The sequence below is a fragment of the Nitrospirota bacterium genome, from assembly GCA_016194305.1.
Classification (GTDB): domain Bacteria; phylum Nitrospirota; class Nitrospiria; order JACQBW01; family JACQBW01; genus JACQBW01.
In genome coordinates this window covers 1-57,671 of the sequence record JACQBW010000003.1, presented here as the reverse complement: position 1 = coordinate 57,671, position 57,671 = coordinate 1, and the positions used below count along the sequence as shown (strand labels likewise).

Below are 57,671 nucleotides of genomic sequence, written 5' to 3'. Positions count from 1 at the left end.
TCGGTCTAAAAGTAACGACTTTTCGTGGCGTAATGCCAATCTCTTGTCCCGTCTTCGGATTTCGTCCTTTTCTTTCCTTTTTTTGCCTCACGACAAAATTTCCAAATCCGGCTATTTTAACAACTTCACCTTTTTTCAGGACATCCTTGACGGTCGAAAGTATGATTTCAAGAATTTCGGCACCCTCCTTTTTAGAGACGCCTATCTTTTCAAATAGTTCTGTCGTAATGTCCGCTTTTCTCATTTAACAATCCTGCTCGGCCCAGATTTAAAATTGAATATAAAATACAATAGGTTATAAATAATGTCAAGGGCTATCATTTTTCATGAAAGCCCCGATTCAATTCGTCGACCAATCAGTCATTGACATGCCATATCTCGTTTTGTATTCTATCAAAATGGAACAAATTGTTCAATTCCCCCATTCTGAAAAATGGGAGAGTATCGCTTCTTTCGCAGACGGTTCAAAACATTTACCGATTAGCTCATTTCACCGAATTTTTCTGACGGGAGGCGGAACCCTCACCTCCACACTTCAAGCACTTTTGACCGCTCCAGTCCACATTGACGTGATCCGACAGGGACTCTATGAAGCCGACCCTCAACTCGTTCGGTTTCTTGACCTTAAAGATCCTGAAAAGGGATTGCAAAGGGAGATCTGGATTCTCAGTCAGGAAGGGGAAAAGCTGGTCTATGCATGCTCTTTCCTCCCTCTACAAAGCCTGAATCCTTCTGTGCATGAAGCGTTACTATCGCAAATATTTTCCATCGGCGAATTAATTGAAAAAATGAAAATCCCTTCCGTCAAAGATAAACTTGGATTCGGCACGATCCAATCCAGAGACCTATCGCGAGAATTCAAAGTGTCCGTGGATACGACACTATGGTATCGTCATTACAGACTTTCTTCTCCACAACAATTCCTCGCTTCGATTTACGAGGTGTTTTCACCTCGCCTCCTAAACCTGTAGTTTAAATTTGATCTGGCTCACACGTCACAAGTTTAACGTGTATCTGAGGCTCATTCGGTTCGATCGGCCGGTAGGCACCGTTCTCGTATTAATGCCAACGCTTTGGTCGCTCTGGATTGCAAGTGACGGAAAGCCTTCCATCAAATTGCTTGCCATCTTTACCATAGGCTCTTTTCTCATGCGAAGCGCAGGTTGTGTGATCAATGATATTGCGGACCGGAAAATTGATCCCCAGGTTCAGAGAACGAAGGCCAGACCCATCGCAAGCGGCGAGGTTACTGTAAAAGAAGGCGTCATCCTGTTTGCCATCCTCTCCGTTCTCGCTTTTCTTCTGGTCATGATGCTCAACCCATTTACGATTCTATTAAGTGTGATCGGAATTTTCCTTGCCATCGTTTACCCCTTTACCAAGAGAATTATTTCAACTCCCCAACTGGTACTCGGAATCAGTTTTGGTTGGGGCGTCATCATGGCGTGGGTGGCGGTTAAGGACAAGATCGAATTCACTCCCCTATTGATCTTTACCGCAAACATTTTTTGGTCTCTTGCCTATGACACGATATACGCTTTAATGGACAGGGAAGATGATATGAGGATCGGTGTGAAATCAACGGCTATCTTGTTTGGCCAATATGTTTGGCTTGCGTTCGGACTTTCTTGTATTTCTTTCCTCTTATTTCTCTTGTGGACGGGCATTCTTGCTCACTTGCACACGCTGTATTTTATCAGTCTGTTGATCACGGGAATCTTTATTTCTGTTCAGGTCTACCAACTAAAAAGAAATACAGCTCCCGAAATTGCGTTTAAACTCTTTAAAAACCATGGACTCTTCGGAACTTTTATATTTATTGGAATTGCACTCGATTATTTATTTCGATAATAGTGAACTTAATTTTCAAACCATTCAGTCGGAATGTGATGTCCTTCATTTCGAAGGCGAGTACAAAGCAATGGCATTAATGAAGATGATTCAAATCGACCTTTCAGCTTTCCATCTTCGTGCCACCCTTCCCGCTTATAGCGATATATTTCCTGCAGTGTAAAAGTCTCTCCTTCCATTCCCGTCACTTCAACAATATGGGTTATTTTCCTTGAGCCGTCTGAGAATCTGGATTGCTGAATAATAATTTGAACCGCAGAGGCAATTTGCTGACGAATTGCTCTAGAGGGAAGATCCATGCCCGCCATTAAAACTAGAGTTTCAAACCGTGAAAGGGCATCGCGGGGGGAATTTGCGTGAATGGTGGAGAGGGATCCATCATGGCCGGTATTCATTGCCGAAAGCAGATCAAACGCTTCTCCGCCACGACACTCACCAATTACGATTCTGTCGGGACGCATTCGAAGAGAGTTTCGAACAAGGTCCCGGATCGTTATTAATCCCCTCCCTTCCATATTCGCTGGACGGGTCTCAAGAGATATCACATGGGGTTGAGCTAGCCTCAACTCCGCAGAATCTTCAATCGTGACGATCCGTTCTCCGGACGGAATGAATCCGGACAAAACATTTAATAGTGTCGTCTTTCCTGATCCGGTTCCACCGGAAATCAAGATATTCATTCGGTTGGAAACGCAAAACTTAAGAAACTCTAACATTTTCTTGGTGAGCGATTCGTTTTTGGTTAATTGTTCCTCCCCCATTTGAGTGGGAGGAAACTTTCGAATCGTTATTATGGGACCATTTAAGGAAAGCGGAGGGATAATGGCATTCACTCTGCTGCCGTCTCTTAAACGCGCATCAACCATTGGAGAGCTCTCATCGATTCTTCTGCCAATCGGATGAACGATCCGTTCAATGACGGTTCGAACCTGTTCGTCTCCCATAAATCTCTTTCCTGTCAGGATCAATTTCCCTTTTTTTTCGATATAAATCTGATTTGAACCATTGACCATCACCTCAGTTATTTCGGGATCTGACAGAAAGGGCTCTATGGGTCCGAGTCCCAGTATTTCATCCATAAGTTCTTTCACAAAATGATCAACGTCAACACTTTTTGGGATCCTCTCTTGATTATTTTGAATAATTACTTCCAGTGCCGATTTGGTCATTTTTCTGATATCATCGTCAGAATGGAACTCCAGCGATATTTTTTTAACATCAATCTGATTAAACAACTCCCTGTGAAATTCTTTTTTTAAAGCATAAATTTCATCTTCCGCGTGTCTGGGGGAACTGCTTTCAGAATGCAAGGAGAAAATGAGGTTAAATGGTCCGATCGTAATTTGATCATCGTCTCTCAATTCACCCTTGGCAACAACAAGGTCATTTATCTTTATCCCTGATCTGCTTTTTAGATCTTCAAGAAAATACTTTCCATTGAAGACAATAATCTGGGCATGTTTCCTGGAGACAGACGCTTCCGGCAGAACCAAATCGCCGTCAGGAGATCTTCCTATCAAAAAAGGGTCTTTATGAATTTCGACGCTACGGTTTAATACTCGAACATAGGGCATCAGGGTTCAATCTCCGAAATATCTCCATTTATTTCTTTTTCGAGACCTTCTTTCTGTATAACAGAAGCAGGTTCGTAATCTTCAATTCTTTCGACTTTCGTAAAAGTCGGAGTGACGATCATAAGAAGATCCCGCCGTGAATGTTGATCCTGTTTTTCGCTGAAAAAGAGACTTAAAACCGGGATATTTCCTAGAAGAGGAGTTTGTTCCTGAAAATGATGTTGAATATTCTCCGCAAGGCCTGCAATGATGATCGTCTCATTCGGCCTGCTGACGATATGGGAATCTGCGTTAAATTTCGTAAACCCGATATCCTGAGATGAGGTCGGTGAACTGGTAGGTGCACTAATCTCAATAGTGATGTGGCTTTCTATCTTCCCCTGTTCAACTATATTAGGTTCAATTTGAAGAATCAGACCGTACTCCTTAAATTTAACACTCGAATGTCCAACTCCTGAAACCCTGAATCCGATCTCACCTCCCGAGTGAAAGGTGGCATGATCTCCGGTTCTGCAAGAGAGGTGGGGCTCTGAAAGGACTTTTGCCTTGCCATGATTAACCAGCAGGTTAAGGGAAGATTGTACTTGCGTGGCAAGTGAAAGATGCGGCTTAATGTCGGTTGCGAAACCCATATCCGTAGTTAATCCGAGATTTTTTAAAAGATTACCTCCGAACGAGTCTCCTTCGACCTGATCAACCTGTACGATTTTTACATCCATTTCGACCATAGGACGAACCACATTGACCAGATTTACTACTTTCTTCCCATATGTGGAGGCAATGTGCTCCAGATTAGATCTGGAAGCATTGTCATAAACTTCCCCTTTAAGAGTAATGTTTTCCTCCGTAACCTGAACCGAAAAAGGGATCGTTCTTGCCTGGTTTCGAATTTCTGTCTCGATTTCTCTAAATTTGGGTTCCCGATTTATCTCTTTTCTTTGAGCCTTTTTTCTAAAAGATTTTGTCTTTTTCAACACTTCAACCAATAGAGTCTTCTTACCTCCACTTGGAGCCAAAAACGAAAGCTCGCTTTCTCCCTCCTCCAATCCTGTTATTTCAATCTTTTTTTCCGAATATTGAACCGTTACTTGGATCACCTTTTCGTCGGCCACAATAATTCTTTGGAGATTATCAAAAGGAATCTTAACTTTTTCACCCTGGCTGAGAGTGACATCCGCGCCGAAAGCAGAACTGGATATTCCCAGCAATAACAATGTAAGGAACAAAAGGGGTTTCTTTCTAGAATTCATAGCGAATCTCGATAGGAAAACTCAGACTATTCAATTGACCTGTGAAATAGATATTAAGTTTCGGATCAATGCCTACATAGAAATGACTGGAGACCGGGTAATGCCAACCAATTCCAAGGATTGCTCCAGTTTGATTATAATTTTCATCGGCAAATCGGGTAATACGAAATCCGCTGGAATTTAAGAGATTTCTATCGTTGATTCGAGCGGTCAGATAGTTGACCCCTATCAGAAATGATGTTTCCTTTTGGCAAAATCTTTGACCAGCGTAAACGGAAAAGGTGTCAAGAGATTCGTACAATGTCCCGCTTTGGTTCTGGTAAACCACCCAATTCATTTTGATTGAGTCAGAGTGAGTTCCGTTTAAACCAATGTCGAATTCAAATCCCGATTTGTAGGGAAATTGGCCTTCTGCACCGTAATAATAGGACGGTACATTTAATTGATTGCCCTGATCGGCTAATCGAATCAAGGACTCTCCAAATGTGAATACAAGCGCATTGTTTGAATACGACGCAGTAACCAGGGAATGACGAGCTGATTGGACAGGGACTATCTTCTTATTTGAATTTTTTCCAACCGGAACCAGGTACAATAAAAGAGGAGTTGCAGAAAATCCTTTCATGGTTCTATTCCCGGCGTTATCTTCTGCAGTAAAATAGTACTCAAGTCTTTCTCCGTAAATTTCATCGCCCGGAATAACGTAGGCATAATGATCTTGGTCAGTTCTGATCATTTCAGCGGAATGATATTCTCCGTTGCTGATCAATCGATAAAAGAGGGTCACCCTTTTTACATTCTGATTGTCAGTTGCCTGAATCGATATCTCAAGCGCTTTTCCGGATTCGATCGATTCCGATTTTGGGATATAGGACAATGTCGGAGCAGTCTGATCTATTTCAATAATCTCTTTCGCAAATCCTGTATGTAGGAGAAGCAGAATGCAGGACAATGTCAGGCCCAACGCTGAGATCAAATATCCCATATTGCAACGCTACTTTCTCTTCTTGGAATTCTCTAGCGGGATTTCAATAATTTTTTGATTCCGCTCCTTCGAGAGATAACGAACTTCCTTTCCCAATCGAATTTCATCGTAGGTCACCCTGGGAATGTCGGAAATTACCTCAGTGTCCCCGAAATGGCGCAGTATCAGCATCAGTTTTCCTCGATTTTGAGCGAGAATCAAGTGACCGGCCTCTTCAGGAGTCACGGCCACTGTCAACCCGCTGTATCCGTTGTTTTCATCCCCATTTCCATTCTTTCGAAGATGAAGTTCCGTTCCAACCGCCAAAACAAGAACGTTTTGCTGAAGCATGACTGTTGCCTCTCCCTGATTTAGAGAAAAACCTTCTTTTTGAAGGCTCCCGACAAAAAATGTTCCTAAAATATCGACGTGATCACCTGGCTGAATGAGCCCTGAGACCGAAGTAATTTCATCTACTCCCAGCGTCAGAGCTCGTTTTCCTTTCTCCAGAAGGGTTGATAGTGCATTGTCCCGTTTTCCGCTAATACCGGTCCAGAGAAGCGTCTCGCCATTTTTTACCGGATACCTAAGCGGCTGTCCCATAACTTGAGAAAGATCCGAAAAAAGTACCTCTTTTTCATGGAAATATTTCTTTGGGATTTCTTTTTTTTCAAAAAACGATTCTTCAATTGTGGTCCCGGCCGGCAGGTCGGTATTTATCATGGCTACTGCGAACAGTTTTTCCGCTTCATCCATCTTGTTTCGTTCCTTTTTCAAATAAATCTGAAGGAGTGCCACGGCCAGGAGTCCTGCACCAATCGAAACAATAAGAGGAAACAGCCTTTTTAATGTTGGATTCGTCATTGTTTTATTCTAGGGACTCACTGTTAATTTAATCAGAACAACTTGCCACCAGGACGCCGATCGCCAGTGATGATTGGGCTTTCCAGGTATCGGTAGCCAGGTGATATTGATCCGATATAATTCTGTGGGGAATCCAGTCATTGAACGGAGTAGACACTTCAGTTTGAGCCTCTGAAATAATTCTAGATTTTTTTACCCCAAAATAAGGCCGAAGACATCGATCTAGCAGGATGGACGGCGTCTTACTTGCTTGAATCACGTCCGAATGGTGAATCGAATTCATCTCTTCAAGTCCATCATTCTGGTTAAAAGCAATGTTCCGGACCAGGATCAAAGATTTCATTTTAGCTAATATGGTGTTCCCGATTAACATAAAACCGGCAAGAAAGATGACAAAGACCAGATTCACTATGATGAACTCCGTTGTCGCAATTCCCCGCTCATTACAAAAATCTCTTTTAATTCTCACACCAGACACCTCACCTCTTACCGATCACATCAGTGCAATAGAGGACCGGTCGGCACTTGTTGAAACCCTAACTCTTTTCCTTCCGTGGATCGTCTGAATCTTTGAAAGGTTTCTTCATCTTCACGCGAGGCATTGATTGGTACCAGTCGCGCGTTCCAATCGCTGGTCAGAAGTTCAAGACTAGTCATGTTCTTCCTGAATGGCTTGGCCTTGGCTATCGCATAAGACTTATTTCCGCTTCCGAAATAATACGAAAAATAAAGTCCCTGTTTTTCCGGCGTGGTTGCGCTGCTCAATACATATTGACTCTTATTAAAGTCCGGTTTCAGACCCCACCGCGCCGGAATGTCACAGACAATTCCGATTGAAACCTCATTCGCACCGGCTCCAGTCAAATGTTTTGCACTTTCGGAATTAATCTCTACAGAAAGTCCTGGTTTTTTGCTCCCTTGATCAAAATTCATCGACCAGGCACTGAAATCAGCAAATGGGAGATTTTGCACCTCAAGGGGACCCAGATTTGCTATTCCCATTGATTCGGACTCCCCTGCTACGACACTTCTATGATCTGAAGATAAATTACCTGAATGGCATTTTTCACTTCTAACACGATCATTAAATCGGGAGACAATTCTCGACTCGATACAATAAATTTTTCGAAGATATTCAGGGGAACAGATGGCCCTCAAGGGTTTCTCGTAGATCGATCGCCAAAAGGTTTGAGCTGGACCTTCAGGCTCTCCTTCGTCTGCCAGGACAGCCGACGTCCAGGCGAAAAGAGCTTTCTGATAAACCGAATCCACATTTGCGAGTGTTTGATTTAAAGCCGAAAGCGTGTTTAATCCTCTTGCCTGAACAACAGCACCTGAGTAGGCAGCGGAGTCAACTGCATTTTGTATCTGTATTTTGTTGGTGATGAGATATCCGCCATTTGCCACGATCGCCAAAAATCCCGTTAATACCAAAATGGTAAAAAGTGAAAAAATGAAGATGGAGCCTTTTTGATTGCCACATTCCATGATTATCCCAGGGAAACGGTCGATCGGAGGGTAATGTGAGGATAGCCATACCTGGAAAACTCAGAAAATACTCTTGCAATGAACTGGTTTACAATCGGAAAATCGAGCTCATAGTCATATAATACTTCAACTTTTACTTTAATTAAGTCGTTAACTTCCCTAATTTCAAGGATATTAAGACGCGTTTTATCAAGTGCCGCAGAGTATCTCTGTAAGAAATCGGCATGAGACCTTTCGTCCTGGTCATATCGGCTGGCAATATGGATAATATCGGGATCGGATGACGGCAGATAGGGAGTGACGTTTTCCATACCGGTAATCCCGATACAGACAAGCGCTGCTGATTTTCTCCCTTCCTCTTCGAGATTCTGTCCAAAATGGGCTGGATTGCCTCTTGTAAGAAGAACGCGGGCGGTGGAATAGGCCGCGTAAGTAACTGTATTCTTGGCGTTCATGATAAACCCAAGCTGAGCTATTCCGAGGAAAAGGAATAAAAGAAGGGGAAATACAATGATCCACTCTGCTAAAACTGCACCTTTTCTGTTCTGCACTGATAAAAACATCGATATTCCCGTATCTGACTGATGAGAAACGGTTAAGTGCAAGGCCACAGTTCCGAAGGCGACTGAGGCGTACATCTTAAGTACGTTGAAGAGGCTGAGGGACGAGAACGCAGCAATTAGCCTTTTATCATCAGTCGGTCTTTAATCGCGGCCGTAGAATTTATTGTCCAGCCCCTTATCAGGATTGTCCATTTTCTCCTTCCCTTCTTTGACCGAAGGTTTGCCGGTTGAAATGGATGTACCCACCTGTGAAACTTTTTCCCGAATGACGGCGCCTAACAGTTTAAAAACTACAATTGCTCCGACGGCGACCATCGCCAGAATAATAATGTATTCGGTCATTCCCTGCCCTCTTTGACCCAATTTTCTAAACATAAAGTACTCCTTTAATTTTAAGGTATTGGCCATCGGACTACGGCTGTAAACCTTTTGAATGCCGGTGCCAAAATATCTTTAAATGAAATTTCCAAACCATATATCGCAACCAGAGTAAATAAAGTAAGGAGAAGGTACTCGAACATGGCCTGTCCTCGTGTATCTCTCAAGACGCCTCTGTAATACATCCGGAACAAAGAAGGCCCTTCCGTAACGCGTGAAGGTTAAATTTTATTGATAGATCATGAACGAAGAGTGACTGGAAGTTATTTTAAAGAAGAGAAATAATAATTTCAATTGACAATTTTTGTCACTAACATAAAATATATTTATGGTAAACTGTCAATAAATAGACAGGTCATACTTTGTCGTAACATTTATGCGAATGTGCCACGGTTAAAACCTTAAGAATAGCTATCCATAAGTCATTGAATTTGCTAAAACTGAGAACTCATAAAATCATTCGGCCAAACTCAGACGAACGGTTTAATCTAACTCATCTATCCCTAAATTTCCTAACTTGTTTCGCTTGGACATAAATGCTGCGACAAAAAACTCGCCTTGTATCTTTCTTGCTTTATTTTTTGGATCAAACCATTCTTCTTCTGAGTTTCTATCTATCTTACCTCTTTAGAAATTCTTCGTTCATAAAAACAATTGGCATTACAGATCCTTTTTATAATCAAACGTGGTTGTTGCTTATTATTTTACCGGTATGGTCTTTACTCTTTTATTTTTCCCGCCTTTACGAGTCTCAGCGAACCCGCACTCTATTGCATGAAATTAGGTTAATTTTTATTACTTCAGCGATAGGAACTCTATTTATTGGGTTTCTCGTATTTGCCATTAGAGCCCATTCAGCAAGTCGCTTTCTCATCTTAACATTCGGATTTTTTTCGTTTCTATTATTATCTATGGCTCGTATCCTAATACGTGAAATCGCTAGAATTGTTCGCAAGAAGGGTTTTAATTTTAGAGCGATCGTTATTGTTGGTACCGGAAAAAGAGCTCGAGAAATTGCTAAAAGCATAGAAAGAAATGGACACTGGGGATTGAAATTTATTGGCTTCGTTTCAGATATTCCATCAGCTCGCTTTACAAAGATAATGGGACTTCCTGTTCTTGGACTTGTTGAGGATCTGACTAAGATTATTGATCAACATGTCATTGATGAAGTGGTATTTGCTGTGTCAAGGAAAAGGCTCGAGAACCTGGAAGAGTCGTTTCTAATTTGCGAGGAAGAAGGAATTAACGCCAGAGTCGCGGTTAATTTCTTTCCCCACATGATCGCAAAAGTGCATCTCGAGGATCTCCATGGCATTCCTCTCCTCACTTTTTCAACGGTACCTTATAACGAATTTCTGTTACTCATTAAACGTATCATGGATGTGATAGTATCCACTTTCCTAATTGTTGCGCTGATTCCAATATATGGAATCATTGTTTTTTTAATAAAGATCTCGTCGCCCGGTCCAGTATTTTTCAAACAAATAAGAGTAGGAAGAAACGGGCGCCACTTCGGGCTTTATAAGTTCAGGTCAATGGTCATCAACGCAGAAGAACAGAAGAGAGATCTCGCAGTGTTAAATGAAATGGACGGCCCTGTTTTTAAAATTAAAAATGATCCCCGAATTACTTCGATGGGAAAATGGTTAAGAAAAACGAGTCTGGACGAAATTCCCCAATTTTGGAATGTCCTTGTGGGTGAAATGAGCCTGGTGGGACCTCGTCCTCCCCTACCGGAGGAAGTGGCTCATTACAAAAGATGGCAGAAAAGAAAGCTTTCAATGAAACCGGGAATCACCTGCCTCTGGCAAATCAGCGGCAGAAATAGAAACATCAATTTTGAAGAATGGATGAATCTAGATCTAAAATATATAGATAACTGGTCGTTAAAACTGGATATGGAGATATTTTTGAAAACGATTCCTGTTGTGTTATGGGGAAGAGGAGCTTTTTAATTCCGATTGAAAGGCATCGTATTTGTTTTTAATAAATTGCTTCATCCTCTCTCTAAATTGGGCGCTATCAAATGCCTTGGCATGTTTTCTGATGTCAATTGAGTTAAATGAAATCTTATGAAATCGTTTTACTGCGTCAATCACTGATTCCGAATTTTGTTCCTGAAAAAAAATTCCTGTCTTTCCATCTATGATAGTTTCAAGTGCTCCCCCTTTTCCGAAAGCAATGACGGGACGGCCAGATGCCATGGACTCGACAGGAGCCATTCCGAAGTCCTCCTCACCGGGAAATATAAAGGCCTTGGATTTACGATAAAGATCTTTCAACCTTTCTTCTGACACCTTTCCGAGAAAAGTGATGTTCGGTTTGGATATAGATTCTAATGCCTCTTTCTGAGGACCGCCTCCTGCAATAACCAGGGGGAGTCCCAATTGGTTGAATGCCTCGATTACGATGTCAATACTCTTATAAGCATTTAATCTCGAAACGATCAGAAAATAGCTTTCTTGATCGTCTCCCAGCTCAAAACTAGAAGTATTTACTGGCGGATAAATTATCTCTGATTCAATTTGATAGCATCTCCTTATTCTTTTTCTTATATGGTCCGATATGGCAATGAAATGGTGAACATTTCTCACGGAAGCAAGATCCCATTTCTTTAAATAGCGAATAGCGAAGGGCAAGAACATTTTTATTGTTGAACCAATTTTTTCTTTTTCAATATAAGAATGATAGTCCCAGACAAATCTCATTGGGGTGTAGCAATAGCAGATATGCAGGGCATTTTTCGGTATAATAATCCCCTTGGCAAATGCGCTGCTACTGCTCAAAATAAGATCATACCCCTCCAAGTCGAAACTTTCAAATGCTTTAGGGTATAACAAAAGATATTTCTTAAAATGCCGTTTCAGGAAAGGTAAATACCGCATAAGCGATTCCCGAATATCCAGCTTGGTAAATACGGAAGGCAAATCTTCCGGAATAAAAAAAGAGGTAAATATAGGTGCATCTGGAAACATTTCGTGAAGAATCTCAACAACCCGTTCAGCTCCGCCGAACTGATTTAAATAGTCATGGACAAGCGCTACTTTCAATTAATCACTTCTCTTAATATTTCGAACGTCTTCAATCCACATAATTCCCAGGTATATTGTTTTGATTGAATTAATCCGAGTTCCACTAGGTTTGATCTTAATTCGTCATCTTTAATAACAGACGAAATTTTCTCAGAAATATCCTTAAGATCGTTCGGATCACAATATAAAACACCATTTTGACATACTTCAGGTAGTGATGAGACGTTGGAGGTGATTACGGGACATCCACACATCATTGCTTCCAATGGAGGCAATCCGAACCCTTCGTAAAGCGATGGAAATACAAAACAAAGGGCATGTTCATAAAGAGATCTCAACTCACCATCCGTTACATAGCCAACATGAATACAACTCATTGCATAATCTGTTTTTTGATTATTAAATATCTTATCATTTGTTCCTCCCGCTATAACTATAGGTATATCGTTTAGATTTAGCAGCTTTGCGGCCTTTACTAACGATTCAAAATTTTTATTAGGGCTTGAACTTCCAACTGCCAAAATATACCTGCTTTCTACGAGATTCCATTTTCTAAGAATGCTGTGATCCGATTTAAAAGAAAGAATGTGATCGACGCCCAGTGAAATATCATGGACTTTCTCTCTGGGGACACCACAATATTTCATCAATTCATCTTTTGAAAACAACGAATCCGTGATGACAGCTGCAGACCATTTAACAATTGACCTAAGAAGAAATTGATACCATATCCTAAACTTCAAAGAATAAGTGTCCTGATTGGCAAAAACGGATGCGTCATGTATAGTTACCACTTGTTTTTTCTTAAATAGCGGAGCAGCATTACACAAATTAAATAATACTTGGCCCTTACAATAGTAAGGCAGCTCAATTTGCTCCCATAAATTCCCGGAAAAATTTCCAACCTGTCTTATTTTTATATATTTTAATTTTATGCCACTGCTGGGAACGTTAGGTGTAAGTATAGTAAGGGTATACTCATTTCGATCAATTTTTTCAGATTGCAATAGCTTATCCAAAGCAATGACTAATTCATAAGCATATCGCTCAACACCAGTTATCGGTTTGGATAGAAAACGACCATTAATAAAACACTCTTTCATCTTTTATATTCTAAGAGCGAAGATCGAAACAAAAAGGAAATCAAAAGAATGATTTCAGTCTTTAAAAAACGGATAATATACATTCCAATTTATTCCCTGTATCTGCAAAGATATCGGATTACGAAAATAAAACGCTAAATTTTGAAAAGCATTATTTTTTCACAATTTCAATAGCAGGTAATGGAAAAATCATTCCGATTCCCTTATCTAAGCTCTCTTTCTCCCTTTCCAAGAATTCCTTTTTAAAATGCCATGGCAATACAAGATAATAGTCTGGATTCAAAGCTCTTGAATCAGCTTCACTGACTATAGGAATCTCGGTTCCAAGTGTTTTTGCACCATATTTATCTGGATTCCTATCTGCCGCAAAATCAATTATCGCATTATTTATCCCACACCACTGTAATATAGTGTTTCCTTTGGTTGATGCACCGTAAACATGAATCTTTTTTCCCTCACTCTTTAATTTTCTGAGCTGAAAAGTAAGTGCTTCCCGATGAACGTTTATCCTCTCTTGAAAATGTTTGTAGGGTTTGTCGGTATCCAGTTCCAGGTCAAATTCCTCTTGGCGCAGTCTTTCCAAAGTTAGCAAATATTCATTTTTCTTAAACTTGAAATTACCTATTGGCGTCGCGTAACAGCGAATACTTCCGCCATTGATGTCATTCAGATCCACTTTTATCATTTTCATTTCAGCCCGTTTTAAAATATTCTCGATAACCGCCAGACTGTAATATTCCAAATGTTCATGACAAATCGTGTCATACGAATTCATTTTTAACATAGAGGGCATGTACGACATTTCAAAAATCCATATACCGTCATTAGATAAACAAGATTTAATATTTCTCACAAATGAAACCGGATCCTCCAGGTCATAAAACATTGCAATTGAGGTAATAATGTCGAAATGTTTCCCCTCACATTCCTTATTCAGCTCATCAGAAGGAAATGTATCCTGGATCACATTGATATCGTCCCTAATTTCCTGAGCGACATCAGACGGATCGATGCCATATTTCTTATATGTTTTCGGATAAAACTTTAATAGTGTACCGTCATTACATCCGATATCGAGTACCAGAGCGTCCTTTTTATTGATCAGGGTTGCCGCTTCGTAGGAAATGTCTTTCAAGTGATCTCTCATCGTTTGATTTGTACCTGAACGGTACCAATAAGATGAATAAAGAATCTTGGGGGGGACAGAATGTTGCAGCTGAAGTAGTCCACACGCACCTTCGTTTTTCGTCGGATCACAACGCAGTAAAACAAGCGGTATTTTTCTGTTAGGAGGAGTTTCTTTTCCTAATTTAATAAAAGAACCCTGCAAGTGCTGTTCACCCAAATCTATTACTTTCGTCAATGTTGGCATTCCGCAAACCCTACAGGTATTCCTGTGTATTAGATGCATCGCGTATTCTCCTTATCCCCCACTAATATCAAAAATCAGTTTTCTTTTAATATTAACTATTTTCTTTATAACAGGAAGAAAAAAAGTAACGATTCTATAGGATCCCAAAATTCTAATTATGGACAGTTTTTTCTTAGAATAACCAAAAATAAGAAATCTTCTCTCTAAATCTCCCCATAGATCCGCTTTCGAATTCTCGCTCCTTAAGCGAATTAATCCGTACCAGGCATGTTGACGTTGCATGACTGACATGAATTGCTTTTTCAAAACAGGATTGGCATTAAATAATTCATCTGCCAAAAGTTGATACCCTTTTAAGTCGATCAAAAATCGATGAATTATCCCACGATCCAAAAAGCTATCGTTTCCGGTTCTGCATTTAACGAGCGAATCTTTGATATATTTTAAAATGCCGCCAGTTCTTAATATTTCAAAAAGCCTGAAGACATGGGCGTAATTACTCCCCGTAAACAACTCGTTATAACCCACTCTTGTCCATTTATTTCGATTTACCACGATTGAACTCATATAACTAAAAAGCGCTCCTAATGATTGGGATCCATCCAAATAACTAGCTAATTCCGTATCGTTTGAAAAATCAAATATTCTGTCTTCGATCCCATTGGATAACCAAGGACGCTTTCTATAGGGAACGAGATTAATGTCACATTCCAATCTATTGCATAAATAGACATCATGTCCGCTCTCAATTTCATTGAGCATTCTTAAAATCGCTCCGGTTTCGACTATGTCGTCACTTGACACTAACCAGCAATATTCTCCTCTCGCATTCTCAACGCACAAAGATAGATCTTTATCTATGCCTCCCTTTTTATCGAATCGAATGTAGTGAATTTCAGGGTATTGATTTTTAAATTCTTGAATTACTTCTTGAGTATTATCTGTAGATCCTCCATCTAAAACAACAATCTCAACATATTGACTGACTTGTCCTAAAATAGAGGAAAGCGTTTCGCCTATAAAATTTCCAAAATTATAGGTAGGTATGCAAATCGAAAGTTTTATTTGCGTCATATTTAGCCTAGGGATGACTACTATCTAATAATGCCTGATAAAAATTATAATGTTCATTACTAATATAGTTCCAATCTATTGTTTTTGTTGATTTTGATGTTTGTCGCTTTCTGCCACTATATAGATCCAAGGCTTTTTGCATATCTGTTATATCATTAGGCAACGCATAGTAGATATTTTCTGTTTCATTGTAACCTCGGGTCTTATCGCAAGAAGTTGTCAAAATAAAGGTGCCCTGTGCTTCAGCCGCATGAACTGTAGTATTCCATATTCCGGCACCTTCGCGAAATGGGAGTACAACGGCATCCGCCGCTGCTAAAATCCGAGCAACCTCTGAATCTGATAAATATCCTGTCACAGTGACGGCCCCCTTCCATGGAGGACTATTTATCGTATCCAAAAGCCGCTCCTGATAAGAGTCTCCAACTTTTAGGTCACAAATGAAGACAAGATGATGTTTCTCGGGATTGGCCACTTTAAATAAAGTATCTACTCCTTTATGAGGAAAAACGAAACCAAAGTAGACAATCATGGATTTTCCTTTTCTAGCGTAGCTCATTTGTATGGCCTCCTTCTCCACATCGATCAATTGAACGGCCGGAATGGCAGATGCGTTTGGAATAAATTTGTAGATCTTATGCTTTATAAGATTGCGGTACCACCGTGGCATCATCTCCTTATATTTTGGTCTCACTACGATCAAACCACCGGAAGTAAAAGCATTGAGAATATTTCGTTTCCCTCCCTTTAAATAGTATTCATGCCAAGTCTGGACCATAGGAAACTTTTTAATTTGCAAAAAAATGGTCAAGATCCAAGGCAATACCCTGTTTCCATAACCTTGAGTCGGAAATTGAACATGAACAACATCTGGATGCCACGATTGAATTTTCTTTAATATTTTTCTAGCTTCTGTCAATTTCCATGTTTCAACAATCGGAATGATTTCAAAATCAACATCGCGTGTGCTAGAACCTGCCGCCTGACCTGTCAATATTCCAACAGTGACTTTTCCGCTCTTAGCTAATGCATTGGCAAGATGGAAGGTATAATGACCCACTCCGCATTTCATTGGAGGAAAGGATCCTGATACAAGCAAGATTCTCACACCAACTCCGTCTGCAATCCAATTTTATTTCTTTTAAAGAACTTTTCTCAGAACCAACCAACCAAACGTGTAATTCATATTTTCGCAACTGATGGGTTGATCTATCGCTCTAAAATCTAGATTTCCATAAGGAATTAATTTAAACCGGTTTCCAACATCTATAATATCTTTAACTTCTTCCTCAGAGAATATCTTCCAATCCATATCAAACATTTTAATGCCATTGGTGTCTAATTTATTTGGCCAGTAGTCAAAAGAGGCAACAAAATATCCACCGGACTTGAGCAGACGAGAGACTTCCGATAAGAGGTCTCTAGAGTTGAATCCATGCTCAATGACCGAAATGGCAGTGATTACGTCGAATGAGTCGTCTTTAAACTTTGTGTTCATAAAATTAGATATCTCATAGTGAATTGTATCGGAAAATGGCATTGATTTTATTCTTGGATTCAGATCAATACCTGTTAAATTCGTATATTTGAGACCACGCAGGACAAATAATATCTCGGAGGCATATGCGCCAATATCTAGCACCGCCATCTCTTTTTTCACATTGGATTCAATAAAATTTGCAGTCTTCAATACATCCCAACTTTTAATGAAGTCTCCGATAACGATACTGTTATATAGTCCCAGTGCATCAATGAAGCGCTTTAAACCTGAGCTCATAAAGGATAGTCCTCTTTCTCTCAGTTTCATCCTAGCAGCGGCAATTTCTTCTTTTTTCTTTAGTACTTCCATTCCCAAATTATTTCTCCTTTCGATTGCTTAGCAATCGGATGTTCTTAACTTAAGTAATATCTGAGGAAGTTAGGTTAAGATAGCTTTAGTTCCAGAGTTCTCTTGATATCGACTTGAGTTAAATAATTGTAAGACCACCCAATTCCCATTACATACCAATATCCCAAAAACCTAAAAGAATCCGAGTTGAAACCGGCCAGAAACACTCCGACCATGCTCACAAGAAGTGAAATGCTGAGGAAATGCAGCTCCCTGTCATCTATCATATAAATCGAAGATAATTTTAATGTTTTATAACAGGAATATATTAAATTGAACCAGGCAAGACACCAAATTAGAAAACCAATTAAACCAACTTCACAGATAAGTCGAACATAGATGCTGTGGATTGGAGGCCATGCAGTACCAACTGCAGGATTTGTCCAGAGTCTGATTTCAGAGCTTGCTTTTGCCCATTCAGGAACAAACTCGCTCATGTGAAAACCATATTGTCCCAATCCAACACCAAATAGAGGATTCTCCATTCCCATTTCCAAGGCTGCGACCTGGGAGCCGAATCGGGCTAGATTTGAAGGTGCGTCCAGAGATATGATTCTTGTGACTAAATCATTTACTGTAAATGCAAGATTTCCTATGTTAGAAGTATATGCAAATCCGATTAGAATAAGAATGGAGATTGCCATGTAAAACAAAAGTTTGAGTTTTCTGACTTTCTCTCTAATTAAGGCATAGATAATAAGTGATAATTGACAAAACGTAATGACAAGAGCTGTACGTGAAAATGTAAACATAATTAATATTAGGAAATACGAAGTTAGAAAGAGATAGATAATATAGTTCTTTGGTCTGGTAAACATATAACTTACTATCCAAGGGAAAGCAAATCCGCTATACATCGAAAACCAAGAAGACTCCGACGAGACAGATCGAACCCTATTGGGATACAAGTAACTATAGTTTTCGATATTTTTTGAAGCGTGAATGAACATATTTAATTTCTCCAGAACGATAGACGCCTGTTCGTTTCCCGCCAAATAAAATAATTCCAGAATTGAATAAGATCCGACCAGTAAGAATGAAATTAAAATCAGGCGCCGTATGGTGACCAATGGTTCTCTTGTAAGAATTAGTACATTATAGATAAATATAGCAACGATAAAACCAAATAAGACCACTATTAGTTGAAAAATTAACTTTTCTATTCCCAATCTCCCTTTAACTTCTATTCCTGTCACATCATAAAGGTTTAGTGCACCAGAAAGCAGAATCCAAATTATAAAAAACACAAATAATTTTGCACTTAAGGTTGTCGGTAAAAATATTCTGCCATCGTATGCCAATTTTAAAATCCAAAACAATAATGCGGCAAATAATGAATAAAAAGGGGCAAGATAAGCCATTTCTCCAAATTCAGAATAAAAATAGGGCAGATCATCAATAGCGAGGAACACAAATGAAAGTGCCATTAGGAATGATAAAGTTTTCTGCATAAGCAATTTTTGGAAAACAGAATTTAACTATTAATTAAATTGACCTGCCTTAAGAACAAATTGAGTGAAGATTCATAACTATAAACTGAAGAACGCAATTACTCTTTCCCACGACTTTCAATTTCAAATGAATTAAGGGCAAGCACCAATAGTATGCTCAAGAATAATCCAAAGATTCCGGCCAGTATGGCATTCAAGGTCAGATTGGGTTTAACTTTATTTTTGTAAACATAGGGTTTTGTTACATACTCATAACCTCTGATAGAGAGTCTTTCAACCTCCAAATTTCTAATTTTCGACTTGAGTTCATTTATCTTTGATTCGAGCTCAATTGGACTTATATTTATAGATGATTTTTTTACTATTAATTTCTGAAGGCCATTTTTAATATTAAGTACATCATCTAATTCTTTTTTAGCCTCTCCGATGTTTTCCTGCAATGCCTCCTTTTCATAATTAATTTTATTCGCGACGTACTCATTTCCTTGCAAATAAGAAACTATTTTATTCAAAACCTCATATCCCTTATTTGGATCTTGTTTTACATAAACTAACAATGTCAATTTCGACTCTGAGTTACTAATGGGACTCAGTTTTATATTATCAATACTCTTGACTAAATTTGCATCAATACCACCGAATGGATTCCCTTTTTTTATTTCATTCAATAAGACGTTGATAATTGCCTGTGACTCACTGGTATTAATGACATAGCCACTATAGCCCGTTGGAATTGCTAATACCACCTCACCTTCGTATATTTTTGGAAAATAGAGAGAAATTGAAAATGTGAGAGCTATAGAAAAAAGAGAAAGACAAATCACTATATTTTTTCTCTTTATAATGATGTTCCAAAAATCAATAAGTTTCATTTCACCGTTTTTATTTTCCAAGAATGTTCCTTTATATTACATGAATTAATAATAATTAAGAATTTAGCCCCTTACCATTGTTCTTAAAGAATCTTTCCAGCCCGGAATGACCTGTCCCAATACATTGCTTGTTTTGTCAACTGATAGTACAGAATATGAGGGGCGTTTCGCAGGACGCGGAAATTCAGCAGTCGAACAGGGAATGACTTTTGTACTTAGCCCCGCTTCTTTAACGATTTCTCTGGCAAAGTCATACCAACTGCATTCTCCCGAATTAACGACATGGTAAGTTCCGATGGATTCCTTGTGGATTAATGCAATGGTCGCGTCTACGAGATCTTCGGTCCAGGTGGGTGAGCCGAACTGATCATTGACAACCTTAATGGAGTCCCGTTCCTTAGCCAAATTTAATATCGTTTTAACAAAATGATTGCCACCGTCTCCGTATAGCCATTGTGTTCGAATAAGCAAATGGTTTTCGGACGCATTTCGGACGTTTCGTTCCCCGGCCAATTTTGACGATCCGTAGACGCTTATCGGATTTGGGGGATCATCTTCGAGGTACGGACTTTTTTTGGTGCCATCGAAAATATAATCTGTGCTGAAATGAACTAATTTGGCTTCAATTTCTCGAGCTGATTCAGCCATAGTTCCGGCACCTTTTGCGTTGATGGAGAAAGCGAGCTCTCTTTCTGTTTCACAGTCATCAACTCGCGTAAACGCGGCACAATTTATAATAAGATTGGGGCCATAATCGCCAACTGTTTTATGAACTTGGACTCGATTCCTGATATCGAGTTCTTCGATATCTGTTGCGAGAATACTCCAATCATTGGGCTTTTTCTTCAAAAAGGCGTGCGCCAACATCCCTTTTGATCCGGAAAGCAAAACTTTAATCATTTAAATTCTGGGAGTTTATCGTGAGTTATATTTGATAGTTCAAGGTTTACTTTATCTTTATTGGAGAGAATAGGCTCGGCGAAACTCCAGTTAATTCCGATTTCAGGATCATTCCAGGCAATCCCGATTTCATCTTCCGGGTGATAAAAGTCGTCGCATTTATAAAGAAACTCGGCGGTCTCCGAGAGGACCAGAAAACCATGTGCAAATCCCCTCGGGATATAGATCTGTTCCTTATTTTCTGCCGAGAGAAGCACCCCAACCCATTTGCCGAACGAAGGGGATCCCTTACGAATATCGACGGCCACATCAAATACTTCCCCCTGGATAACACGGCAAAGCTTGGCTTGTGGAAATTTAAACTGGTAGTGTAGTCCTCTTAAGGTTCCTTTGACCGATTTAGAATGATTATCCTGAACAAAGGCATTCGAAATACCGAGTTTGGAAAATTTGTCCCTGTGGTAACTTTCAAAAAAAAACCCTCGCGGATCAGAAAAAATTTTAGGCCTGATCAAAAAGAGACCGGACAAAGAGGTGTCAATTCTTTCCATCTACCTCCCTTTTTCAGAAACAAGCTTTTTCAAATATTCTCCATATTCTGTCTTGTCAAGAAGTTTAGCCCTGATCAAAACCTGCTCGGCGTTGATATATCCCAGATCATAGGCAATTTCTTCCAGACAGGCGACTTTTAAACCCTGCCGCTGTTCGATCGTTTCGATAAAATTTCCCGCCTGAAGCAGGGCTTCATGGGTCCCGGTATCTAGCCAGGCCATTCCCCGGCCAAACTGCTGAACTCTTAACTCGCCCTTTTTCAAATACGCATTATTGACATCGGTAATTTCCAGTTCCCCTCTTGGAGAGGGTCTCACCTGGGAAGCAATTTCGGTAATCTTTTTGTCAAAGAAATAGATTCCCACCACCGCATAGCTCGAACGTGGCGATTTTGGTTTTTCTTCTATGGATATGGCTCTCCCGTTCTGGTCAAACTCAACGACACCGTATCGTTCCGGATCTTTAACCCAATATCCGAAAACAGTCGCACCGTCTTGATTTGAAGCCGCTTTTTGCAGGATTTCTCTTAATCCATGTCCATAAAAAATATTGTCACCCAGAATCAGGCAGGCCCCTTCTCCATTCAAAAACTTTTTTCCGATGATAAAGGCCTGCGCCAACCCTTCCGGTTTGGGCTGCGGGGCATATTCAATACGGATTCCGTACTGGCTTCCGTCTCCTAAAAGGCGCTGATATTGGGGTAGATCGATTGGGGTGGAGATCAATAAAATTTCTCGAATCCCTGCCAGCATCAGTGTAGACAACGGATAATAGATCATCGGTTTGTCGTAGACAGGTAGAAGCTGTTTGCTGACTCCTTGCGTAATGGGATATAACCTGGTTCCATGCCCTCCCGCCAGAATGATCCCTTTCATATTATTCCTCACCTTTAAGACCGTGCTTTACGATCTGTTCCCGGGAAGCATAATTCGTTTCGATCCAGGCTTTATATTTTCCACTTGAAATATTTTCGGTCCATTCCTGATGTTCAAGGAGCCATCGGACGGTTTTTTCAAGTCCCGTCTTGAAACTCTCCTTTGGCTGCCAGCCAAGCTCATTCTCAATTTTTCTCGCATTGATCGCGTAGCGGCGGTCATGACCCGGCCGGTCCGTAACGAATTGAATCAACTCTTCATACAGACCTGATCTTCTCGGTTTGATTCCATCAAGGATTCCCGTTAACGTTTTAACGAGTTCGATATTGGTCTTTTCACTTCTTCCCCCGATGTTGTAGGTTTCACCGACTCGTCCCTTTTCAAGTACCACCCGGATGGCACTACAATGGTCTTCGACATATAGCCAATCTCTGATATTTTTCCCGTCTCCATAAACAGGAAGAGGCTTTTCCTTCAGAGCATTCAAGATCATGAGAGGAATGAGTTTCTCAGGATGTTGATAGGGACCATAATTATTGGAACAATTCGTGGTTAACGTAGGTAATCCGTACGTGTGGAAATATGATCTCACCAGGTGATCAGATGACGCTTTCGATGCGGCGTAAGGTGAATTGGGTTGATACGGCGAATCTTCCCGGAAGGGTTCTCCCTCAATGCCCAGCGACCCGTAAACTTCATCGGTCGAGATGTGGAGAAACCGGAATCTGCTTTGATCTTCCGAGTTTAATCCCTTCCAATAGAGGAACGTTTCATTCAAGAGGTGAAAGACCCCAACGACATTCGTTTGAATGAATTCCCAGGGGGAATGAATGGATCGATCGACATGGCTTTCGGCAGCGAAATTGATGATTGCCTTCGGTCGATGTTCCCGAAGCAATTTAGAAACCAGAATTTGATCGCCGATTTCCCCGTGAATGAACTGGTGATCTGGATGATTCCTGATCGCGGCGAGACTGTCCAGATTTCCGGCGTAAGTCAATTTATCCAGATTAATGACTTTACCGCGCCCCTCCCGGACCCATTCCAGTACAAAATTACTACCTATAAATCCTGCGCCGCCGGTAACGAGTATTGTCATAATTAAATCAGGTTTAATCGTTGAATGGCAGAGCCATTTAGTTGGATGATCATTTCTTCCACTTCTACAAATAAACAGTTAAACAACTCAACCTGTGTGGGCCTATTTACTCTTGAGATTTTTGCTAAAAAATTCTACTGTCTTCCCCCAGGCATCTGCCTCGGCAGTCGCATTGTATTTTGGGTTACTTGGGTTTGCAAAAGCATGATCCGCATCATAACGGTTAATACTATTTGCCACTTTGGCCTCTTTTAACCCTGTCTCAAAATCATTCACCATTTTTGTGTTGATCCACCCATCCTGGTTGGCGAAAATGCCTAGAACGGGTCCCTTTAATTTCGATAGGACTTTGGGATCTGACTCAAGAAGTCCGTAATAAATCACCACCGCATCCACTTTAGGAAGATTTAAACCTGCCTGAAGTGAATATCCTCCGCCGAAACACCAGCCAATTGTCCCGATCTTTGAATCTTTCGAGGCCGGATATTTCTTTAGCCAACTATAGGCCCCGGCTAACGCATCGATCGATTCCTCCTTATTGACCTCACCCATAAATTTATTGGCTTCATCCGGGTTGGTGGCTACTTTCCCTTTGTAAAGGTCAACAGCAAAAACAACAAACCCGTTCTTGGATAATTTATCGGCGGTTTCTTTGATATGCTTATTCAATCCCCACCATTCATGAATCATGATAATCGCCGGAAAAGGTCCTTTGCCATCCGGTTTGGATAAATAACCGTGAAGCGGTTTCCCGTCAATTTTGTCTGAAATTTCCATTCCGTTTAACGCGCCACTGCTATCGACTTTCAGGAAGTGTTGACCTTTCATTTCATCCGGCATTGTCATCGTCTCCCCATATCCATTGAATTGGTATAAAAAAAGAAATAGGAACAAGGAACTGAGAACAAGCTTTATTTTAAATGACATCGTCATCTCCTTTTTATATTATGGATTCTTGGGTTGATGAAGCTGAAGTCGGTTTATTTTACTTAAAAAAGACTTCTATTACAACTCGGTTAAATGACTTAACCCCGTTTTAGGATATGCCGAAAAGGTCCAGGCAGTATTGGACAAATCATCTGTACCCGGACACCCTCCGGATTCCCATTGGATCGGGCCCCCGTTCCCTCTCATGCCATTACTGAGAGCCGGCAGAATATCTAAAGATTGGATATTAGCCATCCCGGCCATTTGCCCGAAAACAAGTGTCCTTTAGTTAGACATCTACCTTCCTCCCCCATTCTGATTAGCCACTCGACCTAACTTTCTTTTCAAATTGGTAAATTTATTGATTAATGAAATAATTGGCTTAAATAATCCTAAAATTCCAACTAATAAAAGTTGCTTTTCAGAATAACCAAAAATCATGAATCTCCGCTTTAAATCTTCCCACAGAACTATGTTCGATATTTCGCTTCTTAAACAGATTAATCCATACCAAACATGTTCACGTCGCATCACAGACATGAAATAGTTTCTTACAACGGGTGTCTTTCCAAATAATTCATCTGCCAGAAGCTGATATCCTTTTAAGTCAATTAAAAATCGATTTCCTATTCCATGATCTAAAAAACTGTCATTTCCGGTTCTACATTTTATGAGAGGGTCCTTTATGTATTTTAATAAACCGCCACTTCTCAACAATGTAAAGATTCTGAAGACATGGGCATAATGACTCCCTGTAAAGATCTCATTATAATCAACGTTCATCCATTTTTTTCGATTCACAATGATCGTGCTCATATAACTAAATAGCGCTCCTAACGATTGTGATTTGTTTAAATAATCAATTAATTCAGAATTATCTGAAAAATTGAACACCTGATCTTCAATCCTTCCGGAAAGCCACTGTTGCTCTCTTATGGGATTAAGGTTTATATCACATACTGTTCGGTTACCTAAATAGACTCCATATCCACTTTGAGTTTCATCAAGAATTCTGCCAATCGCACCCGGTTTAATGAGATCGTCACTTGACAACAACCAACAATATTCCCCGTGAGCTTTTTCAACAGTCAACGCCAGATCCTTATCTATACCTCCTTTCTTTTCCAATCGGATGTAATCTATTCTAGAAAAGGACTTTTGAAACCCTTGAATAACTTCAGAAGTATTGTCAGTTGATCCTCCGTCAACAATGATAATTTCAACTTCATTCGAAATTTGTTTTAAAACGGAATCCAGGCAGGGTGTAAGGAATTTTCCGAAATTATAGGTCGGAATACATATAGAAAGCTTTATTCCGGTCATTTTCTAAAATGTATCCCCTTTCACCTTTTTTTCAAAAAGCGATTCAATGCCCAGCTTCTTGTTACGGGTGTCGCAAGAACCCCAACCGAATAAACAAATATAAAAGTGATTCCTAAATTAAGAATCGCGACAAAGGGTACCATAGGACTCACAAATATCTGTCTTGCGATGAAAGTGGCGACAAATGTTGCGACCAAAGTCACAAAAATATCTCCACTAAACCACTCCCAGGATTCTCCTTTTAACAATTTTTGATGTGTAAGAGGAACTCCAATTATCATATAAAGGCCGTTCAAAATGACCCACACTGATGCGGCACCAATGGGCCCATAGGTTCTTGTCAAAAAATAAATCATAGGAATGAAGATAATGATAAAAAATGTATTAATTTTCAGTCCAATGCTTGTCCAGCCGTTGGCTAGCTGCAGAGCATAGGGCAGATTCATTAATCCATTTAAGGCGGTCCCTATGATAAGGACACTTACAATATTTGAAGCGTATTGGGCAATTTCACGGCTGGAAGTCCATAAAAAAAGTATATCAAATGAAAAATAAGAAATGGTGAGTGCTAAAGGCAAGATCAGTACTGCCATGACTTGAGATCCTAAATGATAAGCATGTTTTAATTTCGCTTGATCACCCAAGGCAACCAGATAAGACAATCTGGGGTATATAGTATTAAAAACAGGCGTAATGAACATTAAGAGTCCGCTTCCTAAGGTACTCGCCAACGAATAATAACCAAATATTTTTAAGGTCAGCATTTTGCTCAAAATTATCTTGTCTAATTGAGTCAAAATGATAGCTGAAATGGTTATACCGCTCATTCCCGCCGCAAAATGCCAAACGTTTTGAATTAATTCAAAGCTGAACTTTGATTTTCTTAAACACATTGGAAGATTGCGCTGAAGCAGTAATTTACTCAAAAACAAATGAAGAATGGTAACGACAATTTGCCAGATAAAGAAAGCCATGATAGTCGGAGAGACTAACCATAGTATTATGACCGCACCCCCGCCGCTTAAAGTACTCATACACATCTTGAGTACATTTAATTCCGGATGTCGTTGAAGACCGAGCAATCCTCCGTGATAAAGGCTAATTGGCCACTGAAGCGTCAAGACAATACTCATAATCATAATAATATTTTGAACGGTTTTAATTGTAATCGATTCAGCCCTTATCCAGTCCTTTGCGATCATGGGTGAAACGATCCACAAAATAACTCCGATCACTATTCCGATTATCCAATAACAAACTTCCATAGTCCGAACAAAGTCCCGTGTCTCTCCTGCTTTGTCTGGAACAGCGGAATATCGAGCCATTTCTCTATTCATGGTTTGGGTCATACCCAAATCCAATACCTGTATGGATCCTTGCACCATGACATAAAATCCAAATAGCCCGTAGCTTTCTATTCCGACAAACCTGATATATATGGGCGTAAATGCAAATATCATTAGACCTGACCAGATCTGCCCGCATATATTTGAAATGAAGTTGAGTTTAAGACGATTTATTGGCATTTTGATAAGAATTGGGGAATCAATTTGAGGCATTCAAAAAAATCTTACCGCTTCTGGTCAGCGATAGTCTGTTTGAGGCGGCGGTTTCTATCTTCCGGACTCTTTGATCTCACCACTTGTGACACCTCTAAACCACCGAATTTTTCTTTGAAATTAAAAAACGTGGTATCTGACATACCATCCTGCCGTCAGAATTGCCTAATTTTTGCTCCGGACTCGGATTGTTTCAGAGTTGTTGACTCGCCGGGAGACTCCATTTTCAAGTGGCGCTAATTTCAGGGGGGAGAACACTTGGATCTATGAAACTGAAATCAGTTTATTCTACTTAAAATAATCTTCCATTACAACAACGTTAAAGGGCTTGACCGACTTTTTTGGAACCGATAGAATCAGAAAACAAAGTTGAATTGTTGAGTTGTTAAAGTCATCAACACAAAAACAAATTCATCAATTCGCAAATTTTGCCAGAAAAACAAATTAGCAAATAAACAATTCAACTGGTTTTCATTTCAATGACTACGCCGTTCGTTCACCTTCACCTTCATACCATGTATTCCCTCCTAGAGGCTTCGATCCAGATTGAACCCTTAATTGATCTTGCTGCGGAATACGAAATGCCGGCAGTCGCAATCACCGACTACGCCAATCTTTTTGGAACGGTTGAATTTTATAAGGCCGCTTTAAAAAAGGGAATTCAACCGATTATTGGATGCGAGTTGTTCGTAGCACCAAAAAGCAGAATGACAAAAGAAAATTCAAACCTCACTGCCCCCTACTATAATTTAATTTTACTCGCGGAAAATCAGGCCGGATATCAAAATCTCTTGAAGCTGGTTTCGCTGGCCCACATGGAAGGGTTTTATTTCAAACCGAGAATCGACAAAGCTCTGCTTTCCGAAAACTCAAAAGGACTGATCGCCCTGTCGGGTGCCTCCAAGGGTGAAATTCCGTATCTGCTGGAGCGCGGGCAGGTTGAACTAGCCCATGAAGCGGCCCGCGAATACCAGGAAATTCTCGGAAAAGAGAATTTTTATCTCGAGCTTTGCGATAACGGCCTTTTTGAACAAAAGAAAATTAATGAGGAGTTGATTAAACTGGGAAGAACCGCATCCATACCACTTGCCGCCTCAAACAATTGCCACTACCTCAGACAGGAAGACGCCCTGTCACTTGAGATCCTTCATTGTCTGGCCAGCGGCAGAACGCTCCACCAAAAAAATCACCTCGCTTCGGAAAGCAATCAACTTTATTTTAAATCGGGCGATGAGATGGCGCTCTTGTTTAAAGAAACTCCCGAAGCCGTTTCCAACACGCTCCTGATTTCTGAACGGTGCGCAGGCAAAGTAAAATTGATTTCCGGAAACACCTACCTCCCCCAGTACCAGGTTCCGAATGAGCTGTCGAGAGATGCCTATCTTTCCGAACTGGCCCATCACGGCCTGGAAGAGCGTCTGAAAAAAGTCGATTTCGCTCTCCATCCGGTCTATAAAAAACGATTGGAAGATGAGCTCGCGATGTTGAGCAAGATGGGGTATGCCGGATATCTATTAATCGTCTGGGACATCATTAACTACGCCCGGACTCACCGGATCCCGGTCGGACCGGGTAGAGGCTCCGCGGCGGGGAGTCTGGTGGCTTATGCGGTCAAGATTACCGATATCGATCCCCTCGAATATGGATTGATTTTCGAGCGCTTCTTGAATCCGGAGCGGGTTTCCATGCCGGATATCGACATGGATTTTTGCGTCGACGGGAGAGAGGCTGTGATTCAATATGTCGTCAATAAATATGGATCCGACCATGTCGCTCAAATTATCACCTTTGGGACCATGGCGGCCAAAGGTTCGATCCGGGATGTGGGAAGGGTGCTGGATATCCCCTATGCCGAGGTCGATAAAGTGGCCAAACTTATACCAAACGAACTGAATATCACACTTGAAAAGGCACTTGAACAGGAACCTAAAATTAAAGAATTGATGACAAGCGACCCGAAGGTTAACGAATTGATGACCCGGGCGCAGTCGATCGAAGGTCTTGCCCGCCACGCCTCAACGCATGCCGCCGGTATCGTTATTTCAGACAAGCCGCTCATCGAGCATGTTCCCCTTTACCGAGGCACCCATGATGAAATTGTCACCCAGTTTTCAATGGGTGACATCGAGAAGATCGGGCTGGTGAAATTTGATTTTCTCGGTCTGAGAACCTTAACCGTAATCCGGGAGGCGGAGAAGATCATTCAAAAAAGTCAGCCTTTCGATATTTCGACGATTCCAACCAATGATCCCGCCACTTTTGAGCTTCTCTGTAAAGGAAATACACTCGGAATTTTCCAGCTTGAAAGCCGTGGTATGGTCGATCTGATGACCAAAATGCATCCGGAGCGATTTGAAGACCTTATTGCCCTTTTGGCGCTTTATCGTCCTGGACCGATTCAGAGCGGCATGTTGGATGACTTTATTAAACGTAAGCGAGGAAAGACCAAAATTGCTTATGAGCATCCCCTCCTCGAAGAGATATTAAAAGAGACCTATGGCGTCATTGTTTATCAAGAACAGGTGATGAAGATTGCTAACGTCCTGGCCGGTTTTAGCCTGGGAGACGCCGATCTTCTTCGGCGAGCCATGGGGAAAAAGCTTCCCGAGGAGATGGAAAAACAGAAGACAATTTTTATTGAAGGAGCAAAGAAAAATAAAATTCCGGAGAAAAAGGCTGAAAAAATATTTGACTTGATGGCCTATTTCGCAGGATACGGCTTTAACAAATCTCATAGCGCGGCATATGCGTTGATTACTTACCAGACCGCCTATTTGAAAACGCACTTTCCAATCCCTTTTATGGTCGCCCTCCTATCAAGCGAAATGGGAAACCCGGATAAAATCGTTCAATACTTTTCGGAATGCAAGGCGATGGGAATTAAGATCCTTCCTCCCGATATTAATGAAAGTCGAAGCCGATTCACAATCACGGATGAAGGGATCCGTTTTGGCCTTGCCGCCATTAAAAATGTCGGCGAAGCGGCCATTGAGGTCATTATTGCCAATCGGATTGCTGACGGGCCATTTCGTTCGATTTTTAATCTGTGCAAACGAGTGGATCTTCGCAAGGTCAATAAAAGGGTCTTTGAAGGTCTCATCAAAGGGGGCGCATTATCAAATTTGAAGGGGAACCGGGCTCAACAGATGGCCGTATTGGAAAAAGCAATGGAAGATGGGAGTCTCTTTCAGAAGGAAGAAGAAGCAGGCCAGGAACGGTTATTTTCGTTCGCTCCCGACGAGTCTGCAGAAAAAACGGATTCGGAAAGCAATCTTCCGGAGACGTCGGAATGGGACGAAGCCACACTCCTTAAAAACGAAAAAGAATCGCTTGGATTTTATATTTCAAGTCACCCGCTGGTACGGTTTGAATCCGAATTGAAGCGGTATTATCTTTCGGATATCGCGGCCATAGAAGAGAAAAATGACAGCGAAGAGGTTCGAATGGCGGGGCTAATTAGCAGTAAGAAAATCATGAAAACCAAACGCGGAGATTCTATGGCCGTTCTGAAAATTGAAGACCTGGCCGGAACAATAGAAGCGGTCATCTTCCCCGATCTTTACCTTACGACCTCTCATCTGCTTGAAACGGAACATCCTCTGATTTTTTCCGGGGTGGTAGACAAAGGGGAAAAGGGGGTCAAATTAAAACTGACGAAAATTGAAAAATTGCAAAATCTTCCTAAGAAAATACCCAAGATTGAGATTCTAATCGATACCGATCAGCGAGACGAGGGGGACATTTCCAACCTTAAGGGATTGTTAACAAAATATCCGGGTGAAGCTCCCGTATTTTTAAAACTGGTAACTCCGGGCAAAAAAGAATATTATATGTCGTTAGCGAGTTCTTTTTCACTTCAGCTCTCAGAAACTTCCCTTTCGGAACTTTCTGACATTTTCGGGAGGGAAAACGTCAATATTATCAATGTACAGGAAACAGCATGACCGATTTTCTAGACTTTGAAAAGCCCCTTCAGGACATTGAACTGAGAATCAACCAACTTAAAGAAACCCCTTCCCCTGACCTTAAAATCCAGGAAGAGGTCGCAAAACTCCAGAAAAAATTCAATCAACTCCTCTTTGAGATTTATTCCAGATTAACCCCCTGGCAAAAGGTTCAGGTCGCACGACATAACCAGCGCCCCACCTTTTCCGACTACATCAAGGTCATATTCGAACAACCAATGGAACTTCATGGGGACCGTCTTAGCGCGGATGACCAGTCAATCGTCGGAGGTCTTGCCAAATTCAAGGGAAGATCGGTCGTTTATCTCGGCAATCAAAAAGGAAAAACCTTAAAGGAGAGGGTACAGAGAAACTTTGGAATGGCTAACCCGGAGGGTTACAGAAAGGCACTCAGGTTAATGCGGTTAGCCGATAAATTTAATTTTCCCATTATCTCTATGGTGGATACCCCGGGAGCCTACCCCGGAATAGGCGCTGAAGAAAGAGGTCAGTCGGAAGCGATCGCAAGAAATCTTTTTGAAATGTCACGCCTTTCTGTACCTGTGATTTCGATCATTATCGGCGAAGGGGGCAGCGGCGGCGCCTTGGCGCTCGGTGTGGCCGACCGGATTATTATGCTTGAGCATTCCGTCTATTCGGTGATTTCACCGGAAGGATGCGCCGCAATTCTATGGAAAGAGAGCGGAAAAACAAAAGAAGCGACTGAAGCGCTCAAAATGACTGCACAGGAACTTTACGCGGCAAAGGTAATCGATGTCATTCTCCTGGAACCACTTGGGGGTGCTCATAGAAACCCAAAAGAAATGGCCGAAACCTGTGCAAAATGTATCGATTCCCACCTGACTGTACTTGAAAGTATCTCCCCTGATAAAAGAACCTCCCTCCGATACGAGAAATATCGAAAAATGGGTCCCTTCGTCGAATTTTAGACTCAATGGACTAACGAGTCTTTATCAAAAAACGAAATTTCCTAGCGAACTGTCCGTCCGCGTCCTGATGAAGGAGGAGCCGGTACGACATACGGATAACTTCGATATCGGGGATAGTAGAAGGGACTATAATATCCATAGTAATCTGGATAATAATAGTAGGGTCCGTAATAATAATGGTCGTAGTAATACGGATAGGGCCGAGGCGGGTAACGATAATCGAACAAGAGACTCGTATGGGCCGGGACACATGCGAAAAGAGTGCCCGATATCAGGAAAAGCAGAACCCCAGCCAAAAGCATTTTGAATCTCTGGATCGAGGTCATCGATTTCATGGGTATACCCCTTACATCACTCAAAATCTCGTTTTAATCCCCACCTTAACGTATCCATTGTCCCCGCCCCCGATTTCACCATATAGGGACGCTTGACCGGTAGGATCAAAATAATAGTTCGCTCCAAGAAAGAAACCTAGATTATCTCTCTCCTTGAAATCTGCTGTTCCAAAAACGGGACCTGATTCTTCACCGTCTAGGAATGATACAGAGATTCCCGCATATGGCTCCATAAAGTCATATCTGGCAGATCCCCCCACTTTAACCCCATATTCTGTCCAGGAAACATCATGCGATTCCGTTATAACACCCAATGACTGAGATATAAACTGAATAGTATCGCTCGACTTAAAATAGATTATATCTGGATTAATAAATATATTGAAATGTTCATATGACGTCGATTCATACATTCTAATTTTTATACCACCGCCAAATGTCGGAGCCAGTTGTCCGTGATAACCGTCAAATTCATTTACGGTAAGAGTAGAACCTCCAAACGTTAAATAAATATCTAGTGGGCGGAGATCCATTCCTAATCTGGCTAATAACCGTGTCGAATCTCCATTCCCATAAAATTTCAATGCAGGCAAACCAGTATTTGGATCAATGCATTGAATACAATTTTCTTCTACTCTTCGACTGTTTCCTTCTAAATCCAAACTTAGATATGGTCCATATCTCGCTTCCGCTTTCGATACTATTGATATGAGAATTAAAGCGGTGATATTCATAACCAAGAAGTTTTTCATTATTTACCTCAGAATCAGATATTTACTCTATTCTATATAATAGAAAACTCTGAATTGAAAAGCCCCTTAAATATTGCCTGGCACTTTATTTAACACCTATTTCAGTGGAAAGTTACTCAACTAGTTTGTTAACCTTATTTTCTATCAATAATAATGCAGAAATCCAATAAGATAGAATTATTCCTTAATATTTAACTTTATAATTTTAATTTTTCAATTATTTCGGCCTAACAAAAGGAAAATCTTCCCTTCCATCAACACCAGTAAATTTGAACTTCTCCCGTTCCTTGTTTCTCGAAGGTAATCATTTTTTGTATCCTTTTATGAAGATTTCGAGAGGATGAAGTGCCTCGATCCCCGTTCCCTGTTTTATCTGAATATTGCATTTTGGACAATCGCTGGCGGCCAGGGTCGGGTTTTCTTCGGAGATCCCGTTAATCATCTTTTCTCCGATTTTCTGGGCGAGATCAAAACCTTCCTTGTGATACCCCATGGTTCCAGCCAGACCACAGCAACCCCGATCGATAATACTGCGAGTGAGTCCCGGCACCAATTTCAACAAATCGTAAGCCGGATATCCCATCTCTTGCGCTTTCAAATGACAGGCGACATGGTAAGCGACCTTTTCGTGAACCGGTTGATCAGGCGAAATCAGTTCCCCTTCCCGATGAAGCTTCATCAGATATTCGCTGATATCATACGTATGAGCAGCGACTTTTCCAGCGAGCAGGGATTCCGCATGCTTGGGAAATTCCTTCTTGATCGTTAGACTGCAGGGAACAGAGGTTACAACGATATCATACCCCTTCTCGATCCATGGGATCAGGTGAGAAAGATTTTCATCGTATTTTTCGATGCCCGTCAGATCTCCCTCCGAAACCTGGGGAAGACCGCAGCAGACCTGCTCGGGAACAACCACTTCGATTCCGTTTTTTTCAAGAATTTTGATTGCCGAGATTCCTTCACTTGGACGGTGGTAATTCGTAAAGCATCCATAAAAATAGGCGACCTTCCTACTGGAACGAACGAGAGGTCTCTCCTTCTCGTGGCGGATAAACCATTTCAAGAAGGTCTGGCGATAAAATCTGGGCATGATTCTTTTTTTGTGGAGACCTACTATCTTTTCCAGAAGAAATCGAATCGGCGCATTATTAAGAATAAAATTAGAAAGGTCCGCAAAGGTCGCTCCCCATTTTTGAACCTTCTCGACATGGGCAAACATCCATTTTAGAAATGACCTCCCCTGCTCCTGGAAATGTTCCGACTTGACGAGCAACACATCGTGTGGAAGGTCTTTATCAAATGAACAAGAGGTGCTGCAGAGTTTGCAGTCGTAGCAAAGATCAATGATCTGATCAATTCGATCAGTCAGCAGGGGAATTTTTTTCTGATTCTCCTCCTCGAGAATGGAGAAAGTCGCCGGATAAAAGGGGCAATACGAAATACATTGTGAACAACCATAACAGTATTCAAGTGTTTCGTGAAGGTTTTTAGTGCTTAAAGAGGGTTTCATCTTGAATTAACTTACCACATTTAAGTAGACTCAACCAATGTCGAACTTGGATATGAAAGAACAGATTGAAATTACCAAAAAAAGGCTGGCCACAGCCAATGCAGTGACGGTTTTGACCGGCTCAGGGATCTCGGCAGACAGTGGAATTCCGACGTTTCGAGGTGAAGATGGTCTTTGGAAGAATCATCGAGCAGAGGATCTCGCGACCCAGGCCGCGTTTGCCAGGGATCCTCGACTGGTTTGGGAATGGTATGATTGGCGTCGCGGAATCATTGCAACCAAAGAGCCGAATCCAGGCCACTACATGGTCGCGGAACTCGAAAAGTCTTTTACCCGCTTTCATTTGATTACTCAGAATGTCGACGGACTTCATGAAAAAGGTGGAAGCACCAATCCTATTGAACTACATGGTAATATCTGGAAAGTCCGATGCACGCATTGCCACCGGATTTCATTTAATTTTGATGTGCCCATCCGACTCTTGCCGACCTGTCTGGAATGTGGTGGACTCCTGCGCCCCCATATCGTCTGGTTCGGTGAACAGTTAGAGACGTCCGACATGGACAAATCATACGCCGCGGTCCAGCATTCCGATGTCATGTTTGTAATTGGAACTTCAGGTGTCGTTCACCCTGCCGCTTCTCTGGCGGGAATCGCAAAACGAAACGGTTCATTTTTAGTTGAAATTAATCTTGAAAAGACTCCCATTTCCGGGGAGATGGACCATACCTTTTTAGGAAGGGCGCAAGACATTCTCCCTCATTTCATGGGGTAAAAGTTTTTCTTGACATTTTATTTAAGGTTCTCTTAAAATGACAACTGTTTAATTGGTAATCTTTTTGTATGAAAAAACTTTTGTAAAGTTAGCCGCAGGATAAGGAACCTAAATCTCTGCGGTTTTTTTTTCTCAAAAACAGATTGCCGGCGTTCATCAGGTTCAATACGGGTAAGGAGAGAATTCCTTCCGCAAGCAATAGTATCAGGAATGGCAATCTCTATCCTGTTTCATTGGTAGAAGGGGCAGCACTAGCCCTTCTTATAGAAGGAGGATGTATAGTGGCAAAAGGTACGGTCAAGTGGTTTAACGCCAGCAAAGGTTATGGATTTATTTCTCAAGAAGGCGGAGAAGATGTTTTTGTTCATTTTTCCGCGATATTGGGAGATGGCTTTAAGACTTTAAAAGAAGGAGATAGCGTCGAATTTGAAGTCTCCAGCGGAGCAAAAGGCCCCCAGGCAAGTAATGTAAAAGTGGTTTAATCCTATAGAGAGAAAACCAAAGCCCTGATTTTTATCGTCCCAGCATAAGAATCAGGGCTTTTTTAATTATCGCCGGCCTTTTACCTTTTTCCTAACCGCTACTTTCTTACTGGCAATTCCTCGCTTTTTTGATTTCGGAACCGCTTTTTTGATACTTTTGAGCGGTTTCTTTTTCAGACTCTTCAATCTCTTTTCGACAGTTTCTCCGATCTTAGCCGGATTATCGATCACTGTCACGCCCCCTTTTTCAAGAGCCCTCACTTTGTCTAAAGCTCCCCCTTTGCCTCCTGCGATGATCGCTCCGGCATGGCCCATCCTTCTTCCGGGAGGCGCTGTCATTCCGGCGATGAATCCTACCACCGGTTTGGTCACATGTTTGGAGATAAAAGCGGCGGCTTTCTCTTCGGCATCTCCGCCAATCTCGCCGATCATGACGATTGCATGCGTTTCAGGATCATTTTCAAATAGCTCCAGAATATCGACAAAATTAGTCCCGTTGACCGGATCCCCGCCGATCCCGACACAGCTACTCTGCCCTAGACCCCGCTGGGTCAACTGCCATACCGCCTCATAGGTTAAGGTGCCACTTCGGGATACGACTCCCACGTGGCCCTTTTTATGGATGAAACCCGGCATAATACCAATCTTGCACTCTTCGGGCGTAATAATGCCGGGACAATTGGGGCCGATGAGGCGGCTCTTTTTACCAGCTAGATAACGTTTCACTTTAACCATGTCTGTTACAGGAATTCCCTCAGTAATACAAATAATTAGAGGAATTTCTGAATCTGCAGCTTCAAGTATTGCATCGGCGGCAAACGGAGGTGGCACGAAGATCATCGAGACGTTTGGCTTCACTTTTTGAACTGACTCGGCCACCGTATTAAAGATCGGAATCCCTTCCAGCTCGGTTCCCCCTTTTCCCGGCGTGACGCCCCCCACCACCTTGGTTCCATACTCTTTACAGGCTAACGCATGAAACGAACCTTCTTTTCCGGTTATCCCCTGCACGATAATTCTGGTTTTTTTATTTACAAGTATGCTCATAAATTCATTCCTATTATTAATTTGTTTAAGGATTTGAGTAAAACCTAAAGCAACTCGGTTTTGGGTGAATCAGGTATGTCGAGGAATGATTTCTCAACTGCGACTCTTCGAAGTTTGGTTACCCAACTCAAATGTCGTTAAAATAGAGGGTAAACTTCGGAGCCGGAGCATAGAGAAATTAATCCTCGATGTACCTGACCAATTTGCTATCCGTTATTATCTCACCATTTTAACGATTCTTTGCGCTCCGTCCCAGAGATTTTCCGCCACTTCGAGCTTTAGCCCGGAATTTCTCAGCATCTCCCTGGCCTCTGGCGCATTCGTTCCATCAAGTCTGACAACGAGCGGAACACGTAACTCCACTTCCTTCGCAGCTTCGATAATTCCTCCGGCAATTCTTTCGCACCGGACGATTCCGCCAAATATATTCACAAATATGCCCTTTACATTTGGATCCGCCAGAAGAATCTGAAACGCGTGATTCACCGTCTCCTTCGAAGCGCCGCCGCCGACGTCTAGAAAATTAGCGGGTTCATCGCCGGCCAGTTTAATCACATCCATTGTGGCCATGGCAAGACCTGCCCCATTGACCATACAGCCGATCTTTCCGGTCAGCTTGACGTAATTCAATCCGTAATTGGAGGCCCGAATTTCCAAGGGAGCTTCCTCATCCAGATCCCTCATCCCCTTGATATCTTCATGTCGAAACAGGGCATTGTCATCGACCAGGACTTTCCCATCGAGTGCAATCAGTTTCTTCTCCCTGGTAATGACCAGTGGATTGATTTCGACCATACTTAAGTCTTTTTGCATAAAAAGCCGGTAAAGGTTTTGAAGAAACGGTACAAACTGCGAAACGACCTCTTTTTCCATCCCGAGTTGGAAGGCAATCGACCTGCCATGAAATGGGAATGCGCCGACCGCCGGATCAATCATCAGTTTAATAATCTTGTCGGGGTGTTTTTCGGCAACCTCTTCAATTTCCATTCCCCCCTCGGTACTCGCCATTATAACCGGACTTCTCTCCCCTCTGATCCGGTTTGATGGGTCACCAGCACTTTTCCCAGGATGTTTTTGGCCAATTCTCTGACTTCATCCCTGTTTTTTGTAATCTTGACTCCCCCGGCTTTTCCTCGCCCACCTGCATGAATTTGGGCTTTGACCACATAAACCGGACCCTGAATGCCGTCCTTTGCGATGGTGGCGGCTTCATCAGCTGAAAAAGCCGGTTTGCCATTGGGCACCGGAATTTGAAATTCTCTAAACAAAGATTTGGCTTGATATTCATGTATATTCATTTATTTCATGCCCCTCTTATTAGGTATTTAATCGAACGGTTCAGATTAATGAGAGTATATTATTCTCTGCTCCGGATCCAAAGTTTACCCTCATTCTAAAAAACCTATTTTGTGGAGGGCTAAGCAAAACTTCGAAGAATCGCGACGAACAAAACACTCTGATTAATCTGAACGAGCTATTCTAATTTACAAGGTTCTTTCTTAAACAGACTGAAAGAGAATTTTCCGAACAGCGACCTCTTCGAAGTTTGGTTACCTTACCCAAATGTCATTAAGATAGATGGTAAACTTCGGAGCCGGAGCAGAGTGGAATGTTCTCTGTCAGTCTGTTTAAAGATGCAATCATTTCACTTTTCTATGCGCTTTTTTTCGTGACTTCTTCTTTTCTCACATAATCAGGAAAGAGCATCGGCGATGTTTTTACCGGATGAATATTCTCTTTTTGGAGTTCCTGATTGAACCGATCCAGGTGGCCCAGGGTTAATGGAGACCATTCCGTGCTTTTGGCTTTTTCGGCAGCCGCCCGTCCAGCTCTTCTGCCATAGACGATGATATCGAGAAGGGAATTGCCCATCAACCGGTTTCTCCCATGCACTCCACCCGAAGCTTCTCCGGCCACATAAAGATTCTTGATATCCGACTCTCCATCGCGATTGATTCTGACGCCACCGTTTTGATAATGAAGTGTTGGATAAATCAGAATCGGTTCTTTCCGGATATTCAGCTGAAATCTTGAAAATTGGCGAATCATGTTTGGAAAATGTTGATCGAGGTGTTCTGGCCCATTTTTCAGATTCACCATCGGAAAGTCAAGCCAGACCCCTTTCTTTCCGGAAGGCGTCTCCACGCCTCTCCCTTCCTGGCATTCCCTGATAATCGAAGCCGCGACAAAATCGCGCGTTTCCAATTCGTAGACAAACCGCTCACCTTCTCCATTGACAAGCTGGGCACCCGCTCCCCGAATGGCTTCTGTCACCAATAGACCTTCCATTTGCACGGGATAAATGACGCCGGTCGGGTGATATTGGAAAGTGTCGGCCATGGTAAGCGCCGCTCCCAGCCGATAGGCCAGAGGGAGACCGTCTGCGGTGGCGCCAAAGTGATTTGAGGTCGGGAATCCCTGAATATGAAGCCGCCCGATGCCTCCTGTCGTCAAAATAATGGTCTTGGCCTGCACGATGATCCACTGGCCTGTGTCAAGGTTTTTGAGAACCGCTCCAGTACAGTGCCCCTGAGCATTTGATAGAAGTTCCACCGCAGGGGAAAACTCAAGAATTTTTACATTTTCATTCAGGACGGCGTCTTTCAGCGTCCTCATGAGTTCGAGCCCGGTATAATCCTTACATGTCAAAAGGCGCGCCCGGCTGGTTCCGCCACCCCCTTTTAATTTCAGGTTTCCTTCTTCGTCTCGATCGAAGGAAACACCCAGATTAAGAAGCCACTGTGCGGCTTCAGGTCCCTCTTCAACCAGGGTTCTCAGGAGCTGGGGGTCATTCTTGAACTGTCCGCCTCTCATCGTATCTTTAAAATGGATGATGGGTGAATCTTCTTTCCCCGCTGCCGCCTGCATACCCCCTTCGGCCATAACAGTATTGCAATCGCCAAAACGGAGCTTGGTGGCAATGAGGACATCGGCCCCGGTCGCTTTGGCAACCAGCGCAGCCGCGGCCCCGGCACCTCCTCCGCCTAAAATCAGCACATCTGTGTTCAGTGTCGGCTGGAGATTAACCTCTTTTTGATACACCGGGCTCTGGGCTTCGAGAAGCTCTGCCAGCTCATGAACCGTCTTATCGCCCTTATTCGCCCCGACCCGGATATTTCGATATCCCTTCGCATGATAATCGGGATGAAAAGCATGAAGCCGTTCCTCTTTTTCTTCGATCGACACAGGCGCGAAAGTCTGATCCCTTCTTCGACCCCGCTTTTCATCGACCAGTTCACGAGAAGATTCTAATGTATTCATCCGACCTCGGCCCAGTCTTTTGCACTCATTTTATTCAGGGAATCCCATTCTGAATCATATCGCCCCGCTTTAATCTCTTCGACTCTCTTTGTAAGCTGTTCGCTGGAAGGGGTCAGGTGGATCGCCGTGGCCCGGCGGCTATAAAGGCCTACGAGGTGAGGTAATACCTGAACTTCGCAGACCGAAGCGCAAAGACCGCACATCACGCAATTGAGGAAAAGATCGGATACGACTTTGAAATTGCAATTAATCGCTTCCTTAACGCCCTTCATGGCATCAATCTCCTGAGGACAGACCACGGAACAAGCGCCGCAGGAGACGCATCTTCTCGTGCCGGGCAACGTCTCGCTAAAATGAGTTTTCAGACTGGATGGCTCCAAGGCCCCGACTCGATCAAGCCGGTTCTTATAGGGAACAAATCGTTTTGCCTCTGGCTGATATAAACTGAAGTTCATGCCATCGAGAATCATCGTTTGACAGGCGAGCGCCGTTTTGACCGGCGAATCACCCACTTTGTAAGTCATCGTGCAAGCTCCGCAGACACCGCCCAGACATCCGATGCCATGTGTCAGATCGATTCCGCAATACCAGATGGCCTGAATGGCATTCATTCCTTCGGGAACAGAATAAGGTTTTCCAGAGACAATGATCTCGAAGGAGCGAGGACTCATCGAAATTACTTCTGTCCGCCGGATAATCCGGCTGAAGTGGCACTCTCTTGAGGTTTCTGCTCGTTGGATATCCAGCGATGGATGTCGGCCCAATCGGACTTGAATTTTCCCTGTTCGATTTCAGCCAGACGGTGGGTCAGATTAGGTACTTTCTTTTCGTAGAAATAGTTGTGGGTTCGGCGCGCATAAAGAAAAACGAGGTTCGGGGAAATATCGGCAATGCAGACCGGAATGCAGAGATTGCACATCACACAATTGAGGGTTTCATCACGAACCTGTTTAAATTCACCGAAAACCGCTCGCCAGACATTTCCCCTGACGTCGATACCCTGAGGGCAGGCTTCCGTGCAGGTATTGCAATTTCGACAGAGCGCCGCCTCCGGATAATATTTGACCAGTTCCTGTTTGGGATCTTTAATCTCTTCCAGATGATAGGTGGCTTTACTGGACGGAATGTGGGGTGCAAAAGAAAAAGACATACCTTCCTCAACCAAAAGCTGACAGGCAAGTCCGTAGTTCAGTTCGTGATTTCCGCGAATCCGGTAAATCACCGAGCAGGCGCCGCAGACCCCTCCCAAACATCCGATTCCGCGCGTCAAGGCCTGACCCGTGTACCAGATTGCTTTGATGGCCGTTAATCCCGCAGGAACCTGATGCTTTCTCCCGCTGATTTCGACCTGTACCATCTCCACGCTTTTATCAATAGCCTTTTTCATCTTCTTATTTTTCTTTTAAATGGCGGATCGGATTTCCATCATAGCGATGCGTGCCCTCAGTAAGCCTTCGAAAAGGGCGCTCCCGCATCTTTTCTTCAACCACATGGGCCACAACCCCCGGTATCCGTCCGATGATAAAAAGTCCCGAACCATTCCTCCAATGGATACCCATTTCGGAAAGAATCGCGGCGGTCACCCCATCCACATTCAGGGGGAGTGGTTTGCCATCGGAACCGGCTTCCAGTTCATCCTGAATGGCTAGCGCCAGATCGATATATTTTCCATTAAAACCAAGATCGCGCGCGATTTGAATCAGTTTAAGAGCTCTGGGGTCTCTCTTATAGAGTTTATGCCCGAAACCCGGCACACGTTGTTTGTTTTGTCTGTACTCGAGAATAATTTTCTTGGCCAGAACGCGAACATTGTCCGCGTCCGGCGTCATAGACTCTTGGAGAATCCGCGCAAGCGCTTCAATCGCTCCACCATGAAAATCACCGAGTGTCAGAGCGCCTGCGGCCACCGCGGAGTTAACGGAATTACCTCCGGACAAAACCATTCTTGCGGCGACAATGGAAGGAGGGGCAATACCATGCTCGATGATCGCCACAAGCGTGGCTTCAAGAAGCCTCTTTTCCCGATCGGTCGGCAGATCCCCTTTCAAAACGAGAAATATCGCTTCCGCAAAGGAAAGCTTGCCAATCAGTTCCGTAAGCGGATATCCGCGTATAACGGTCTCCGCGCCGATCTGGCCGGCAATGCTGGTCTTCCACTCCATCTCAGACAAATTGACTCGTTCTCACATTAGGGATTAGACGATCGCCAGGTCATCCTCTCTCTGCTCCGGCTCCGAAGTTTACCCCCTATTTTAACGTCATTTTAGTAAGGTAATCAAACTTCGAAGAGTCGCTGTTCAAGGATCAGCCTGGCAATCTTTCCAACTATCAATCACTTTTTTTTTACGAAAATTATAATGGCGGTACTTCTCTCCTTTTAGGAGAAGCATAGTTCACCAGATAATCAAAGAGGCGGATGAGACGGCTCCCCTGCCGTTTTTGGTCGACCCAATGTCCGATCATACCGATCGTCCTGGATAATATAAAAAATCCATTCAGACTTTCATTCGGGAATCCCAAGTCAACCAGAATGGCCGCCATGGCACCATCCACGTTCAGAATGAGCGTGTCTTTCTTGACCGTCGTCACTTTTTCAATTTCCAGGGCAAAATCGAGGCATGGAGTCGAAATCTTGAGCGATTTGACATATCCGACCAGCTCCTTCACCCGTTTGTCCGGATTTCTCAAACTCTTGACCCGATGTCCGATACCCGGAACGGGTCCGACGTTGGCCTTCATATAGTTCAGAAATTCCTCAACGGACAGTTTCTTGTCAACGCCATATTTGAACCATTTACCCGCATCGGTCACGGCGCCGCCAAAACGGGGACCGATCATCAGCATGCCTGCGGCAACCGACTGAGCCATCGGGATTCCGGCACACGCGGCGACGATCGTGCCCAGCGCACCGCTGACACAAGGACCATGATCGGCTGAGAGCATCATAATCCGTTTGATAATTTCCGCTTCATTTTTTGAAATCAGCTGTTTGTTCCAGAGCAATCCAATCACATGAGGAATCTGATACCCTTTGTTGATCAATTCCGAAGCGGCATATCCGTCGTAGAGCGGTTCGTCACCCCGGTCATCGGAGATCGTCGACTTAAAAAGGGGCTCCACCATCACATCTCCCTCTTTCATCGCTTGCTGGACGGTCTTGGGCAGTTTGGGAAGTGTCTGGACATCCACCGCGGGCGTTTGTTGAATTTCCCCCTTGGCAATCAGTTCTTCATAAATTTTCTTGATGGCCGGTCCAAGCGCGCCAAAGGTTTGAGGAACAATGGCCCCCGATTTTCTGAGCAGTTCCATCTTGCTCCTTGCCGAGCCTTCACCATGGAGACCCTCTTTCGCACCGGCGTGACCGAATTTCATTCCTTTGGGCAGGGTCTCCTGACAGAATCCCGAGATGACCGCCATAAGTTGAATTCTTCTTTTTTTAGCGCCGAACCATTCTGCCGCTTTCTCCTCGAGGTCTCCCCCCATCTCTCCTACAATCACAACCACTTTGGTTTTCGGATCTTTTTCAAACATTTCAAGGTAGGTGACAAAATCTGAACCGGGAAATGCATCTCCTCCAATTCCAACCGCGGTTGAAACTCCGTCGGCAAACTGGCTGACGATCCAGATGATTTCGTTTGAAAGTCCTCCTGACTTGGTCAGAACGCCAAACGACCCGGATTGATAAAGTTTACTTAATATCAAATTGTCATACGCTCCACCGATCACCCCTAGCCGGCATTCCCCTGCGGAAATGATTCCGATCGCAGAAGGTCCGTTGAATACTTTCCCGAGTTTCTTTGCCTCTTTCGTCAAGAGTTTCGAATCTTTTTCCGGAACCCCTTCGGTAATCATGGAAACGAGTTGAATGCTGGGCTCTTTCAACGCTTCAGTGGCGGCATTAAAGGCTCTGTCCGGGCCGACATAGATCAGGGTTGTATTAATACCGGTATGGTTCCTGGTTGCCTCGCCCACCGTCTTATAAACCGGCACGGAAATCAGTTCGCTACCGTATGGAATTTCATAAGTCTTGCCCGCGTCGGGAGGAAATACAAACGCCTGCACATTTAAAGGGAGCTTATTCAACTGGCAGAATTCCGCCATCTTTTTCGCCGCATTGACACCCGCCGGCCCACCCTGGATCATCACGCGCGTATTTTTGTTTGCCAGAATTGCCATCTTATTTTCCTCCCTTTAACGCAAAATCGACGATATCTGTTAACGGGGTATTCCGATCATAAACTTGAATATCAAACCCTTCATGAGTCAGCGCACGCATGGAATCCAATCCTTCTTTTTCAAACGGACCGCCGCGCCGAACCCAGATTTTCACCCCTTCCAGCTTCCCTTCGCTCTTTGCTTTCCGGAATCCCTGAATGATGCCAGCAAAGGTTTTTTTCACATTAGTAAAGTTCGCAATGGCGCCCCCGACGATGATATGTTCGATATTCGGAAGAGAGCAGACCTTGTCCGTCAAAGCGCTCACCGCCCAATCCGGAGGATCGCCAGAATATTCGGCATAGTTCGCCGGTTTTCCTCCCAGTGCCACGACCGCATCCGTATAGAATACGGAAGCGCCTCCGCCGGCGGGCAAGAGCGCGATATTGCCACCCGGAATTTCAATAAATTTGACGGATCCCTTAACCCGGGCATCAATTTCAAGAATCTGCCTTTCACTGTCAGAATAAGGTCTTCCGAACTCCGATGCAAATGTAAAGTTCCAGTCCGTATGCCGGTATCGGGCATCGCCATCCACCAATGTGACCGAATCAAGGGCCACAAGTTCCTGAGTGCCGGTCCGGACGACCAGAGGATTAATTTCCATATAGTTGCCATCTTCCGCGTCATAACACTGATAAAGTTTCATGGCAAATTGGGCGATATTTCCAACCAGCTCTCCTTTAAATCCGGCATCACCCGCGAGTTTTTCGAGGTTTTTTAAAGCGGGTGCTTCCCCGATCGGGACTCCCAATTTTCGGATCCGGTCCCAGTTGGATTCGACTTCAATCCCACCAAAATCAGCCAGTAAAATTTCGGATCCTTCGCGAACTGATTTCACGGCTATATAGTATTCCTCTTTATGAGGAACCATTTCCGAAATGATGACCTGCGATACAACGAGACCCCCTCCCACTTCTTTTCCAAGCATCTCCTGAACCGCTTTTTTCGCCCCGGCCAAGTTAAGATCGATCTTGACCAAACCGAGTTTGAATCGCGATCCAATCGCCTCATGGGCTTTGACGACCAGTTTTTTTTCCTGAAGCCATTTATTGGCCTGCGCAATCATTTCAAATTGTTCAATCGACGTGACCACAACAAAATCGGGAACGACCATTCCCCATTTTTTGAGCAGACCCATTCCAGGACCTTCGAGTACCTTAGCCATATCCTTCTCCTTGCATTTGAAACGTTAATTCTTCGCTTTTTCTCATTGAGACCCTGCTCTTCCCTTCCTGAAATGATAGGGAAGGCAGAATATTTTTGTCCGATTCCATAGCAGATCGAACCAAACGCTGTGCGAAAACGAATGGCTGTTAAATCAAGCCTGAAATGAAAAAATTTAACAAAAGATCTCTATTCGTGTCAAGGGTGAAATCGACAAAAACGTCTTTCAACAAGCTATTCTGTAAAAGAAGGGATTTTTGTTTCAAAAATGAAACAGGTTTGGGCTGAAAATGAAGAAGCGACTAAACTATAAGGCGGAGCGATCAGTCAGAAGTTAAATTCCATTAGGCTATTATTTAAGTAACTATTTTCTGTAAATGGTGGGAGCGACGTAGTGATATCGATGAGTTAGCCATTGCAGAGTTTCAGAGTGCCCGATAAAGAGATAGCCTCCGGGTTTGAGATAATTGTAAAATTTGTTCATTAAGACTTCCTGCGTCACCCGATCAAAATAGATCATCACATTTCTGCAGAATATAAGGTCCAGCTTTTTCTCAATCTGAAAATGATCGTCGATGAGGTTTATCCGCTTAAACGTGACTAATTCCTGAAGATGGGGTCTGACTTTCACTCTCCCCTCGCTCTGGCCCGACCCCTTTAAAAAATGACTCTTTGCCCTTTCCGTTCCGATTTCACTGATCTGACTGATGTCGTAGATGCCCGTTCGGGCCCGCGCAAGAACCCTCGTTGAAATATCCGATGCCAGGACGGAAATATCCCATTGATCGGGTTGGTTCACAGTGTCCAGAAGCGTCATGGCAATCGAAAAAGGTTCTTCTCCTGATGAACAGGCTGAAGACCAGATATGAATCTGTTTAACCGATGAGCAGAAAGGGAGAATGACATTCTTGAGAAAGTCGAAATGAACCGGTTCGCGAAAAAAACTGGTCTTATTGGTCGAAATGAGGTCGAGAAACTGAATCAGCTCGCCATCATTCTCATTGTTCAAATGCTTTTCGTAATATTCTTTAAAGGAGTTGAGACCCAGCTCGCGGAGACGTCTTGAAAGACGGGAAACCATCAGGGACTTTTTGCTTTCGTTTAAGCGGATCCCGCTTTCCTGATAGACTAATGAACTTAGAAGTTTGAATTCCTTGTCCGTAATTTCATACTCTTTAATCACGATCCCTCATGCCAGCGACATCGACTCTTCCTCGATCCCCTACCAGGAACAGCATACCTAGTTGCGAGGATAGATTACGAACAACAACAGGTAAACAAGATAGGCGGTACCCATGGTACCCGTAAAACTCCAGACCATTGCGTTGCCGAGGAGACGATGCCTGGAAACGCCTGCCTTCATGGCACCCACACCGGTCCCTTCCCGGAATCGGGTCAATCCGGTATAAAGATTATATCCTCCAAGGACGATCGTGGTTAGCGCCAGAAACATATGAAACAAAAATACAGGCATGTAAATAGCCCAGTATTGCAGGGAAGTTCCTCCAAATTGTTCTTTCCCGAAGATAAACTGTTTACTGACATAGGCGACGAGCCATATCCCGACAATGGAGCTGAAGTAAATCATCGATCTTGAATGATAAGGCACGTTATGTCGTTTTGCTGATCTGACCCCAAAAATAAGAATCAGATAGCCCACTGTGATTCCGGCCAGCACTCCGTACCAGAAAAGTTGTTTCAGATGGATCATAGATTGCCCTTGCTCAATTCTGGTTAAAGATTATCATCCTTCCCGGCGTTGTCAAGAAACACCCTTTATTGTGAGGCGAATTTGACATCCCTTGATCCTCTGTTAGAATTCAAAGAGGCGAAATGACTTCCCATTTTTAATGGGTGTTCTGTCCCTTTTCGCATTTTAGCGTTCTTATTGTGGGTTCAAGATGTCATACCGATTCAAAGTTTTATTTGCATTTTTCTTGTTCTTAATCTCGGGATTTTCTGAACTCTCTTCGGCTCAATCCTACCGTGACCTGGGCAACCTCTCTCTCAACGACACTTTTGAAAAACTGCTCGATTATTCCAAACAAAATGATTTTGAAGGAATTGAAAAGTCGATTCAACTCCTTACACCTTTGAAGCAATCCCTGGAATCCAAATATTCCAAAAAAAACGAAAGAGCCCTTCAATCGGCCATTGATCAAAAAGAAGGAGAAAAGGCTCTTTTGGCAATTCAACAGTTGATCTATCTCGATATGAAAGACCAGCTACTAACGGGTATTGATTCAGTTTCACACTCGAAAGAAAGAGCGATCACAAAATTTAAATATGCCTATCTCGACTACCTGTTATTAAGCCCCTATCTGCAATCAAAGAGCTTTAACGGAGAACAAAAGATCAGAAACCTCTTTCGCAAATTTGCGATGTCGGTAAATAAAACAGATCAGCTGATGGCCTTAAATCAAGAGATTGAAAAAGAGATGTTAAACACTTTTCCCACACTCCAATGACTTTGAATATTAAGGATAAGATCATGAGTCGCAAGTCACTATCGATTATTCTCGCTTCCCTGACAGAATTGATCCTGTTATTGGTTTTGACCGGTCGTTCTGTATCGGCCGGTCCCCTGGTTCACGAAGGAGAATTAAAAGATCTTAACCTTGAGGAAATGATTACCGTCGATGTTCCCACAGTGGAAGGAGCTTCTAAATTTGAACAGATTGTCACGGAAGCGCCGTCTTCCGTCACGGTCGTAACCTCCGCTGAAATCAAGAAGCTGGGATATCGGACCCTGGCAGACATTTTACAGAGCCTCAGGGGGTTTGATATTACCTACGACCGGAATTATAGCTATTCGGGCGTTCGGGGCTATGGCAGACCGGGAGATTATAACGATAAAATCCTTCTTTTAATCGATGGTCATCGGATCAACGACAATATTACGAATCAGGCTCCGCTAGGCACCGAATTTTCAATTGACATCGATCTGATCGACAGCATCGAGATCATCCGTGGTCCCGGATCCTCTCTATATGGCAATAACGCGTTTTTCGCGGTTATCGATGTGCACACCAAAAATGGACGTGACCTCAAAGGGACCGAAATTTCAACGGATGCGGGTAGTTATGACAACTATAAAGGTCGCCTCTCCTATGGCACCGAATACTCCAATGGCTTTGAAGGGGTCGCGTCCGGAACCGGCTATGCTTCCAGGGGGCAAAGTCTTTATTATCCTGAATACAACAGCCCCCTGACCAACAATGGCCTTGCGGATAATCGGGACTCTGATCAGAGCAAAAGCGTATTCACAAAGTTCTCCTATCATGGAATTACGTTAGAAAATTCATTCAGTTCAAGAACCAAAGGGGTTCCCACCGGATCGTTTGGAGCCGATTTTAATCAGGCCAATCAGTCGGTTGACAGTCTTTTCTTCTCCGATTTAAAGATCGAAAAACGGCTTGGAAGCGGGGGAGACGCGATGGCCCGCGTCTATTACGACTATTACAGCTATACCGGAGACTTCTTTTACAGCGGCGTTGACAATAAAGATCTCGAGCGAGGAGAGAGAGTCGGAGGTGAACTTAAATATTCGGTGGCCATTTTCAATGACCATAAACTCGTTATCGGCGGCGAATATCTGGACAACCTAAAACAACAGCAACAGAACTATGATATTCTGCCGAATTATACTTATCTCGATGATAACCGGAGATCCCGGATTATCGCTGAATATCTTCAATTAGACCTTCCATTCTTCCTGGACTGGATCACTCTCAACGCAGGATTCCGTCATGATGAGTATGATACTTTCGGACATACCTATAATCCGCGCCTTGGACTGATTCTTAATCCATTTCAGAAATCCTATTTTAAACTCCTTTACGGGAGCGCGTTTCGTGCACCCAATGTTTATGAACTCTATTACGCATCTCCCGGACTGCAACTCGAGGGAAATCCAAATTTAAAACCTGAAAAGATCCAGACTTTTGAAGGCATCTATGATCAATACTTTCTCGATGGCTACAGGGCAACAGTCTCGTTATACAAAAATATTGTCACAGACCTGATCGAACAAAGAATAGACCAAAGCAACAATTTCATTATTTACCGGAATGTCGATGAAAATGTGGACGGTAAGGTGGAAACCAAGGGAATTGAGCTGGAATTGGCTCGAAAAGGATCGAATGGAATCGAGGGACGGATCAGCTATTCATTCCAAAATGTGAAGAATACACTCACAGACGCAGAAATACCCAATTCTCCCAATCAACTTGCCAAGGCAAACCTGATTCTGCCCCTTTATATGAAAAAAATCTTTTTCGGAATTGAAGAACTCTATACCAGCGAGAAATTGACGCTCGCAGGACAGACCGCTCAAAATCTTGGCCTGCCCGGGATCTATACCGATCAGTATTATCTGACCAATCTGACACTGAGCACTCACGATCTCATTACCAAAGGGCTCGATCTGTCGGCCAGTATCTATAATCTCTTTGACAAACCCTATGATGACCCCGGGCGCCCTGAACACCTGCAGGATATGATTCAACAAAATGGAATCAATTATCGCATTAAAGTGACGTATCAGTTTTAACCGTTAGCCATTCCATTTAAAGGAGGATTTCGAATGGATCTTTTTGAAAACAAGCGTAATACCGTTATTACGCTCCGCTGGTTGCTAATCATTGCCCTATCCTATCTCCTGATATTTCAAAAAAAGGCAGGTTCCGCAGGAAACTCGTCTCAACTTGTTTTCGACCTATTGGTTCTCTTCTACATTGCCTCCAATGTCATCCTGATTTTTCTTCCCAGGAAAGTCTTTGAGCTTCGGAAATTTGATCTTGTCTTGATCATTGTCGATACCGCAATGGTTTCCAGCGGGATCTTTTTGCTTCAAAATGTCTCCTCCTATCTTATGTTTTTCTATTTTTTGATTATTCTGATGACCACTTTTGGCCAGGGTCTAAAAGGGATTGTGGCCAACGGCTTTTTGCTCATCGGCATGTATGTTCTCTTTCAGGTCAAAGAGACTGGCTTAAGCCACTTTCTATCTGATCCGGGAGACCTGCTGCCGATCCCGTTCTTGCTGGTCGCTGTCATTTTTTACGGCCTTCTGGTCGATCAGGAAAACAGACGTTATAAAAAAACGGTTGAAGCCATCCGGGAAATTTCCGAAGTCATCAGCACCACTCTGAATCTCCGGGAGGTCTATCAGACTATTTTAGACGCCCTGGTCAAACTCCTCGGCGCCGAGAAATGTTCCATCATGCTTCTTGACAAATCGGGAGAAATGCTGACCATCCAGGATGCGAGAGGCCTATCACAGGAGGTGATTCTTACAACACGAACCGCAGTGGGTGAAGGAATCGCCGGATGGGTTGCCCTGCAGGGACAGCCTCTTCTTCTGACTACTCCGACGCTGACGGCGCCCGATGGCAAAATACTTGGGACGATACCCAATGCAAACTCTGCGATTACAGTTCCGCTGAAAATCAGAAACCGGATCATCGGAGTTCTGAATATCTCTAATTGTTCCGGGAACCGGAATTATACGCGCCAGGATCTCAATATTTTGACAGTGTTTGCCTCTGAAGCAGCCACTGCAATTGAAAACGCCAGGTTATTTGAGCAAATTCAGGTCAAAAGCCTTGAATTGAAAGCGGCTAACCTTGACACGATCATGGCATTTGCAGGTTCTCTGGAGAGCAAGGATGTTTACACGGGAGGCCATGCCCAGCGACTTTCGATTTATGCAGGAATGATCGCCAAGAATCTACAGCTTGAAGAAGAACAGGTTGAACAGCTGAAATATGCCGCGGCGCTTCATGATGTCGGGAAAATCGGCGTTCCGGACCACATTCTCCTCTCGACTAAAAAGCTAGAACCGGAAGAGTGGAGAATCATGAAAACCCACTCTGAAAAGGGAGAGGGGCTGATCCACCAGATTCAATCCCTTAGACATCTGGCGCACTATGTACGCCACCATCATGAAAGATGGGATGGCGAAGGATATCCGGACAAAGTCAAGGGCAGGGAGATTCACCTTTATTCGAGGATTATTGCGGTATGTGATACTTATGACGCAATTACGACGAATCGCTTGTACCAGAAGGCCAAAGAACCGGAAATGGTGATCAAGATATTGAAGGAATGCCGGGGAACCCAGCTTGATCCCGAGCTGATTGACCTTTTTATGGGAATGGTGATCAAAAACGATGAATTATTGACCCTCACCGTTCCCCGTCCTGAAGAGGTGGCCAACGGTTCAGGACAATACCAGCTGGTCCCCGTCACACTTCCTCTTTCCAGCAGAAAATGACCAGGTTGTTCAAAAAGTGCCATAAGAAAGGCCGCAGAATCGAGGAGAGGGAGGCGTACCAGACAGGTACGTTGACGAAGCCGAGATTCGAGAACGCAGCTGATGGACTTTTTCAACGACCAATTATTTTTTGGTCAGGCGTTTTCGCTCGTTTTCGCTGAGATGGCGCTTGCGGAGCCGAATACTCTTGGGCGTGACCTCCACCAGCTCATCATCTGCGATAAATTCAATCGCCTGTTCAAGACTTAATTTGCGAGGAGGGGTCAGGACGATCGCATCTTCCGCGGTGGAGGATCGAATATTCGTCAAATGCTTTTTCTTGCAGACATTGACAACCATATCGTTGTTTCGTGAATTCTCGCCCACAATCATTCCCTCATAGACCATGACCTGCGGGTCGATAAAGAGAACGCCTCGATCCTGGGTATGATTCATGGCATAGGTAACCGCTTCTCCCTGTTCCATCGAAATTAGAACCCCCTTGATCCGTCCCCCAAAATCCCCTTTATAGGGTGCATAGTCATGAAAATGATGATTGAGAATGCCCGTTCCTTTAGTATCTGTCAAAAACTCCGTCCGGTATCCGAAAAGACATCTGGCCGGAATTTCAAACTCAAGTCGGACATGTCCGGTACCGCTGTTAATCATATTCTTCAATTCTGCTTTTCGAAGACCCATTTTCTCCATGACGATGCCCATATACGCTTCTTCGACATCGATCATCATTTTTTCCATCGGTTCGAATCGTTCATTACCGATCATCTTATATATGACTTCAGGACGGGAAACCGCGAGTTCAAATCCTTCACGACGCATCGTCTCAATTAATATGGAGAGATGAAGTTCTCCCCTTCCCGAAACTTTAAAGGCGTCCGTATCGTCGGTCTCTTCCACTTTCAACGCGACATTGGACCGAAGTTCTTTAAACAACCGATCGCGAAGATTCCGGGAGGTCACAAATTTTCCCTCGAGGCCGGCAAAAGGAGAGTTGTTGACCATAAAATACATCGAGATCGTCGGTTCACCGATCGAGAGCGGAGGGAGGGCATGCGGTTGAATCAAATCGGCAATGGTCTCTCCGATATTGACCTCGTCAAAACCCGCCACGCAGAGAATGTCACCCGCTTTGGCATCTTTAATCTCGACTTTCTTTAAACCTTCATATCCGAGCAGACGGGCCACCTTTCCACTTTCCATCGTTCCATCTTTATGGATCAAATTCACGATTTCTCCCGTTTTGATCTTTCCCCTGAAAATTCTTCCGATGGCCAATCGCCCCAGAAAGGAATCGTACTCCATCGTATTCACCAGCATCTGGAGAGGAGCTTCGTCATCTCCCGGCGGAGGGGAGATTTTGCTCAATATCGTTTCAAAAAGGGGCTGAAGGTCTTTCGCTTCCGATTCCATACTGAGTTTGGCAACCCCTGCTTTTGCCGAGGCATAAACCACCGGAAAATCGAGCTGATCGTCGTTGGCTTCCAGTTCGACAAAGAGATCGAAGATTTCATCCAGCACCTCGTTCGCACGGGCATCGTTCCGGTCAATCTTGTTGATCACCACAATCGGTTTCAAATCAAGCTCCAGTGATTTCTTCAAGACAAATTTCGTCTGTGGCATCGGCCCTTCAAATGCATCGACCAGAAGCAATACCCCATCGACCATTTTCAAAATCCGTTCCACCTCACCGCTGAAATCAGCGTGTCCGGGCGTATCGACAATATTGATTTTAAAATTCTTGTACCTCACCGAAGTATTTTTTGCCAGAATGGTGATGCCGCGCTCCTTTTCCAGATCATTCGAATCCATGACCCTTTCTACTACCGCTTCATTGGTCCGGAATGCCCCGCTTTGACGGAGCATCTTGTCAACCAGGGTCGTTTTTCCATGATCGACATGGGCAATAATGGCAATATTCCGAAGATCTTCTCTGACTTTGGTACGAATCACCGTTTCCATTTCCATGAACTTTCCTTTTCACTATTGAATTTCTTGAAACCAATAAAAAAACCCCGTTATCGGGGTTCTATAAATCCAGAAAACCTTTAATTTATATCATGGAAAATGTCTTCTGTCAAAGTAAAAACTATTTTGAAAAATTCCAATTGCCCCCCATTTTCAAAAAAGGTATAATTTTTTCCTATCGTTCAGGATCAAGGAAAGGGATTGAATTTGCAAGAATTTGAAAATGCCTCCGATAAAATCCGCGTCTTGGAAATACGGGTGTCAGAAAATGCTGAAGAATCCCGCCTTCTGAAAGAGGCGCTCCAGAAATCAACTGAAATGATCGTCAGTCTCCAGCTTCAATTGAGCAAACTATACCGGAGGACCTTTACGACCTGTGTCGACTGCCAGACGGAGTTTGACCTTTTAACCCACCATTATAGTATTGGCCTTCATGATAACCTCGTTTTTGTGAAATGCCCTAAATGCAGAAAAGATATGGCCATTGACCGCATAGACGGATTGAAACGGGAATGACAGATCAGGAAACGCTTTTCAAAAGCATTGTCTGGAACCTCTACAAGGAACATATCAAGAAGTTTTCTCATGCCGCAGTGAAAGGAGAGCCGACCATTGAAGAGATGAAATCGACTTTTCTCTCCATCCTGCCCGAATGTATCATCAAAGTCCTGGGGCAGGAAAAAACGGGAATGATTGTACAATTTCACCATCTCGACACCTATCCGGCCCCTGAATTGACCGGTGTGATGATGGTTCAGGAATACCTTCAGAAAAAGTACGGTGGGGGAAAATTCAAGATTAATTTCTACCATAAAACCAATTTCATGTCGACCAAGAATTATGAAACATCGGGCCCCTTCATCTGGAAAACGATGATCAAGGAAGATATTAGATAACCAACCCATATGAGAGGAAACTTCACCCCCTACGAGCGGAAGCGAGTGAGAGGGGGAGGCTCCATCTGGCTCTGCCAGTGTAGGGGGCGCGCGTTGGCACGAACAAGTGTCAATAAGCTTGTGCGCGGGTGCGAGTCAGTGCGCACCCTGGACCGACGCGAGTTCCATGTAAAATATGAAGAAAACCATCTTTCAGCTTCTTCTCGTTTTTCTCCTGATCAATGGCGTCCTGTACCTCTTTGTGACCATCGGACCAAAAGAGGCGGAAACCGTCGGAAAAGAACGGGACATAGAAATACCGAGGGCCCCGGAAGATAAAAAATTCGTCAAGAACCCGTTTCCCGCCAGTTCCGAAATTGTCTCGAAAGGAAGCGAGATCTATCATGGTAAGGGAGGTTGTTTTGCCTGTCATGGGCGCGAAGGAAAAGGCGACGGCCCGGCGGGGTCGGCTCTAAATCCACGTCCCCGGAATTTTGCCAATCCCCGATTCCATGAAATTCGAACGGACGGAGAGCTTTTCTGGGTCATTCAAAACGGCAGCCCCGGAACCGGTATGTTTTCCTATTCCCCTTCCTATATCACTGAAGAGGAAACCTGGATGGTTATTCGATATATCAGAACAATTCCAAAAGAAATTGAAAAATCTCTCCCGCCAAACAGCCCATAAAGATGTGGTAATTTATTCACAGGTTATTGTATAATTTAACCTTCTTTTTTTAAGGGGGATAAGCTTATGTATAAGACCATTTATGTCGCGGTAGACAATTCAGATCACTCCAACAAGGCCGCCGATATTGCTGTTACTTTTGCCCAAGCCTTCGGCGGGACCATTATCGGGTCCCATGTTTATGCGGCGAAAATGCATGACAAACGTTTTAAACAGATGGAAGCAGGTCTGCCGGAAGAATATCATGACGAAAAAGAACTGGAAAAACAAAGACGCATCCATGATTCCCTGATCACGAGGGGCCTGGAAATTATTACCGACTCGTATCTTGATATTATCAAAGGAAAGTGCAGCAATGCCAATCTTTCCTTCGAGGCCCGATCGCTCGAAGGACGAAACTTTCAGGCTCTTGCCCAGGATATTAACGAAAACCATTATGACCTGGTCGTCATGGGTGCTCTCGGTGTCGGAGCCGTTCGTGAAAGTCTGATCGGCGGGGTGACGGAGAGGGTGGTACGGAGAACGCGGAATTCGGATCTTTTTATCGTGAAGGATCTCGGTCCGATCGATACTTCAAAAAAGATTTTTGTTTGTCTCGATGGAAGCCATCGGGCATTTGGCGGATTAAAAAGCGCCATTGCAATCGGCAAAGCCCTGGGCATGGAAGTGGAGGCCCTCGCCGCCTTTGACCCCTATTTTCACTATGCGTCTTTCAACAGTATCGCTGGGGTTCTCTCGGAAGAGGCTGGAAAAGTCTTCCGGTTTAAAGAGCAGGAAAAACTCCATGAAGAAGTCATCGATTCCGGTCTGGCCAAGATTTATCAGGCCCATCTTGATATCGGAAAGCAAATCGCCGAAGAAGAAGGCATGAAGATCAAGACGACCCTCCTCGACGGAAAAGCGTTTGAACGGATCATTCAATATTGCCGAAAAGAGAAACCGTGGCTGGTTGTCATGGGAAGAATTGGCGTTCATTCCGATGAAACGATGGATATCGGAAGCAACTCCGAGAACCTCCTCCGGATGCTCTCTTCCAATGTTTTGATCTCGAACAGAACCTATGTTCCACCCATCGACACCATGGCCGAATATACCATTGCCTGGACCGACGAAGCCAAGAGAAGGATGGAAAAAGTGCCGGTTTTTGCAAGAGGGGTCGCTAAGACGGCCATTTATCGATATGCGGTCGAAAAAGGACATACGATTATCTCCAACGAAGTGGTCGATTCCGCGATGGGTCATCTCCTTCCAAAATCTTCTATCGATGCCATGAAACGGCTCGGTGAAGCGCTTGAAGAAAAGAAAATAAACCGGGATAAAATGCAGGGAAGCGACGAAGTCATACAGGATCTCATGGGAGGCGGATCGCAGATGCTTGGCCTCATGGGGAAGACGGTCTCCTCAGGAAGCGGAGGAGAGGTTCTTACCTACGACCAGCGGCGCGACCTCCCCTATTATATGTGCAATGACTGCGGCTACATTGCCAAGGGGGATCAGCCGGTAAAATGCCCGATCTGTTCCGCCGAAGGTGTAAAATTCGGAATGATTGACAAATCGATCATTCAGGAAGCGGCCAGAGTCGAAGGGAATATCGAAGTCGAACTTGCCTACGATGATGTAACCATTGAATGGACTTCTGAAGGAAAGGCACGGCTGCGACAGGTGCCGTCCGGCTATCTGCGAAGAAGAGCGAAAGCGATCATTGAGAAATCAGCGAGAAAACAGGGCATTAAAACAATTACCACAGATTTTGCGGCTGAGGTCATAGCTCAGTATGCCGAAGAGAAAGATAACTGGAAGGATGAGATTATGGGAATTAAAACCGAAGCTGTCCAAAACAATCAACCTGCATTTAACTGGAACGCGGAGGCTGTCCAGAGGCTGGACCGGGTTCCGGCGGGCTATATGAGGGATTCAACGAAACTCACCATTGAGGAATATGCCACTTCCATCGGTACGCAAACCATCACGCTCGAAGTTGCCAATGATGGAATTGAAAAAGCGAAAAAGGTGATGGAAGAATCCATGAAGAATCCGGAGGCATTGCAGGCCATCATGAATAAGCTGGCCGAAGCCAAAAAAAGAGAAACGCTTACTCAATAACGAAGCGATTTCAGTTCGGTCTTCCTAAACAGGGAGGGATTGTTGCCTGAACAGCGACCTCTTCAAAGTTTGTTTACCATTCAAGAGTGAAGTACAAATAGAGGGTAAACTTTGGAGCAGGAGTAGTTTAGGTAATAATCCCTCCCTGTCCTTGATTCAATATATCTTAATAATGCAATGGTAAAATAGATGCCTGAATTAATCGTCAAAGAAGATTTTAAACCCTTCCTAATCGCCTGGAATCTCACCAAACGCTGCAATCTTCGTTGCGACCATTGTTACCTCTCCGCAGGAGAACGCGATGCTGGCGCGATAGACGAACTTAACACCGAAGAATGCTACCGGGCAATCGATGACATGGTC

52 protein-coding genes and 1 pseudogene (1 of these 53 running past the window's edge) are annotated in these 57,671 nt (G+C 43.3%); 15 read left to right on the top strand and 38 right to left on the bottom strand.

Features of this window, described 5'->3' with window-relative positions; translation table 11 throughout:
• A protein-coding gene (locus HY200_00835) for an integration host factor subunit alpha (protein MBI3593483.1) crosses the window boundary here: on the bottom strand, positions 1-244 show its 5' portion. 104 nt of this gene lie to the left of the window's left edge; 244 of the gene's 348 nt are visible here — the first part of the coding sequence; its start codon is at positions 242-244; the stop codon falls past the left edge of the window.
• Between the two features lie 82 nt (positions 245-326).
• Here HY200_00835 and HY200_00830 point away from each other — a divergent pair, with 82 nt between their 5' ends.
• Both HY200_00830 and ubiA read left to right on the top strand, forming a co-directional pair.
• Positions 327-971: a DUF98 domain-containing protein gene (locus HY200_00830; protein MBI3593482.1), complete on the top strand. Its 645-nt coding sequence runs from the start codon at positions 327-329 to the stop codon at positions 969-971.
• Between the two features lie 10 nt (positions 972-981).
• Positions 982-1,851: a 4-hydroxybenzoate octaprenyltransferase gene (gene ubiA / locus HY200_00825; protein ID MBI3593481.1), complete on the top strand. Its 870-nt coding sequence runs from the start codon at positions 982-984 to the stop codon at positions 1,849-1,851.
• A gap of 8 nt (positions 1,852-1,859) precedes the next feature.
• Here ubiA and tadA read toward each other — a convergent pair whose 3' ends face one another.
• The 8 genes from tadA to HY200_00785 form a co-directional block, all read right to left on the bottom strand.
• On the bottom strand, positions 1,860-3,425 hold the full coding sequence (tadA, locus tag HY200_00820; GenBank protein ID MBI3593480.1) for a Flp pilus assembly complex ATPase component TadA: 1,566 nt from the start codon (positions 3,423-3,425) through the stop codon (positions 1,860-1,862).
• Complete coding sequence (locus HY200_00815; GenBank protein MBI3593479.1) at positions 3,425-4,675, bottom strand: pilus assembly protein N-terminal domain-containing protein; 1,251 nt, start codon at positions 4,673-4,675, stop codon at positions 3,425-3,427. Before HY200_00815 ends, tadA begins: the two co-directional genes overlap by 1 nt.
• Complete coding sequence (locus HY200_00810; GenBank protein MBI3593478.1) at positions 4,665-5,660, bottom strand: hypothetical protein; 996 nt, start codon at positions 5,658-5,660, stop codon at positions 4,665-4,667. The genes HY200_00815 and HY200_00810 overlap by 11 nt, the downstream gene beginning before the upstream one ends.
• A gap of 9 nt (positions 5,661-5,669) precedes the next feature.
• Positions 5,670-6,503 (bottom strand): Flp pilus assembly protein CpaB, encoded by an 834-nt coding sequence (gene cpaB / locus HY200_00805; GenBank protein MBI3593477.1) that lies wholly within the window; start codon positions 6,501-6,503, stop codon positions 5,670-5,672.
• A gap of 28 nt (positions 6,504-6,531) precedes the next feature.
• Positions 6,532-6,972, bottom strand: coding sequence for a hypothetical protein (locus tag HY200_00800; protein MBI3593476.1), 441 nt, complete (start codon positions 6,970-6,972; stop codon positions 6,532-6,534).
• Between the two features lie 29 nt (positions 6,973-7,001).
• Entirely contained in the window at positions 7,002-7,991 is a 990-nt protein-coding gene (locus HY200_00795; protein ID MBI3593475.1) for a Tad domain-containing protein, read from the bottom strand.
• Positions 7,992-7,993: 2 nt separating this feature from the next.
• The gene (locus tag HY200_00790) at positions 7,994-8,554 is read right to left on the bottom strand and encodes a pilus assembly protein (protein ID MBI3593474.1); all 561 of its coding nucleotides are present in this window, start codon (positions 8,552-8,554) and stop codon (positions 7,994-7,996) included.
• A 141-nt stretch (positions 8,555-8,695) separates the two neighbouring features.
• Positions 8,696-8,929: a hypothetical protein gene (locus HY200_00785; GenBank protein ID MBI3593473.1), complete on the bottom strand. Its 234-nt coding sequence runs from the start codon at positions 8,927-8,929 to the stop codon at positions 8,696-8,698.
• Positions 8,930-9,468: 539 nt separating this feature from the next.
• On the opposite strand from HY200_00785, the gene HY200_00780 reads away from it, so the two are divergent.
• Complete coding sequence (locus HY200_00780; protein ID MBI3593472.1) at positions 9,469-10,890, top strand: sugar transferase; 1,422 nt, start codon at positions 9,469-9,471, stop codon at positions 10,888-10,890.
• On the opposite strand, the gene HY200_00775 is transcribed toward HY200_00780, so the two are convergent.
• From HY200_00775 to HY200_00705, 15 genes are all read right to left on the bottom strand, one after another.
• Positions 10,867-11,985 carry a glycosyltransferase gene (locus HY200_00775; GenBank protein MBI3593471.1) on the bottom strand — a complete coding sequence of 373 codons (1,119 nt, stop codon included), beginning with the start codon at positions 11,983-11,985 and terminating at the stop codon, positions 10,867-10,869. The two genes, HY200_00780 and HY200_00775, sit on opposite strands and share 24 nt — an antisense overlap.
• Positions 11,982-13,070 (bottom strand): glycosyltransferase family 4 protein, encoded by a 1,089-nt coding sequence (locus HY200_00770; GenBank protein ID MBI3593470.1) that lies wholly within the window; start codon positions 13,068-13,070, stop codon positions 11,982-11,984. Before HY200_00770 ends, HY200_00775 begins: the two co-directional genes overlap by 4 nt.
• A gap of 151 nt (positions 13,071-13,221) precedes the next feature.
• Positions 13,222-14,481: a class I SAM-dependent methyltransferase gene (locus HY200_00765; GenBank protein MBI3593469.1), complete on the bottom strand. Its 1,260-nt coding sequence runs from the start codon at positions 14,479-14,481 to the stop codon at positions 13,222-13,224.
• A 12-nt stretch (positions 14,482-14,493) separates the two neighbouring features.
• Positions 14,494-15,516, bottom strand: a complete 1,023-nt coding sequence (locus tag HY200_00760; protein ID MBI3593468.1) for a glycosyltransferase family 2 protein — start codon at positions 15,514-15,516, stop codon at positions 14,494-14,496.
• Positions 15,517-15,523: 7 nt separating this feature from the next.
• Entirely contained in the window at positions 15,524-16,588 is a 1,065-nt protein-coding gene (locus HY200_00755) for a glycosyltransferase family 4 protein (protein MBI3593467.1), read from the bottom strand.
• 69 nt (positions 16,589-16,657) lie between these two features.
• Positions 16,658-17,371 carry a methyltransferase domain-containing protein gene (locus HY200_00750; GenBank protein ID MBI3593466.1) on the bottom strand — a complete coding sequence of 238 codons (714 nt, stop codon included), beginning with the start codon at positions 17,369-17,371 and terminating at the stop codon, positions 16,658-16,660.
• A gap of 68 nt (positions 17,372-17,439) precedes the next feature.
• Positions 17,440-18,831: an O-antigen ligase family protein gene (locus HY200_00745; protein MBI3593465.1), complete on the bottom strand. Its 1,392-nt coding sequence runs from the start codon at positions 18,829-18,831 to the stop codon at positions 17,440-17,442.
• Positions 18,832-18,953: 122 nt separating this feature from the next.
• On the bottom strand, positions 18,954-19,748 hold the full coding sequence (locus HY200_00740; protein MBI3593464.1) for a hypothetical protein: 795 nt from the start codon (positions 19,746-19,748) through the stop codon (positions 18,954-18,956).
• Between the two features lie 42 nt (positions 19,749-19,790).
• Positions 19,791-20,627 (bottom strand): dTDP-4-dehydrorhamnose reductase, encoded by an 837-nt coding sequence (rfbD, locus tag HY200_00735; GenBank protein ID MBI3593463.1) that lies wholly within the window; start codon positions 20,625-20,627, stop codon positions 19,791-19,793.
• Positions 20,624-21,178, bottom strand: coding sequence for a dTDP-4-dehydrorhamnose 3,5-epimerase (rfbC, locus tag HY200_00730; GenBank protein MBI3593462.1), 555 nt, complete (start codon positions 21,176-21,178; stop codon positions 20,624-20,626). The genes rfbD and rfbC overlap by 4 nt, the downstream gene beginning before the upstream one ends.
• Complete coding sequence (gene rfbA / locus HY200_00725; GenBank protein ID MBI3593461.1) at positions 21,179-22,054, bottom strand: glucose-1-phosphate thymidylyltransferase RfbA; 876 nt, start codon at positions 22,052-22,054, stop codon at positions 21,179-21,181.
• Between the two features lies 1 nt (position 22,055).
• Positions 22,056-23,153: a dTDP-glucose 4,6-dehydratase gene (rfbB, locus tag HY200_00720; protein MBI3593460.1), complete on the bottom strand. Its 1,098-nt coding sequence runs from the start codon at positions 23,151-23,153 to the stop codon at positions 22,056-22,058.
• A gap of 102 nt (positions 23,154-23,255) precedes the next feature.
• A complete protein-coding gene (locus tag HY200_00715; GenBank protein ID MBI3593459.1) occupies positions 23,256-24,080 on the bottom strand; it encodes a dienelactone hydrolase family protein in 825 nt (274 codons plus the stop codon).
• Between the two features lie 297 nt (positions 24,081-24,377).
• On the bottom strand, positions 24,378-25,403 hold the full coding sequence (locus HY200_00710; GenBank protein MBI3593458.1) for a glycosyltransferase family 2 protein: 1,026 nt from the start codon (positions 25,401-25,403) through the stop codon (positions 24,378-24,380).
• A 20-nt stretch (positions 25,404-25,423) separates the two neighbouring features.
• A complete protein-coding gene (locus tag HY200_00705; protein MBI3593457.1) occupies positions 25,424-26,962 on the bottom strand; it encodes an oligosaccharide flippase family protein in 1,539 nt (512 codons plus the stop codon).
• Positions 26,963-27,441: 479 nt separating this feature from the next.
• Between HY200_00705 and dnaE the strand changes: the two genes are divergently transcribed.
• Positions 27,442-30,906, top strand: a complete 3,465-nt coding sequence (dnaE, locus tag HY200_00700) for a DNA polymerase III subunit alpha (protein ID MBI3593456.1) — start codon at positions 27,442-27,444, stop codon at positions 30,904-30,906.
• Positions 30,903-31,856, top strand: a complete 954-nt coding sequence (locus HY200_00695) for an acetyl-CoA carboxylase carboxyltransferase subunit alpha (protein ID MBI3593455.1) — start codon at positions 30,903-30,905, stop codon at positions 31,854-31,856. Before dnaE ends, HY200_00695 begins: the two co-directional genes overlap by 4 nt.
• A 41-nt stretch (positions 31,857-31,897) precedes the next feature.
• On the opposite strand, the gene HY200_00690 is transcribed toward HY200_00695, so the two are convergent.
• From HY200_00690 to HY200_00680, 3 genes are all read right to left on the bottom strand, one after another.
• On the bottom strand, positions 31,898-32,191 hold the full coding sequence (locus tag HY200_00690) for a hypothetical protein (GenBank protein MBI3593454.1): 294 nt from the start codon (positions 32,189-32,191) through the stop codon (positions 31,898-31,900).
• Positions 32,192-32,211: 20 nt separating this feature from the next.
• Positions 32,212-32,943, bottom strand: a complete 732-nt coding sequence (locus HY200_00685) for a hypothetical protein (GenBank protein MBI3593453.1) — start codon at positions 32,941-32,943, stop codon at positions 32,212-32,214.
• 304 nt (positions 32,944-33,247) lie between these two features.
• Complete coding sequence (locus HY200_00680; protein ID MBI3593452.1) at positions 33,248-34,456, bottom strand: anaerobic glycerol-3-phosphate dehydrogenase subunit C; 1,209 nt, start codon at positions 34,454-34,456, stop codon at positions 33,248-33,250.
• Positions 34,457-34,508: 52 nt separating this feature from the next.
• On the opposite strand from HY200_00680, the gene HY200_00675 reads away from it, so the two are divergent.
• Together HY200_00675 and HY200_00670 are read left to right on the top strand one after the other, a co-directional pair.
• On the top strand, positions 34,509-35,231 hold the full coding sequence (locus tag HY200_00675) for an NAD-dependent deacylase (GenBank protein ID MBI3593451.1): 723 nt from the start codon (positions 34,509-34,511) through the stop codon (positions 35,229-35,231).
• 281 nt (positions 35,232-35,512) lie between these two features.
• Positions 35,513-35,713 carry a cold-shock protein gene (locus HY200_00670; GenBank protein ID MBI3593450.1) on the top strand — a complete coding sequence of 67 codons (201 nt, stop codon included), beginning with the start codon at positions 35,513-35,515 and terminating at the stop codon, positions 35,711-35,713.
• Between the two features lie 66 nt (positions 35,714-35,779).
• Here the strand turns inward: HY200_00670 and sucD are convergent, their stop codons facing one another.
• From sucD to HY200_00620, 10 genes and pseudogenes are all read right to left on the bottom strand, one after another.
• Positions 35,780-36,760, bottom strand: a complete 981-nt coding sequence (gene sucD, locus HY200_00665) for a succinate--CoA ligase subunit alpha (GenBank protein MBI3593449.1) — start codon at positions 36,758-36,760, stop codon at positions 35,780-35,782.
• Between the two features lie 216 nt (positions 36,761-36,976).
• Positions 36,977-38,058 (bottom strand): annotated as a pseudogene (gene sucC / locus HY200_00660) (ADP-forming succinate--CoA ligase subunit beta).
• Positions 38,059-38,413: 355 nt separating this feature from the next.
• Entirely contained in the window at positions 38,414-40,021 is a 1,608-nt protein-coding gene (locus HY200_00655; GenBank protein MBI3593448.1) for an FAD-binding protein, read from the bottom strand.
• Entirely contained in the window at positions 40,018-40,692 is a 675-nt protein-coding gene (locus tag HY200_00650; protein MBI3593447.1) for a hypothetical protein, read from the bottom strand. The genes HY200_00655 and HY200_00650 overlap by 4 nt, the downstream gene beginning before the upstream one ends.
• 5 nt (positions 40,693-40,697) lie before the next feature.
• The gene (locus HY200_00645) at positions 40,698-41,408 is read right to left on the bottom strand and encodes a 4Fe-4S ferredoxin (GenBank protein ID MBI3593446.1); all 711 of its coding nucleotides are present in this window, start codon (positions 41,406-41,408) and stop codon (positions 40,698-40,700) included.
• A gap of 4 nt (positions 41,409-41,412) precedes the next feature.
• Positions 41,413-42,183 carry a citryl-CoA lyase gene (locus HY200_00640; protein ID MBI3593445.1) on the bottom strand — a complete coding sequence of 257 codons (771 nt, stop codon included), beginning with the start codon at positions 42,181-42,183 and terminating at the stop codon, positions 41,413-41,415.
• Positions 42,184-42,373: 190 nt separating this feature from the next.
• Positions 42,374-44,197 carry an ATP citrate lyase gene (locus tag HY200_00635; GenBank protein MBI3593444.1) on the bottom strand — a complete coding sequence of 608 codons (1,824 nt, stop codon included), beginning with the start codon at positions 44,195-44,197 and terminating at the stop codon, positions 42,374-42,376.
• Position 44,198: 1 nt separating this feature from the next.
• Positions 44,199-45,404, bottom strand: a complete 1,206-nt coding sequence (locus HY200_00630; protein MBI3593443.1) for an ATP citrate lyase — start codon at positions 45,402-45,404, stop codon at positions 44,199-44,201.
• 363 nt (positions 45,405-45,767) lie between these two features.
• Positions 45,768-46,586, bottom strand: a complete 819-nt coding sequence (locus HY200_00625) for a protein-glutamate O-methyltransferase (GenBank protein MBI3593442.1) — start codon at positions 46,584-46,586, stop codon at positions 45,768-45,770.
• Between the two features lie 57 nt (positions 46,587-46,643).
• Positions 46,644-47,114: a DUF420 domain-containing protein gene (locus tag HY200_00620; protein MBI3593441.1), complete on the bottom strand. Its 471-nt coding sequence runs from the start codon at positions 47,112-47,114 to the stop codon at positions 46,644-46,646.
• A gap of 190 nt (positions 47,115-47,304) precedes the next feature.
• Here HY200_00620 and HY200_00615 point away from each other — a divergent pair, with 190 nt between their 5' ends.
• Genes HY200_00615 through HY200_00605 form a run of 3 tightly spaced genes read left to right on the top strand, consistent with a single transcriptional unit; the run spans position 47,305 to position 51,680 of the window.
• Positions 47,305-47,871 (top strand): hypothetical protein, encoded by a 567-nt coding sequence (locus HY200_00615; protein MBI3593440.1) that lies wholly within the window; start codon positions 47,305-47,307, stop codon positions 47,869-47,871.
• A 23-nt stretch (positions 47,872-47,894) separates the two neighbouring features.
• Complete coding sequence (locus HY200_00610) at positions 47,895-49,955, top strand: TonB-dependent receptor (GenBank protein MBI3593439.1); 2,061 nt, start codon at positions 47,895-47,897, stop codon at positions 49,953-49,955.
• A gap of 33 nt (positions 49,956-49,988) precedes the next feature.
• Positions 49,989-51,680, top strand: a complete 1,692-nt coding sequence (locus tag HY200_00605; GenBank protein ID MBI3593438.1) for a GAF domain-containing protein — start codon at positions 49,989-49,991, stop codon at positions 51,678-51,680.
• A 123-nt stretch (positions 51,681-51,803) separates the two neighbouring features.
• Here HY200_00605 and typA read toward each other — a convergent pair whose 3' ends face one another.
• Positions 51,804-53,636 (bottom strand): translational GTPase TypA, encoded by a 1,833-nt coding sequence (typA, locus tag HY200_00600; protein ID MBI3593437.1) that lies wholly within the window; start codon positions 53,634-53,636, stop codon positions 51,804-51,806.
• A gap of 207 nt (positions 53,637-53,843) precedes the next feature.
• On the opposite strand from typA, the gene HY200_00595 reads away from it, so the two are divergent.
• The 5 genes from HY200_00595 to HY200_00575 form a co-directional block, all read left to right on the top strand.
• Entirely contained in the window at positions 53,844-54,158 is a 315-nt protein-coding gene (locus tag HY200_00595; GenBank protein MBI3593436.1) for a hypothetical protein, read from the top strand.
• Positions 54,155-54,538, top strand: a complete 384-nt coding sequence (locus HY200_00590) for a hypothetical protein (GenBank protein MBI3593435.1) — start codon at positions 54,155-54,157, stop codon at positions 54,536-54,538. Before HY200_00595 ends, HY200_00590 begins: the two co-directional genes overlap by 4 nt.
• Positions 54,539-54,713: 175 nt before the next feature.
• Positions 54,714-55,205, top strand: a complete 492-nt coding sequence (locus tag HY200_00585) for a cytochrome c (GenBank protein MBI3593434.1) — start codon at positions 54,714-54,716, stop codon at positions 55,203-55,205.
• 66 nt (positions 55,206-55,271) lie between these two features.
• Complete coding sequence (locus tag HY200_00580; protein MBI3593433.1) at positions 55,272-57,308, top strand: universal stress protein; 2,037 nt, start codon at positions 55,272-55,274, stop codon at positions 57,306-57,308.
• A 189-nt stretch (positions 57,309-57,497) separates the two neighbouring features.
• The coding region (locus HY200_00575; GenBank protein MBI3593432.1) for a 12,18-didecarboxysiroheme deacetylase at positions 57,498-57,671 on the top strand (174 nt) is incomplete at its 3' end.

Excerpts from the sequence above, each read along its gene's own strand:
- HY200_00770 (MBI3593470.1), bottom strand. The coding sequence starts at position 13,070 with ATGAAAGAGTGTTTTATTAATGGTCGTTTTCTATCCAAACCGATAACT.
- HY200_00830 (MBI3593482.1), top strand. The coding sequence starts at position 327 with ATGAAAGCCCCGATTCAATTCGTCGACCAATCAGTCATTGACATGCCA.
- HY200_00645 (MBI3593446.1), bottom strand. The coding sequence starts at position 41,408 with ATGAAAAAGGCTATTGATAAAAGCGTGGAGATGGTACAGGTCGAAATC.
- HY200_00795 (MBI3593475.1), bottom strand. The coding sequence starts at position 7,991 with ATGGAATGTGGCAATCAAAAAGGCTCCATCTTCATTTTTTCACTTTTT.
- dnaE (MBI3593456.1), top strand. The coding sequence starts at position 27,442 with ATGACTACGCCGTTCGTTCACCTTCACCTTCATACCATGTATTCCCTC.
- HY200_00675 (MBI3593451.1), top strand. The coding sequence starts at position 34,509 with ATGAAAGAACAGATTGAAATTACCAAAAAAAGGCTGGCCACAGCCAAT.
- HY200_00610 (MBI3593439.1), top strand. The coding sequence starts at position 47,895 with ATGAGTCGCAAGTCACTATCGATTATTCTCGCTTCCCTGACAGAATTG.
- typA (MBI3593437.1), bottom strand. The coding sequence starts at position 53,636 with ATGGAAACGGTGATTCGTACCAAAGTCAGAGAAGATCTTCGGAATATT.
- sucD (MBI3593449.1), bottom strand. The coding sequence starts at position 36,760 with ATGAGCATACTTGTAAATAAAAAAACCAGAATTATCGTGCAGGGGATA.
- HY200_00780 (MBI3593472.1), top strand. The coding sequence starts at position 9,469 with ATGCTGCGACAAAAAACTCGCCTTGTATCTTTCTTGCTTTATTTTTTG.
- HY200_00650 (MBI3593447.1), bottom strand. The coding sequence starts at position 40,692 with ATGAGTCCTCGCTCCTTCGAGATCATTGTCTCTGGAAAACCTTATTCT.
- tadA (MBI3593480.1), bottom strand. The coding sequence starts at position 3,425 with ATGCCCTATGTTCGAGTATTAAACCGTAGCGTCGAAATTCATAAAGAC.
- HY200_00765 (MBI3593469.1), bottom strand. The coding sequence starts at position 14,481 with ATGCATCTAATACACAGGAATACCTGTAGGGTTTGCGGAATGCCAACA.
- HY200_00705 (MBI3593457.1), bottom strand. The coding sequence starts at position 26,962 with ATGCCTCAAATTGATTCCCCAATTCTTATCAAAATGCCAATAAATCGT.
- HY200_00695 (MBI3593455.1), top strand. The coding sequence starts at position 30,903 with ATGACCGATTTTCTAGACTTTGAAAAGCCCCTTCAGGACATTGAACTG.
- HY200_00655 (MBI3593448.1), bottom strand. The coding sequence starts at position 40,021 with ATGAATACATTAGAATCTTCTCGTGAACTGGTCGATGAAAAGCGGGGT.
- HY200_00785 (MBI3593473.1), bottom strand. The coding sequence starts at position 8,929 with ATGTTTAGAAAATTGGGTCAAAGAGGGCAGGGAATGACCGAATACATT.
- rfbA (MBI3593461.1), bottom strand. The coding sequence starts at position 22,054 with ATGAAAGGGATCATTCTGGCGGGAGGGCATGGAACCAGGTTATATCCC.
- HY200_00580 (MBI3593433.1), top strand. The coding sequence starts at position 55,272 with ATGTATAAGACCATTTATGTCGCGGTAGACAATTCAGATCACTCCAAC.
- HY200_00615 (MBI3593440.1), top strand. The coding sequence starts at position 47,305 with ATGTCATACCGATTCAAAGTTTTATTTGCATTTTTCTTGTTCTTAATC.
- HY200_00815 (MBI3593479.1), bottom strand. The coding sequence starts at position 4,675 with ATGAATTCTAGAAAGAAACCCCTTTTGTTCCTTACATTGTTATTGCTG.
- HY200_00590 (MBI3593435.1), top strand. The coding sequence starts at position 54,155 with ATGACAGATCAGGAAACGCTTTTCAAAAGCATTGTCTGGAACCTCTAC.
- HY200_00760 (MBI3593468.1), bottom strand. The coding sequence starts at position 15,516 with ATGACGCAAATAAAACTTTCGATTTGCATACCTACCTATAATTTTGGA.
- HY200_00745 (MBI3593465.1), bottom strand. The coding sequence starts at position 18,831 with ATGGCACTTTCATTTGTGTTCCTCGCTATTGATGATCTGCCCTATTTT.
- rfbB (MBI3593460.1), bottom strand. The coding sequence starts at position 23,153 with ATGACAATACTCGTTACCGGCGGCGCAGGATTTATAGGTAGTAATTTT.
- HY200_00685 (MBI3593453.1), bottom strand. The coding sequence starts at position 32,943 with ATGAAAAACTTCTTGGTTATGAATATCACCGCTTTAATTCTCATATCA.
- HY200_00620 (MBI3593441.1), bottom strand. The coding sequence starts at position 47,114 with ATGATCCATCTGAAACAACTTTTCTGGTACGGAGTGCTGGCCGGAATC.
- HY200_00630 (MBI3593443.1), bottom strand. The coding sequence starts at position 45,404 with ATGGCTAAGGTACTCGAAGGTCCTGGAATGGGTCTGCTCAAAAAATGG.
- HY200_00810 (MBI3593478.1), bottom strand. The coding sequence starts at position 5,660 with ATGGGATATTTGATCTCAGCGTTGGGCCTGACATTGTCCTGCATTCTG.
- rfbC (MBI3593462.1), bottom strand. The coding sequence starts at position 21,178 with ATGGAAAGAATTGACACCTCTTTGTCCGGTCTCTTTTTGATCAGGCCT.
- HY200_00710 (MBI3593458.1), bottom strand. The coding sequence starts at position 25,403 with ATGACCGGAATAAAGCTTTCTATATGTATTCCGACCTATAATTTCGGA.
- HY200_00680 (MBI3593452.1), bottom strand. The coding sequence starts at position 34,456 with ATGAAACCCTCTTTAAGCACTAAAAACCTTCACGAAACACTTGAATAC.
- HY200_00585 (MBI3593434.1), top strand. The coding sequence starts at position 54,714 with ATGAAGAAAACCATCTTTCAGCTTCTTCTCGTTTTTCTCCTGATCAAT.
- cpaB (MBI3593477.1), bottom strand. The coding sequence starts at position 6,503 with ATGACGAATCCAACATTAAAAAGGCTGTTTCCTCTTATTGTTTCGATT.
- HY200_00605 (MBI3593438.1), top strand. The coding sequence starts at position 49,989 with ATGGATCTTTTTGAAAACAAGCGTAATACCGTTATTACGCTCCGCTGG.
- HY200_00715 (MBI3593459.1), bottom strand. The coding sequence starts at position 24,080 with ATGTCATTTAAAATAAAGCTTGTTCTCAGTTCCTTGTTCCTATTTCTT.
- HY200_00790 (MBI3593474.1), bottom strand. The coding sequence starts at position 8,554 with ATGTTTTTATCAGTGCAGAACAGAAAAGGTGCAGTTTTAGCAGAGTGG.
- HY200_00640 (MBI3593445.1), bottom strand. The coding sequence starts at position 42,183 with ATGGAGTGGAAGACCAGCATTGCCGGCCAGATCGGCGCGGAGACCGTT.
- HY200_00635 (MBI3593444.1), bottom strand. The coding sequence starts at position 44,197 with ATGGCAATTCTGGCAAACAAAAATACGCGCGTGATGATCCAGGGTGGG.
- rfbD (MBI3593463.1), bottom strand. The coding sequence starts at position 20,627 with ATGATTAAAGTTTTGCTTTCCGGATCAAAAGGGATGTTGGCGCACGCC.
- HY200_00755 (MBI3593467.1), bottom strand. The coding sequence starts at position 16,588 with ATGAAATGCGGAGTGGGTCATTATACCTTCCATCTTGCCAATGCATTA.
- HY200_00690 (MBI3593454.1), bottom strand. The coding sequence starts at position 32,191 with ATGAAATCGATGACCTCGATCCAGAGATTCAAAATGCTTTTGGCTGGG.